Raw genomic sequence first — 57,671 nt, 5'->3', positions numbered from 1 at the left:
GTTCTTCGGTCCCTCCCAGGGTGGTCCGCGGGCCATCAGAAGTCCAACAGCTGGTTCTACTGGCAACTAGAATCACCGCTCATGGAGCTGAGGCAGTTGGAATACTTCGTCGCGGTCGCCGAGGAACGGAACTTCACCCGGGCCGCCGAGCGGGTCCGCATCAGCCAGTCCGGCGTCAGCGCCCAGATCCGCCGGCTGGAACGCGAGCTCGGTGCCGACCTGTTCGACCGGTCGGCGCGGACCGTCACCCTGACCGTCGCGGGGAAGGCGGCCCTCGGGCACGCCCGCGCCGCGCTCGCCGCGGCCGGGGCGGTGGCGCAGGCGGTGGGGGAGGTCGCCGAGCTGATCCGGGGCCGGCTCACGGTCGGCATGGTCACCGGCTGCACCGTCACGCCGCTCTTCGAGGCGCTCGCCGCGTTCCACCGGGCGCACCCCGGCGTGGAGCTCTCGCTGCTGGAGGACACCTCCGACCGGCTCGTCGAGGCGGTCCGGGACGGCGCCGTCGACCTGGCCCTCGTCGGGACCGCGACGGCCGCGCCCGAGGGCCTGGAAGCGCTGACGATCATCAGTGAGCGGCTCGTCGCGGCCGTCGCGCCCGGTCACCCGCTGGGGGACCGGCGCCGGGTCCGCCTGCGGGACGTCACCGCCCACCCGGTCGTGTGCATGCCGCCGGGTACCGGCCTGCGGACGGTGTTCGACCGCGCCTGCGCCGCCCGGGGGCTGCACCCCGCGATCGCCCTGCAGGCCAGCGCCGCCGACGCCATCGCCGACCTCGCGGCCCGCGGGCTCGGCGTCGCGGTCCTCAGCGACTCCATGGCGGCGGCCTACGGCGACCGGCTCACCGCCCGGACCATCGAGGACGTCGACGCACCGGCCCTGCTGGCCCTGGTGTGGCGGGCGGCGCCCGGTCCGGCCGTGCGCGAGCTGCTCGCGCACGGCCGCCGGGCCTTCGCCGCCGGGCCCGGACCCGGTCCCGCCTGACGGGGCGCCCCGTGGTGGCCGGCGCGGGTCAGGAGACGGTGATGAACCGGGCGATGCTCGGTACCCCCTGGGCGTCGAGGGCGAAGAGCATGTACGTCCCCGGCAGGACCACGCCCGGGTCGGCGGGCAGGGACACCGTGTACGCCCCGGGCCCCGTGGCGGTGGACACGAGGGGGACCCGCCGCTGGTCGTTGTCGGTGGAGTGGGTGGCGGCCGCGGCCCGCATGAGGACGAACGACGCCACCGGCGCCTGGGTGCTCACCGCGAGCGACGCCCCGGGAGCGGCCCGTGAGGGCACGCCGCCGGTGATCACCGGCCGCGGCTTCGGCGAACCGTCCGCGTTCAGCAGGTACGGCGGGGTGAAGACGGCCCCGTCCGGGTGGTTGGTCGCGCAGTCGCCGCACAGGCCCCCGCCGCCGGAGAAGATCCGCCCGTCGGGCAGCAGGTTGGCCACGCTGTGGTAGTTGCGCGGTACGGCCATGGTGGCGAGCGGGGTGAAGGCTCCGGTCGACGGGTCCCACAGCTCGGGGGTCAGGACCGAGGTCGCGTCGCTGAACGGCACCGGGAAGGACTGTCCGCCGAAGACAGCCACCTTGCCGTCGGGCAGGACGACGCTGTTGCTGAATCCGCGGGCGTGCTCCATGTCCCCGGTACGGGCGGACCGGACCTGGCCGTCGGCCGCGACGCCCACGGTGTAGGCGCGCGGGGTGGCGGGGGTCTTCTCGTACGCGGGCGAGCCGCCCAGGGTGAGCAGCTTGCCGATGTCGTAGGCCACGCCGTTGCCGGTCATCGCGTCCGGGCTGTCGGAGCGCGGACCGGCGCCGGTGATGCTGCCCGCGCCGGTCGTCGAGATCCAGTTCATCTGCTTGCTCGGGCCGAACTGCAGGACCTTGCCGCCCGACGTGGCGTGGAGCCACATGTGGTTGTCGGCGCGGTAGGGGCCGGCCGGGTCGGCCGTCTGCGCCGGGGAGGCGGGGACGCCCGGCAGCGTCCGCCAGGTACGGGTGCCGGGAGACCAGACCTCACCGGCCTTGTCGCCCGCGGCGCCGCTCCAGGATCCGCCCAGGACGAAGGCCTCACCGGTGGAGAGGAGCGTCATCGCCTGGTACCCGCGGGCGATGTTCATGTTCGTGGTGGCGGACCACTGGTCGGTGGCCGGGTCGTAGATGCTCGCCTTCTCCGCGTTGCTGCCGCCGGTGACCAGCACCCGGCCGTCGGCCAGCATGGCTATGCCGGGACAGAACATGTCGTGGCCGGTGTTGTCGATGCGCCGCTGCGTGACCTTCCCCGTCTTCAGGTCCAGGATCGCGGTCTGGGTGTAGCCGTTGCTGCCGCCGAAGCGGTCGACCGCGTACGCCGACCAGGCCAGCAGCTTGTCACCGGGCAGGGCGGCGGTGGCGACGGGAACCAGCGGGAAGCCGGTGATCCGGTCCCAGGCCCCGTGCGCGGCCGGGCTGGCCGGCCCGCTCAGCCGTATCTCCGCGGCGGACGTCCACGGGCCGCGACCGCCGGCCTCGCCGGTCACCGTCAGGCGTACGAAGCGGGCGGTCTCGGCCCGCGTGAAGGTGGCCGTCTTGACGGTGTCGTCGTCCCGCCAGGTGCCGGAGGCGACCGGCGCGCCGAAGACGGAGCCGTCGGTGCTGGTGGTGACGGCGTACGCCCCGGCCCGGCCGTTGGGCCCGTCCGGCCGGGGGTGGTAGACGAGCGCGGACACGGTGGCCGTGCGGTGCATGTCGAGCGTGATGCTGTGGGGCAGCGGGGTCGCGGTGCCGCTCCACTTGCTGTGCCAGATGGTGTCGGGGTCGCCGTCGAGGACGCGGGCCGCGCGGCCGTTCTCGCCGGTGGTCTCCTCGTCGCTCGCGGTCGCCGTCCATCCGGTCCGGGCCAGGTCGACGGTGGCGGCCGGGGTGCCGGGGTCGCCCAGCAGGTTGATCTCGGCCGCGGAAGTCCACGGTCCGCGGGCGCCGGCCTCGGTGAGGGCCGTCAGCCGGACGAACCGGGCCCCCTGCGGGGCGAACCCGAGGGTCTTGGCGCTGCCGTCGTCGGCGAGGGTTCCGGTGGCCACCGGGTTCCCCCAGCTCTGACCGTCCGCGCTGACGCTGAGGGCGTACTCGCCGACGCGCCCGTTGGCCCCGTTCGGCCGGGGCCGGTAGACGAGACCGGAGACGACCGCCGTGCGGTGCATGTCGACGGTGATGCTGTGGGGCAGGGGGGCCGCGGTGCCGCTCCACCTGCTGTGCCAGATGGTGTCGGGGTCGCCGTCGAGGACGCGGGCCGCGCGGCCGTTCTCGCCGGCGGTCTCCTCGTCGCTCGCCGTCGCCGTCCACCCGGTCCGGTCGAGCAGGGGGGCCGCCGGCTCCATCGCGTTCGCCGGGGCGATGCCGTGGTGCGGCGACTGCGCGGCCGGCCGCTGCTCGACGGGGGCGGGTACGGGCCGGGGCGCCGCCGCGCGGCCGGCCGCCGCCTGGCTCGTGACCCCGAGCCACGGCGTCAGCCCGAGCAGCAGGGAGCCGAGGCCGAAGGCGATGAGCAGGTGGGACCGCCGTAACGCGCGGATGACGGCGGGGGAGCGCCTGGACTGCAATCTGACCTCCTGGAACGGGCGGGTGCGGCCCGTAGAACATAGGTCAGAGGGGGGTGAACTCGTCCTGAATCAACAAGAGTTGGCGTGAAACGGAAAGGCCAGCCGACGGCGCCCCCGGAGCTCCGCTGCGGCGCCGGCGGGCGGCGCCCCGACCGGCCGCGCCGGTTCCGGGGCGGAAAGCGGGCGGGGCGGTCGTCCACAGGCCCGGGCGGACGGCGCCGGGGTGTCGGCGGGTGCCGTTAGGCTTCGAGGATGGCCCTTCCGGACGCTTCCCCCGATACCTCCGATGCTCTGCAGGTGCTGCACCGCGTCTTCGGATACAGCTCCTTCCGCGGTGAGCAGCAGGAGATCATCGAGCAGGTCGTCGGCGGCGGCGACGCCCTCGTCCTCATGCCGACCGGCGGCGGAAAGTCGCTCTGCTACCAGATCCCCGCGCTCGTCAGAGACGGCACGGGCGTCGTGATCTCCCCGCTCATCGCCCTGATGCAGGACCAGGTGAACGCGCTCACCGCCCTCGGGGTACGGGCCGGATTCCTCAATTCGACACAGGAGTCGCACGAGCGGCAGGCGGTCGAGAGGGCGTTCCTCGCCGACGAGCTCGACCTGCTCTACCTGGCGCCCGAGCGGCTGCGCACCGAGAGCGCGCAGCGGCTGCTCGACCGCGGCAAGGTGTCGCTGTTCGCGATCGACGAGGCACACTGCGTCGCCCAGTGGGGTCACGACTTCCGGCCCGACTACCTCGCGCTGTCCATGCTGCACGAGCGCTGGCCGAAGGTGCCGCGGATCGCGCTGACCGCGACGGCCACCGAGGCCACCCACGCCGAGATCGTGACGCGGCTCGGCCTGGAGGACGCCCGGCACTTCGTCGCCAGCTTCGACCGGCCGAACATCCAGTACCGCATCGCCCCGAAGAACAAACCGCTGGAGCAGCTGCTGGAGCTGATCCGCACCGAGCACGACGGCGACGCCGGAGTCGTCTACTGCCTCTCGCGGGCCTCGGTGGAGAAGACCGCCGCCTTCCTGGTGGAGCGGGGCATCGACGCCGTGGCCTACCACGCCGGGATGGACGCCCGCGTGCGGGCGGCGAACCAGGCGCGCTTCCTCCGGGACGAAGGGGTCGTGGTCGTCGCCACCATCGCCTTCGGCATGGGCATCGACAAGCCGGACGTCCGCTTCGTCGCCCACCTCGACCTGCCGAAATCGGTCGAGGGCTACTACCAGGAGACCGGCCGCGCCGGCCGTGACGGCGAGCCGGCCACGGCCTGGCTGGCCTACGGCCTGCAGGACGTGGTCCAGCAGCGCAAGCTCATCGAGGGCTCCGAGGGCGACGACGCCCGCCGCCGGTCCCTGGGCATGCACCTGGACGCCATGCTCGCGCTGTGCGAGACGGTCGACTGCCGCCGGACCCGGCTGCTCGCCTACTTCGGGCAGTCCGGCGAACCGTGCGGCAACTGCGACACCTGCCTGGCTCCGGCCGAGTCCTGGGACGGGACGGTCGCGGCGCAGAAACTGCTGTCCACCGTGTGGAGGCTGGCGAACGAGCGGCGGCAGAAGTTCGGCGCCGGCCAGATCATCGACATCCTCCAGGGCAAGAAGACGGCCAAGGTCATCCAGTTCGACCACGACGGACTCTCCGTGTTCGGCATCGGGGCGGACCTGAGCACCGCGGAGTGGCGGGGGGTCGTGCGCCAGCTCCTGGCGCAGCGGCTGCTGGCCGTCGAGGGCGACTACGGGACGCTCGTGCTGACGGAGGACAGCGGCGAGGTGCTGGGAGGCCGCCGCACCGTCCAGATGCGCAAGGAGAAGGCGGCCGCCGCCCCGTCCCGGAAGGAGTCCGGGTCGCGCTCCGGGAAGGGCGCCCGCGTGCCGGTCGACCTGCCGGCCGGGGCCGAGCCGGTGTTCCTGGCCCTCCGCGCCTGGCGGGCCGCGACGGCGCGCGAGCAGGGAGTGCCGGCGTACGTCGTCTTCCACGACGCGACGCTGCGGGAGATCGCGACGCGGCTCCCCGCCACGGTGGAGGAGCTGGGCACGATCGGCGGGGTCGGCGAGGCCAAGCTGACCAAGTACGCGCAGGGCGTCCTCGACACCCTGGCGCAGTGCGACCCCGCCGGGCCCGCGGCCGCGCCCGCCGCCGCGCCCGCCGGGTCCGCCCCCGCGCCGTCGGCCCCGGCCGGTCGTGCGGCGGCCGCCGCGGCGGCCGCGCCGGTGGCGGAGTCGGAGGCGCCGGACGAGGAGGAGCCGCCGTACGACCTGGACGAGCCGGCGCCCTGGGACGACTGGCAGTAGCGGCGCCACCGCGGCGTCCCGGGGCTCCGGGGCGCCGCGGTGCCGTCAGACCCGGGTCGGCCGGGAATCCGGCAGGTCCTCCGGCAGCAGCAGCCGCAGGTCCTCCAGGCCGGGAGCCGCCAACGACCCCAGGCGGCGGGCCTGTTGCGTCATCATCTCCTCCACCAGACGGCGGCCCGTCCGGGCGTTGCCGAAGGTACGGTCGCGCGGCAGCGCGGCCACGTACGCGTACACCGCGTCCACGGTCGGCGGCGGGCAGTCGTACCCCGAGTCGGCCGCCTGCGCGGTGATGATCCCCACCAGCTCCTCGGCGGTGTAGTCCTCGAACTCGACCGTGCGGGTGAAGCGCGAGGTCAGACCCGGGTTGGAGTCCAGGAAGCGGCGCATCTCGGCCGTGTATCCGGCGGCGATGACCACGATCTCGTCCCGGTGGTCCTCCATCAGCTTGAGCAGCGTCTCCACCGCCTCACGGCCGAAGTCCGACGGCGATCCCTCCGGGGTCAGCGTGTACGCCTCGTCGATGAACAGCACGCCGCCCAGGGCGCGTTCGAAGACCTCTTTGGTGAGCTGCGCGGTGTGGCCGACGTACCGGCCTACGAGGTCGGCGCGGGCCACCTCCACCAACTGGCCCTTGGGCAGCACCCCGAGGGAGTGCAGGATGTCCGCGTACAGCCGGGCCACGGTCGTCTTGCCGGTGCCGGGAGGGCCGGAGAACACCAGGTGCTGGCTGATCCTCGGAGCGGGCAGACCGGCGGCCCGGCGCTGCCGGGCGGTGGCGAGCAGGTGCACCTGGTCGGTCACCGCGCGCTTCACCGCGGAGAGTCCGATCATCCCCTCCAGCCGGCCGAGCAGTTCCTCGGAGCTGCCGGCCGCCCGTTCCGCGTCGCCCCGGTCGACGGCCACGTCCTCGGGCAGCAGCAGCGACAGGTCGCTCTCGGCCGGGTCCTGCATCGAGCCCAGCCGGAACGCCTGCCGGTCCACCATCTCCTCGAACACCCGGCGCGCCGCACGGCCGTTGCCGAAGGCGGCGCCCTTCTCCATCCGGCCGTAGTGCCCGGCGAGGGCGTCCAGGGTGCGCGGGTCCAGCGTGTAGTGGTGGCCCTCGCACATCCGCTCGGTGATGGTGACCAGTTCCTCCACCGAGTAGTTCGCGAAGTCGATGGTGCGGGTGAACCGGGACGCCAGCCCGGGGTTGGAGTCGAGGAAGGCGGCCATCTCGTCGGTGTAGCCGGCCGCGATCACCACCACCTCGTCGCGGTGGTCCTCCATGAGCTTGAGGAGCGTGTCGATGGCCTCCCGGCCGAAGTCGGCGCCCCCGCCCTTGCCGTCGGACAGCAGCGTGTACGCCTCGTCCAGGAACAGCACCCCGCCGAGGGCCTCCTTGAACGCCTCGGTGGTCTTGATCGCCGTACCGCCGATGACCTGGGCGACCAGATCGGCCCGGGACACCTCCACCAGGTGGCCGGAGCGCAGCACGCCCAGCTCGGTGAGGATGCCGCCGTACAGCCGGGCGACGGTGGTCTTGCCGGTGCCGGGAGGTCCCGAGAACACCAGGTGGCGGCTCATCGGGGGCATCGGCATGCCGAGCCGGGCCCGGCGCTGCGCGAGCTGGTTGAGGTTGACCAGGGTCCGCACCTGGTGCTTCACGTCGCCCAGGCCGATCAGCGACTCCAGTTCCTCCAGCGGGCCGCGCGGCGCCGCCCGGGACGGTCCGCGCGCGTCCCCGGGGCCTCCGGCGCCGGCGCCCCACGCGTCGGGCGCGCCGTTCCCCGCGCTGATCAGGTCCTCGACGGCGAGCCGGTCCCCGGCGCGGGTCTGCTTCAGGCCCGCGCCCCGGTTGTCGCGCACGGCGCAGCCGGTCACGGTGACGGGCTCGGCGCTGTCCACCCGGATGCCGTCGCCGAGGCTCCCGGCGGCCAGACAGGCGTCGAGGGCGAGCCGGGCGCCGTCGGAGGCCATCACGCCGTGCGCGCCCGAGTCGGTGATCTCCGTACGCAGGGCCGACAGTTCGCCGCCCTTGTCCACCCCGATGCCGGCGGCGCCGCAGGAGTGCACCCGGCAGTCCCGTACGGTGCCGAGTCCGTCCGCGCCGACCCGGATGCCCGTGTCCGCGGCGGCGCGGACGGCGCTGTCCCGCAGGTGCGGATTGCCGCCGCCGGCGATCCGCACCCCGCAGGCACCGGCGCCGTCGATCTCGCAGTGCTCCAGCCGTCCGCGCCCGTCGTCCACGACCTCCACGCCGTGGCCGCGGGCCGAGGTGACGCGGGCGTGCCGCAGCAGGGGGTTGCCTCCGCCGCGTATCAGGATCCCGGTACCGGCCGCGTCCGAGACGTGCAGGCGGTCGAACTCGGCCACCGAGTTCTCGTCCAGCACGACGGCGCCCTGCGGGTCGGCGCAGTCCCGCACGGTGGTGTCGGTCAGCGAGGGGGCGCTGGAGCCGATGACCCGGATCGCCGGGCCCCCGGCCGTGTCGAACTCGCACTCCCGGAACACGCCGCGGGACCGCTCGGTGACCGCGAGGCCGATCCCCTTGGTCCGCGCGGTGCGGCAGCGCACCAGCTCCGGGGCGGCGCCGGAGGCCACCACGATGCCCGGACCGGCGGTGTCGCTGACGGTGACCTCCTCCAGCACCGGCCGGGAGTCGCTCGTCACGTACACGCCGACCGCCGCGCCGTGGATACGGGTGCGCAGCACGCGGGTGGCGCTGCTGCCCTCCAACGCCAGGGCGGGCTTCTCCGTGCCGGTGATCTCGCAGTCCTCCACCAGGCCCTGCGCCTCGCCGTTGGCGAGCACCCCGTTGCCCCGGGCGTCGCGGATGCGGCAGTCGCGCACGGTGGTGCGGGCCTCCTCGCCGATGACGACGCCGGAGGTGCCGAGGTTCTCGATGACGCACCCGGCCACCACCGATCCGGTCGGCGCGGTGTCGACCACGCCGGCCCCGACCGGGTTGCTGATCCGGCAGTCCCGCATCGCGAGGGACCCGGTCTCGCGGGCCAGCAGGGCCGTCCAGCCGGAGCCGACGACGGTACAGCCGTCCATGGCGACCTGGCCGCGCACGGCGTCCACCACGGGTACGTCCTCCGAGCCGCCGCGCAGCGTGAGGTCGCTCAGCATCACGGCGTCGGCGACCAGGGACAGCGCGCTGCCGCGACGGGGGCAGATCTCGACGCTGCCGCGCTCGCCGTCGGCGACGATGGTGACCCGGTTGCGGACCGTCAGGTTCTCCGGGTATCGGCCCGGCCGCACCCGGATCACCGCTCCGGTGCGGGCCTGTGCCAAGGCCTCACCGATGGTCCGGAACCCCTGCGGCTCCTCCGGGCTGACGGTGAGCAACTGCCGTGACACGCTGGTCCTCCTCGCTCCGACGCCGTCTCCGCCCCCCGCGGGGGCGTCGCGGCGCACTCCTTGCAGGCTACGTGAGGGGGACCGTGATCTACCAGGTGGAACAGGGCAGTTCACGCCGCGCCCGCGTGACGCGGGCCGAATTCGGCCCGGCTGCCCGCACGTTGCCGATCCGGGGGCACCGCCTAGGATGCGCGTCATGAGACACGCGCCTTCCCGTGCACCCGCCTCGGCGGCGGCGCTGGCCGCGGTGGTGCTCTCCGCGGCCTGGCCGGTGCCCGCGGCGGCGGCCGACCCCATCACCCTGCCCGTGGTCCGCACCGCCCTGGAGCCGGGAGAACCCTGCGCCGCGGCCTCCGGGCAGGTCGCCGCGGTGGAGCCCTGGACGGTACGGGCGCTCGGCCTGGCGCGTGCCCGGCGGGTCTCCGAGGGCGCGGGGGTGACCGTCGCGGTGGTCGGCACCGGCGTGGGCGGCGGGGTTCCGGCGCTGGCCGGCCGGGTCCGCCACATCGGCCCCGCGGCCCTGGACTGCGTGGGCCACGGCAGCTTCGCCGCCGGGCTGATCGCCGGCGCGCCGCTCCCCGGGGTGGGCGCGGTGGGCGTGGCGCCCGCGGCCGGCGTCCTCGCGGTCCGGGGCACCGACGAACGGGGCGCCACCACGCCCGAGTCGCTGGCCGCGGCGATCCGCACGGCCGCCGACGAGGGCGCCGGGGTGGTCTACGTCGGGTCGGCGCTCCCCACCGGTGACACGGTGCTCACCGCGGCCGTCGCCCACGCCACCGCACGGGACGCCCTGGTCGTCGCCCCCTTCGCGCCCGACGCGCTCCCGGACACGGGCGGCCCGACACCGGCGCCCGCGCAGCCCTGGTACTGGCCGGCGGCCGCCCCGGCCGCGCTGTCCGTCATGGACTACGGCCCCGGCGGCGGACGCCCCGACCGCGCGCCGACGGCCGTCGGCGCCGACCTGGCGGCCCCCGGTGACTCGGTGGTCGGCCCCGGACCGCAGGGCGGCGGCCACTACCTCGGCTCGGGCTCCTCGCTGGCCGCCGCCCACGTGGCCGGGGCGGCCGCACTGGTCCGCTCCCGCCACCCGGAGCTGACGGCGGCCGAGGTGCACGACCGGCTCATCGCCTCCGGCTATCCGGAGGCGCCGCCGCGGCTGGACCCGTACGCCGCGCTGACGGCCGTACTGACCGACCCCGCCGGACCGGTCCCGCGCCCGGAGCCCGCCCGGGTGCCGGACCCGGCTCCGGCGGCGCCGCGGGAGCGGGCCCTGGTCATCGCCGCCGCGGGGGGCGGCCTGGTGCTGCTGGTGGCCGCCGCCGCGGTGGTCGTCCCCCGGGGCCGGGCCCGCCGCTGGCGCCCCCCGTCCCGGGAGCCGGGCGCGTCCGGCACGGCCCCGGACTGACGGCGGGTCCGGGGTCAGGACTCCGGGTCCCCCAGGAAGGCCGTCTGGACCTGCACCGTACGGCGCCGGGCGACGCGGGTGGCGCGCCCCGGCGGCAGGAGGCGGCCCTTCGTGTTGCCGAGGACGTACCCCTCCGACGGCGGGCAGGAGAACAGCAGGGACGGGGTGTTGACCTCCTGGAGGCGGCGCATGAGCGCGTCGCTCATCCCGCGCCCCGCGCCGCTGGCGGAGCGGGCGACGATCAGGTGCAGGCCGACCTCCCACCCCAGGGCCAGGTGGGCCAGCAGCGGTTCGAACGGCGGGTGCGCGGGGTTGGAGCCGACCATGTCGTAGTCGTCCACGAGGACGAACAGCCGCGGCCCGGTCCACCAGTCGGCCAGCCGCATCCGGCCCGGGGCGATGTCGGGCCCCGGAACCCGCGTCCGCACCGCACGGGCCGCGCCGTCCACCAGGTCCTTCAGCGCGTCGATGGAGACCGCGTGGCCGAGCCGGTAGGTGTCCGGGACGGCCTCGACCAGCTCGCGCCGGTAGTCCACGACCATGATCCGCGCCTCGGCCGGGGTGTACCGCTCCATGATCGCGCGCGCGGCGAGCCGCAGCAGGTTGGTCTTGCCGCTCTCGGTGTCCCCGATCGCGATCATGTGGGGGCTCTCGCTGAAGTCGTGCCACACGGTGGCCAGCTCGTCCTCCTCCAGGCCGAGCGGCATCCGGAAATCACCCTCCGGCGCTGGCAGTTCGGCCACCGGCAGCGCGGTCGGCAGCATCCGCACCTGCGGCGCCGGCGGCCCGTTCCAGCTCTCCCGGACCGCCGCGACCAGCCCGGCCACGCCCTCCGCCAGGTCGTCGGTCCGCTCGCCGCCGTCGATGCGGGGCAGGGCCGTCAGGTAGTGCAGCTTGCCCTCGCGCGTCAGGCCCCGCCCGGGCACCCGGGGCACGGTCGCGGCCCGCCGGATGTCGATCTCGGAGTCCATGGAGTCGCCCATCCGCAGCTCCAGGTGGGTGCCCGCCTGGTCCCGAACCGCCGACGGCAGTTCCACCCAGCGCGCGGTGGTCACGATGAGGTGGACGCCGTAGCCCAGCCCCCGCGAGGCGATCGTGCTGAAGGTCGAGACGTGGCGGTCGTAGTCCTGGCGCACCGTGGACCAGCCGTCGATGACGAGGAACACGTCGCCGTGCTCCTCGGCGGGGAACTCGCCCGCCGCCCGGCGGCGCCGGAACGTGGCCATGGAGTCGATGCCGTGCTCCAGGAAGAACTTCTCCCGGGCCGCGAGCAGCGTGGTCACCTCCGCGATGGTCCGGCCCACCCGCTCGCCGTCCATCCGGGCCGCGACCCCGCTGGTGTGCGGCAGTCCGGCCAGCCCGGACAGGGTGCCGCCACCGAAGTCGAGGCAGTAGAACTGCACTTCGCGGGGGGTGTGGGTGAGGGCGAGGGAGGCCAGGATGGTGCGCACCATGGTGCTCTTGCCGCTCTGCGGGCCGCCCGCGACGGCGATGTGCCCGCCGACCCCGGACAGGTCGACGGTCAGCAGGTCGCGCAGCTGGTCGAAGGGCCGGTCCACGATGCCGATCGGCACCTTCAGCCGCCCCCGCTCCGGACCGTCCGTGGTCAGGCCCCGTTCCGGGTCGGGCGTCAGCGGCGGCAGGATCTGGTCGAGGGTGGCCGGCAGGTCCAGCGGCGGCAGCCACACCTCGTGGGCCGGCGGACCCGCCGCGAGCAGCCGCTCGACCGCCACCGACAGCAGCGAGTCGGCGCCCTCCTCCGCCTCCGGTTCGGGCGCCGGCAGGTCGGGTACGGTGCGGGGCACCACGTACCCGGTGCTCCACGGCACGGTGTGGCCGGCCGCACGGGCCTGGCTCGCCCCGCCCCGCCGCTGCCGGTAGGGCCCGGAGACGTACGCCGCCCGGAACCGGGTCAGCGCGTCCACCCCGGACTTGAGGAAACCGCCGCCCGGAGCCGACGGAAGCTCGTAGGCGTCCGGCACGCCCAGCACGCCGCGGCTCTCCATGGCCGAGAAGGTGCGCAGCCCGATCCGGTACGACAGGTGGCTCTCCAGCTGGTGCATCCGGCCCTCGTCGAGGCGCTGCGAGGCCAGCAGGAGGTGCACGCCGAGACTGCGGCCCAGCCGGCCGATCATCACGAACAGCTCCATGAACTCCCGGTGCGCGGCCAGGAGTTCGCTGAACTCGTCCACGATCACGAACAGGCTCGGCAGAGGCGCCAGCGGGGTGCCGGCGGCGCGGGCCTTCTCGTACTCCAGCGCCGAGGTGTAGTTCCCGGCCGCGCGCAGCAGCTCCTGGCGCCGGATCAGCTCCCCGTGCAGGGCGTCCTGCATGCGGGAGACCAGCGCCGCCTCGTCGGCGAGGTTGGTGATCACCGCCGAGGTGTGGGGCAGCTCGTCCAGACCGAGGAAGGTGGCTCCGCCCTTGAAGTCCACCAGGACGAAGTTCAGCGTCTCGGAGGAGTTGGTCAGCGCCAGCGCCAGCACCAGGGTGCGCAGCAGCTCGCTCTTGCCGGAGCCGGTCGCGCCGATCAGCATGCCGTGCGGGCCGGTGCCGCCCTGGGCGGACTCCTTGATGTCCAGCTCCACCGGTACGCCGTCCGCGCCCACCCCGATGGGCACCCGCAGCCGGCTCGGCCCCGTACCGCGCCGCCACAGGGTGCCGGGCTCGTGCCCGTACAGGTCGTTGATGCCCAGCAGCGTGGTCAGCTCCACGTCGGTCGACAGCGGTTCGGCGCTGTCCGTGCCGATGCCCATCCGGTAGGGCGCCAGCCGCTTGGCGAGCGCGGTGGCGCCGCGCGTACCGAAGGCGTCGGGGCGGCCCAGCGGCGCCACCTGCTCCTTGCGGTCCCGGTCGGTGCGCACGAGGCGGAAGTCGCCCTCCTCCACCTCGAAGCGGAGCGTCACCCGCCCCGGGCGCCAGCTCAGCGCGCCGGACAGGTCGAGCACCACGGTGTTGCGCAGTCCCGGGCCGTCCAGCCGGTGCCCGCCCGGGACCGTGCCCCCGTCCACCACGATCACCGTGAACGGCTCCTCCCGCCCGGGCACCGCATCCGGGTCGAACGGCGGGCGTTCGAGGAACTCGGCACCCAGCAGGTCCTCCAGCTCGCCGAGCGTCGAACCCGTCATCCGGGCCGGCCCCGCCCCGTCGGTCTCCTGCGGATGCAGGTGGTGCGGCAGCCACTTGCCCCACTCCCACTCGGCCCGCCGCTCGTCGGACACGCACAGCGCGATCCACAGGTCGTCGGGGGAGTGGAAGGCGGCCAACTGGGCCACCAGCGCCCGGGCCAGGGCGCGGATCTGCTCCTCGTCACCGCGGAACAGCACCCGCGCCCAGGCCCGCAGGTAGATCGCGATCGGCTGGTCGGGCACGGTGGCGTACGCCCGGATGAAGCTGCGCAGCGCGTGGGCGGCCAGCGGCTCCAGGTCCTCGACCGGGCTGGTGGCCATCGGGTTGAGCCGCAGCCCCAGCTTCTGGTCGCCGACCGCCACCCGCACCTCGCCGAAGTCCGTGTCCTGCGGCCTGCGTTCCCACAGACGGGTGGTGCCGACCACGGACCACAGGGCGGCGGGTTCCGGATGCCGCCAGGCCAGCGCCCGCTGCTGCTCGATCACGGCGGCCCGCACCTTGCGCCGCGTCTGGCCCAGATAGCGCAGGTAGTCGCGGCGCTCGCCCTTCAGCCGCTGCTTGCGCTCGCTGTTGCGGCGCATGACCTGCCCCAGCATCATCGCCGCCGACGCGATCACCATCATGCCCAGCGCCAGATAGATGAAGCCGCTGCCGCCGGCCGCACCGGGCCGGATGAACATCAGCATCATCGACACCGACATCAGCGCCATCGGCAGGTACGTCCACACCGCGGACGAGTCCGGGACCACCTCCGGGAGCACGGGCGGCTCCTGCAGGGTCAGTTCCCCGTCCGGCATTTCCGGGCCGCGCCTGCGGGCCGGCCTTCGGAACAGCACCACACTCACCGAACGGACTCCTTGCGCCAGGGCCGCGGGCACCGCCCCGGGAACAGACGGCGAATACCTCGGACAGGTGAGTGATACTACGATCGTTCGTGCTGACCGCCCAAGGCCAAACAGTGCTCCACCGGCGTCTGTTGGCCTGCCGACCGAACCCGGAGAGGCGTGAGCCAGACCGATGAGTGACAACCAGGTGGCCGGACTGTGCCGCCTGACCGTACGCGCCCCCGCACGCACCGTCGATCTCGCCGTACCCGCCGACGTCCCGGTGGCCGACCTGCTGCCCGCCGTCCTCGGCTACGCCGGAGACGACCTGGAGGAAGCCGGCATCGACCACGGCGGCTGGGTGCTCCAGCGCCTGGGCGGCGAGCCGCTGGACGAGGAGCGCACCCTCGACTCCCTGGACCTGCGCGACGGCGAGACCCTCTACCTGCGGCCCCGCACCGAGGCACTGCCCGAAGTGCACCTGGACGACCTGGTGGACGGCATCGCCACGGCGCTCCAGCGCCAGCCGTACGGCTGGACCCCCGCCGCCGCCCGCGCCCTGCTGCGCGCCCTGGCCGTCACCGCGCTCCTCGCCGGCCTGGCGGTCCTCGCCCTGCCGGGCGGCTCCGGCGTCACCCGGGCGGTCTGCGCCACCGTGGCGGCGGTCCTGCTGCTCGCCGGGGCCGCCGCGGCCGCCCGCGCCGTCGGTGACGGGGGTGCGGGCGCGGCCCTGGGCCTCATGGCCGGCCCCTACCTCGCCCTGGCCGGATGGCTCCTGCCCGGCGGGGCCCTGACCGGCCCGCACGGCCAGGAGGCGCTGGGCGCCCGGCTGCTGGCCGCCTCCGCCGCCGGAGCCGGCGGAACCGTCCTGGCGCTGTCCGCGGTGGCCGCGTACGCCGCGCTCTTCCTGGCCCCCGCGGTCCTCGCGGCGTTCGGCGCGCTGACCGGCGCCGTGATGCTCGTCGCCGGGCTGCCGCTGACCGAGGCGGCCGCCGTGACCGCCCTCCTCGCCGTCCTGCTCGGCGCGTTCGTGCCCTCGCTCTCCTTCCGCATGTCGGGCCTGCGGATGCCACCGCTGCCGACCAACGCCCAGCAGCTCCAGGAGGGCATCGAACCCCATCCGACGGCCGCGGTCACCGCGCGTTCGGTGCTGGCCGACGGCTGGATGAGCTCGCTGTACGGGGCGGTCGGACTGGTCTGCACCGCATGCGTCACCGTGCTCGCCCACGAACCCGGACTCGCGCAGACCATCACCTCGGCGGTGCTCGCCCTCCTGCTCCTGCTGCACTCCCGCGGACTGGGCAACGTGTGGCAGCGGCTGTCGCTGGTGGTCCCCGGCGTCTGGGGGCCGGTCCTGCTGGTGTGGGCGGCCGCCGGCTCCTACGCCCCGTCCGGCAGGCTGCTGCTGGTGGTGGGGCTGCTCGCCGTCGCCACCGCGATCGCCATCGCCTCGTGGACGGTGCCCGGGCGGCGGCTCGTGCCCTACTGGGGCCGTGCGGCGGAGCTGTTCCACTCGGCGGCGGCCATCGCCCTGCTGCCGCTGGTGCTGTGGGTGCTCGGCGTGTACGGGGCCCTGCGGTCCCTCAACGGCTGATCCGGGGGACGCCACAGTGCAGTCGAAACGCGACCAGGTCCAGGCCCACATGTTCGTCATGGGCCGGCTCACCTCCGCCATGCTCCGCAGCGATCCGGACGCCCCGGAGAGCCCGCAGGGCCGCACCAACCGCGGCATCGCCATCGGCGTGGTGATCGCCGTGCTGCTGTCGGCCGGGGCGTTCGTCCTCGGCCTGTTCAAGCCCGGTACGAAGGACTCCTGGCGCCAGGCCGGCACCCTCGTGGTCGCCAAGGAGACCGGGACGCGCTACCTCTTCCTGGAGGGCAGGCTGCGGCCGGTGCGCAACTACGCCTCCGCGCGGCTCCTCGTCGGCGCCGACCTGAAGGTCTCCTCCGTCGGGACCCGCTCGCTCGCCGACACCCCCCGCGGCGCACCCGTCGGCATCGCCGGCGCACCGGAGGCCCTGCCCGCCGCCGACCGCCTGGACACCGGCCCGTGGCAGGTCTGCTCGGGCACGCCCGGCGGCCCCGCCACCACCGTCCTGGCCGTCGGAGCACCCGCCGAGGGCCGCGGACTGGGGCCCGACGAGGCGCTGCTGGTGACCGGCCCGGACCAGGCCGAGTACGTCGTGTGGCGCGGCAGCCGGCTGCGCCTGGACGCCGGGGCGCGGGCCGCGCAGGCCCTCGGGTACGACGCCCGGCCCCGGACCAGGGTCTCGGCGGCCTTCCTCAACGCGCTGCCCGAGGGGCCCGACCTGACCCCGCCGCCCGTGCCCGGCCGCGGCGCGCCGGGCCCGCAGCTCGGCGGGCGCGAGTCCCGCATCGGGCAGGTCTTCCGGATCACCGTGCCCGGCGCCACCGCCCGCTACTACCTGCTGCGCCAGGACGGCCTGGCCCCGCTGACCGCGACCGCCGCCGCCCTGGTGCTCGGCGACCCGCAGACCCGCGTCACGGCGTACGCGGGCGCCGCCCCGGCCGCCGCCGACCTGGGCGCCGACGCCCTCGACGGCCGCAGCGCCCCGCTGCCCGCCACGGGCCAGCCGGCCGATCTGCCCGAGGCGCCGCCGCGGGCGGTGGCGCCGGGGGCCGGGACGACGGCGTGCGCCCGCATCGAATCGGCCACCGGCGGCAGCCGGGTGAGCGTCGCGCTGTCCGCGGTGGCCGGCCTCGGACCCGCCGCGCAACCCGCCCCCGAGGGCCTCACCCCGGCCTGTACGGCCGTCGAGCGGATCACCGTCCGGCCGGGCGGGGGCGCCCTGGTGCGCGCCCTGGGCGCAGGCGGCGGCGAACTCGGCTCCACGCTCTACCTGGTGACCGACAGCGGCGTGAAGTACCGGATCGCCGGAGCGGACGCGCTCACCGCCCTCGGCTACGCCCAGGGCCAGGCCCGGGGGCTGCCCTCGCCGCTGCTCGCGATGCTCCCGAGCGGGCCGGACCTCAGCGCGCAGGCGGCCGTCGCGGGCCGCGGTAACACCACCGCGGCGCCCTGCCCGTCCGTCGGCGCCGCCCCGTCACCGGCTTCCTGACCGTATACCGGCGAACCGGACGGGAGGATCGTGCGTGTACCCCGTGTAGGAGGCACAAAAAACCGGCCCCGGGGCCGGAGACGCTGGATTCTCGGCAGGTGATCACTGAGAATGCAGCTGACGGACATGTGACGGTTGGCCGCAACTGGGTTGCCCGTCAGTCCTGTTGAGTACGGTCGGCTGAACGACGGACACCGCCGGTGCCCCTGCGCGCGGACGGACTCGGCGGCGACAACCACCAGGAGGTGCGGCACATGGCAGGCTTCCAGCAGTCACAGGAACAGGCCACCCGGAACGGCATCATGGCCTTGGAGCAGGCGTTCACCGGCGTGCAGAACTGCCGGCAGGACGTGGAGAACATGAAGTTCAACCTGTCCTCCGGGCTCAAGGGCTCCGACGGCAAGGCGTTCCAGGACCTGCTCAAGCTCTGGGACGACCAGGCGGAGGTCATCTCGCGCAACGTCCGGGACATGGTCGACACCCTCAACGAGACGCTGCGCACGCAGGGCCTCACGCAGGGGTCCAACAACGAGAGCATCACCACCGCGTACAACCAGTCGCAGTCGGTCTTCGACACGCTGAGCGGCTGACCGTCCCTTCCCGGACCCGCGACTCCCGTCCCCTCCCCATCCAGTTGTGAGACGAGGCCCCACGATGAGCGACTTCACCGACGGTCACATCTACGTCGACTACCGGCACATGTCGAACGCGGCGGACGACATGGTCGCCCAGACCAAGGCGATCGCCGGCGTCCTGGCCAACCTGGAAGCCGAGCTCCAGGAGCTCAAGCAGACCTGGGAAGGCGAGGACCGCCAGGTCTACAACACCAAGCAGCAGGCGTGGGACCACGCCGTCGAAGAGATGAAGAACCTGCTGGCGAACCACTCCCGCCTGCTGACCGACGTCTCCGACAACTACCAGTACAGCGAGAAGTCCCTCACCCAGATGTGGGGAGACGTGCGCATCGGCCGCTGACCCGGCCCGGGGGACCCCGACGACAGGGGCGCGGCCCTCGCGGGGCGCGTCCCGGGCGCGCCCCGCGTCCCGGCGGCGCGCCGGCCCGACGGCGACGGCCGCCGGTACGCAGGCAGGAACAAGAGCAGGATCAGGAGCGGGACATGGCGCAGAACCCCCCGGTCAACCTCGACAAGGCCTGGCTGGAGAACTTCCTCAACCACGACGTCGCGGAGTTCATCGCCGAGATCAAGAAGATCATGGGTGACGGAACGGGGCCCGACAGCACGGTCGTTCCCGCCCTGGAGTCCCTGCTGCCCTCGGGATCCCACGGCGACTGGACCTTGCCGGGCGCCCAACTGCCCATCACCATCGGCGGGATGTCCAAGGACACTGCCACCAACGGCCAGCACATCAACGACGCCGTGGTCGAACTCATCGGCGCCGTCACCACCATTCTGGACAACCAGAAGCTCCTCTTCGACGACATCGACGACAACCTGCGCACCAGCATCGAGAAGCTCTTCAAGACGCAGGGGGACAACCTGGCCAAGATCGAGGGGGACAAGTTCCTCGACATCTTCTCCGACGTCGACGAGTCCCTCGGAGGCCCCGAGGAGGACGACTGACCGGTCCGCCGACCGGCCCCGCCGCCCCGTCCTCCACCCGCCCGACCCTCCCGGAGCCCGACCGTGCGTGATGAGAACATCAAGCCGCTCACCTCGGACAACGACGCCTGGCACCAGGCCGTCAAACTGTTCACCGGCTACGACGCGCCCCAGCGGAACAAGCTCTTCGAGGAGCTCATCGGCAACGCGGGCATCCCCCAGATGAAGGTGGAGATCAGCAAGCAGTCGGCCGTCGACTACGTCGACCCGAACGACTTCAACTGGCGGGTGGAGAACGCCGGCTGGCGGATCGAGAACACCGACTTCGTCATCCCGTTCTACCTCACCGGAGGCGACAACCCCTCCAGCGGCGACCGGGTCTCCATGTACAAGGCCCGGATCACGCTGCTCGGCAACAAGGGCAGCGACGGCCCCCCGGCCGGCGGCGTCGTGGAGGGCGGGGAGTTCAAGAGCCAGTACGACAACCACCTGGGCCTGACGGGTGACGCGGCCGTGTGGACCACCCAGCCGCTCACCCAGTACAGCTACGGGACCGGCCGCGCCCTGGAGGCGCTGCTGAACGACCGGAACGGCACCCACGGCTTCCACTGGAACGGGAAGAACGTCGCCAACGACCAGGCCGTCACCCTGACCTCCTTCGACACCGCGGCGGCGTCCTTCGACCGGGCCGCCCAGTTCTTCGTCGACCGGCGCGACGCCGTCGAGGAGTGGGAGCGCAGGCTCGGGACGGAGCAGGACGACGCCTGGCGCGGCCAGGCCGCCGGCGTGTTCTGGAACCTGGTGCACACGCTCGGCAAGCAGTACGACGGCTACGCCAAGGACATGCGCCCCTCCGGCACCACCGGCTCCAAGCAGGGCGACGAACTGCGGCAGGCGAAGACGGACTTCCGCAACGCCGTCTCGACCCTCCAGCGGAGCTGGGCCCGCTGGGAGCTCGCGGAGGGCAACCCGCTGCGCTGGCTCCACGACCTGCTCGTCGAGGTCACGGACCACGTGTGGGAACGCAACATCAAGATGATCACGTACAAGGTGAGCAGCAACCGGTACGGCACCACGACCACCTACCACGCCATGTCCGGGTTCGACCAGACCGCCACCCGGTTCGGCAAGGGCGACGGCTTCGGACAGCTCGACGACCTCGAGACCTGGAAGAAGGTGGGGGAGCGGGCGGTCCAGCACTGGCAGGCGTCCGTCATCGAGAGCCTGGAGGTGCCCGCCAACGAGGCGATCCGGCTGGTCCACAACAGCTGGAGCACCAAGAGCTTCGACCTCGGCTCCATCCGCACCCGCAGCAGTACCGACCTCACCAGCTCCTACAACGAGGACAAGAACGAGAAGAAGGAGGACGACGCGGAGAAGGCCGCGGCGGACGCGGCGAAGAAGCAGGAAGAGTTCATGGCCTGGCAGAAGGAACAGGCCGCCAAGGCGGAGGCCGAGGCCAAGCGCCGCGAGGAGGAGGCCAAGAAGGAGCAGGAGCGCCGGGAGAAGGAGGCCGACGAGAAGGAGGCCAAGGCCAAGGAGGAACAGGAGCGCAAGGAGAAGGAGGCCGAGGCGAAGGAGGCCGCGCTCCGGGCCGAGCAGGAGCGCAAGGAGACCGAGGCCAAGGCCGAGCAGGAACGCAAGGAGAAGGAGGCGAAGGCCGAGCAGGAGCGCCGCGAGAAGGAGGCGGACGCGAAGGAGGCCCAGGCCAGGGCCGAGCAGGACCGCAAGGAGGCCGAAGCCGAGGCGAAGGCCGGGGCGAAGGAGGCCGAGGCCGAGCAGAAGCAGGCCGAGGCGGAGGCCAAGGCGGAGCAGAAGGAAGCCGAGCAGGAGGCCAAGCAGGCCGAGGCGGAGGCGAAGGCCGAGGAGAAGCAGCGCGAGCAGGAGGCCAAGCAGGAAGAGGCCCAGCGCAAGCAGGAAGAGGCGCAGCAGCGCCAGGAACAGGTCCAGGCCACCCAGTTCAACCAGGCCCGAGCCGACCAGGAACGCGCGCGCAAGGAGCAGGAGCAGAAGGAGGCCGAGGCGGAGGCCAAGGCCGCCGAGAAGGAGCGCGAGGCCGAGGCCAAGCAGGCGGAGGCGGAGGCCGAAGCCGAGCAGCGGCAGGCCGAGGCGGAGGCCAAGGCGGAGCAGAAGGAAGCCGAGCAGGAGGCCAAGCAGGCCGAAGCGGAGGCGAAGGCCGAGGAGAGGCAGCGCGAGCAGGAGGCCAAGCAGGAGGAGGCCCAGGCGAAGGCCGAGGCCGCCCAGCGGGAGCGCCAGGAGGAGCAGGGCCGGCTGCAGACCGAGCAGGAGCTGCGGCAGGAACAGCTGCTCACCGAGCAGGAGAAGCGCCAGGCCGAGCAGCGCGCCGAGGTGGAGGCCCGCCAGGCGGAGGCGCAGGCCCGCCAGAACGAGGCGCAGGCCCGCCAGGAGGCCGCCGTCGAGCAGGCCAGGGCCGCGCAGGAGAACGCCCGCGGCCAGCAGCTGCCGGGCGGACCCGAACGGCCCGGCTCCGTGGAACTCCCCGGCGGACAGCTGAACCCGGGCGACCTGTCCCCGCTCATGCCCGACCCGACCGGCGGGCCCGTCTACTCCGACAGCGGCCTCACCCTGCCGGACGGCACCTCGACGACCATCGACGACCACGGCCGGGTCGTCACCCACCACCCCGACGGCAGCACCGTCACCATCGACCCCGACCTCCACACCGGCACCGTCACCCGCCCCGACGGCACCACCGCCACCGGCCCCCTGAACACCGGGGACCGCCTGCCCCACCCCGACGGCAGCGTGTCCCACATCGGCACCGACGGCCGGATCGTCACCGAATACCCGGACGGCACGACCACCACCATCGACCCCGACACCGGCATCGGCATCACCACGCGTCCCGACGGCACGGTCATCAGCGGCCACCTCGGCGGCGACGGCTCCCTGCCGGGCGGCTCCGGACCCCACTCCCCGCTCCCCTCCGCCCACCGCCCGCCGTCCTACGACGGGTCGCTGGGCTCGTACGAGGAGGAGCTGTACGACCACACCCCCTACGAGCCCTCCTTCGCGGGCAGTTCCTCCGGCGCGGGACCCTCGTACGGAGCCCTCGCCGACGTCGGCACCCCGCTCAACACCGGGTCGCTGCCCGGATCCGGCGCGGGAGCCGGCTCCGGCTCCGGCAGTCCGGCGGGTCCCATGGGCGCGCCGATGGGCGGTCCGATGGGCGGTATGGGAGGCGGCGGCGGGGCCGGTGGAGGGTCGGGCACCTCCGAACGGGTGCGCAACGTCATCGACGACGGCCGGGCGAACGCCGGTCAGCGCGGCGGACGGCCCCGCGCGGGAGGCCCCAGGGGCGGGCAGGACGAGAACGACGTCCGGGTGTCCTCCCCCCGGGCCACCGCCACCGGAGGCGCCCCGATGGCGCCGATGGGCGGCGGCGGTCCCGGCCGGCAGCAGACCGAGAGCGGCGACCGCACCCGTGACGCGTGGGTGCAGGAGGAAGAGGACGTGTGGGGCACGGACGAGGGCGGCGCCCCCGCGGTGATCGGCCGGTGACCGCCACCACCCGCACCGTCCGCCGGACGGCCGAACGGGCCGCCGACCGCGGCGCCGACCGGAGAACCCGCCGGACCATCCGCCCGGGCACCGGCCCGGCCGACCGGAGGGACCACCGGTGAGCGAACCGATCGAGCAGCGCATCGCCAAGGCCATGGCGGAACTGGAGTCCGTCAAGGCCGCCGTCGCGCGCGCCGAGGAGCAACTGGCCGACGCCACGGCGACCGTACGCTCGCGCGACCGCGCCGTGGAGGTCACCGTCGGCCCGCAGGGCGAGCTCGCCGGGCTCAAGTTCCTCGACGGCAAGCACCTGTCGATGAACGCGACCCAACTGGCCGCGTCCGTCATGGAGGCCGCCGCGCGCGGCCGGGCCCAGATGGCCCGACAGGTCATGGAACTCTTCGACCCGCTCACCCGCCCCAGCGCCGCGCTGCCCGAACTGCGCGGCGTGGACGTCGACTGGGACCGCGTCTTCGGCTCGGCCCTGCGCGACGAGGCCGACGGCGGGCGGGTGCACCGCCCGGGCGACCGGCTGCGGGACGAGATCACCGAGGACGCGGACGACGGACACAGGGGAAGGGACCGGTCATGAGCGGTGTGTACGAGGCGAACCCGGAGGCGCTGCGGAGGGCCGTCGAGCGGATGCGGCGCCTGCCCGAGCTGGCGGACGCCCTCGGTCAGAGCTTCACCTCCGACGAGCGCAACTACACGCCGTGGCCCGGCTGGACGGACGACTACGCCCTCCAGGTCCGCCCGGTCTACGAACGGAACAACGACTACTGCCTCGGCACCGCCCGGGTGCTGTACGAGGCCCTCGACGGACTCGTGCAGGCCACCTTGGCGAACCTGTCGAACATCGAGCGCACGCGGTCGGACTCCACCGAGCAGATCGCGGAACACCAGCGCCGGACCCGTGACTCGGTGTTCGACGGCCCCGGGGGCGGACGCCACTGAGGGGCGCCACGGAACGGAACGGTCCACGGGGGTGGGACCACGGGTGAGCGGAGTGTCGGGTGCAGGAGATCAACTTTCCGGAGGACGTCCGGAAAATGCTCTGGATCCTCATCGGCGAGATGCCGTTGGAGGCTCGGGAGAACCTCGCATACGACAGCCGTGAGCTTTATCTGAGGTTCGGCCGCGGCATCCGGGACCTCCGCAACGAGATCCAGCTCTCCATCTCGGAAGCCTCCACCGCCCTGCCGGACGACGTGGCCGACCCGTACGTCCGGGCGCTGTCGCTGCTCACCGACGACGGGGGAGTGAACCACCTCGACTCGATGGTCGACAAGCTCGACGACATCGCCCGGGGCCAGATCGACCACTCGATGAACATCCAGCAGGCCAAGTGGGAGATCATCGCCGAGATCATCGCCCTGCTCGTCGAACTGGCGCTGCTGGCCGCGCTCGCCGCCATCACCGGCGGCACGTCCGTCTCCCAGATGATGCTGGCGCGGGCCAGGAGCCGGCTCGCCGTCCTGCTCATCGTGGACCGGCTGCTGCGCATGACCCACCTCGCGCCCACCCTCACCAGCGCCATCGAGGAGGCGCTCCAGGTCCTCGCGGTGCGGCTCGCCCAGATCGCGCTGAACCCGAACGACCGCAGGCCCGACGGGATCGACTGGGAGGACGTGGGGAAGGGGGCCGCCTTCGGCGCCCTGGCCGGAGGGTTCGCCAGCATCCTCGGCGGCGCGTTCGACCACGCCGGAAAGTGGTTCAAGAACACCTTCGACAGCTTCGACGACTTCGCCAGGAAGAACCCGTTCACGACGAAGTTCCTCGACGGACTCAACGACCTCGCCGAGGCGTTCGTCGTCGGAGCGGTCAGCGAGTCGGCCGCCGAGGTCCTGGTCCAGGGGGCCTTCGAAGGCGTGTGGGAGTTCAAGTGGGAGACGTTCGTCGGCTCCGGCACCAGCTCCATGTTCGAGGTGGTGGCCGACGGGGCCCTCGGCGGCGGCGGTCTGTGGCTGCACAAGTGGCTGACGGACTCGCACGACTTCACCGACCTCAACGACATCGACCTCCGCGGCGGCCCGGACCCCCGGGGGCCGGGCGACTTCGACGGCCCGCCCCGCAGCTCCCCGGTCCCGGTCCCCGTACCGGGTCCGGACCCGCTCCTGACCTCCGTGCCGCGCGCCGTGCCGTCGGTGACGGCGGGCGACGACGTCCCGCTCGGCGCCCCGCCGTCCCCCGTGACGGGCCCGGCGCCGTTGCCGGTGCCGCCCGCCCCGTTCCCGGTCGCGCCGGTCCCCCCGGCGACCGGCCGGGTGCCCGCCGCGGTCGACGGCACCGCCCGCGACGACCGCTCCGACCCGGCCCGGCGCTCCGTCGACCCCGGCGCGGGCGGGCGGCCCGGCGTCCCCGGCCCGACGCCCGTCTCCCCGGTCCCGGTCCCGGCCCCGCCGCCCGCACCGTTGCCGCCCGGGCTGCCGGTGGACCTGTCGGTGGACCTGTCGTCCCCCTCGTCGCCGTCCTCGCTCCCGTCCTCACCGGCGGCGTCCGGGCGGACCGCCGATCCGGCCGCCGGGCAGCGGGAGTTCTGGGCGGACGGGCCGGTTGACCCGGCCGACCTGCCCGGGGACCCGGCCGCCCTGCCCGGCGGGACCGGCGCTGCGGCCGACCCGTCCGCCGGGCTCCCCGGGACCACCGGCCAGGGCGCTTCCGCGCCGGCCGCGGGTTCGGGCACGCCCTCGCCGGGTACCGCGGCCGGCGGCCGTCCGCCGTCGGTCGGCGCCGGACACGACGGCTCCCAGGAGGCCCCGGAGCGGGCCGTGTTCCCGGAGGAGGACACGGAGGTGCCCGCCGAGGAGGCGCACACCCCGGCCGAGGAGGCGCCGGTACGGACCGCCGGGCGCGAGCAGCCCGCCGGCGAGGGCGTCCCCGGACCGACCGGAGTCGGGCCCACCGGAGTCGCGCCGCCGCCCGCCGCCCCGGAAGCGGCCGTCCCCCGCCCGACGACCTCCGTCGGCGCCTCCGACGAGACGGGCCGGGTGAGGGGCTCCGCGCCCGAGACCGCCCCCGGGACCGGCGAGGACGCCCCGGAGCGGGAAGCGGCCCGTACGCCGGTCGCCTTCGTGCCCGGCCCCCCGCACACCGGCCCCGCCCCGCTCACCGGCAACCCGGCCTGGGAGGCGGCCCGGGCCGCCGTACCGCCCGTCACCCGGACGCACACCTGGACCGACGCCGCGCCGGTCCCCGCCGATCCGGCGCGGCCCGGGGCGACGGCTCCCGCCGCCCCGGCCCGGTCCTCGTTCGACGTCCGCCGCGTCGAGCACGACGGCACGTGGGTCACCGACGTCACCGTCCGGATCGCGACCGGGCCGGACGGCCTGCCCGACGACACCTGGCAGCGGGTGCGCTCCGGAGTCGAGGACCACTTCAACGCGCCGGGCCACCGGCTGCCGGGCGGGGACCGGCTCCAGGTCACCGTCGAGCAGGTCGCGGCCGTCCCGGACCCCGGCGGGCTCGCCGTCGGGCCGGTCGGCCGCGACCGCCCGATGACCCGTACCGCGTGGTGGACCGACGCCGACCCCGCCGACTACGCCGCGCGGATCGCCCGGGAGCTCGGACTGCCGGGCGAACCCCGGACCGGAGACGCCACCACCGCCCGCACCACCGGCGCCCCGGGGCGGCACCAGGGGCTGAGCGGGCCCGGGCTGGAGGCGCTCGCCGCGCACCTCGGCGACCCCGCCGCCGTCACCGGGACGGAGGCTCCCGTTCCCGCACCCGTCCCACCGGCGGCGGTGCGCACCGTCGGCGGCCCGACCGCCGCGCAGCCGCCCGTACCCCCGACGCCGCGCGCGACCGCGTCGGTGACGCCCGCGCCGGACGCGCAGGACGCGGACACCGCCGTCGAGCCCGCGGTCGCGGAGGCCGCGGTGGTTCCCGTACGGCCCGGACAGTGGCGCCACCGGCGGTCGTCCGCTCCGGCGGCCCCGCTGCACCTGGACTGGTTCGACCCGGCGGCCGACCCGCTCGACGGGCGGCGCGCCCCGGGCACGCTGCACGGCCTCACGACGCTGGTCCGCGCCCGGCTCCGCCGCGTCCAGGCCGAGGACGGGCGCTGGGTGCGCGACGTGGCCCTGCACCTGCCGGTCCGGTTCGGCCCCGGTTTCGATCCCGCCGAGCTGCCCGCGTTCCAGGAGCGGATGCGCGCGCTGCTCGCCGTCCACGTCAACCACGGCCTGCGGCTGCCGGGTTCCGGCGACCAGCTGCACGTGGAGCTGGTGCTGACCCACGCCCCCGAACACGCCGAGGCGGTGGAGCTGAGCCGCGGCGCCGACCCCGACCGCAGCGACCAGCTGCACATCCGGCTCGGCGCCGGGCCCGGCCGCGACGACGCCGTGGCGCTGCACGAGATCCTGCACTACACGGGCCTGCGGGACCGGGCACGCGATCCGGAATCGCTGTTCCGCCGCCTCCTCGCGGCCGGCACCACCACCGGGGTGATGGCCGACACCACCGGCCTGCCCGCCGCGGGGGCGATCACCGAGCGGGACCTGAGGACCCTGGAATCGGCCCTGGAATCAGGCCCGGTGGTGCACGACCACCCGCTCACGGCGGGCACGCCCTCCCCGTCCACGACCACCGACCTCGCGACCCCGTCCGCCACTGCCACTGCCACTGCCACCGCCACCGCCACGCCCGCGACCGCCGATCCCGCCGCCGCGGACGGCGATCCGCTGCCGCCGGACGAGCACGACGGCCGCTGGGACTCCAGCCGGGCCCCCCGCGACTGGAGCGCGCCGCTGTCCGCGTACGTCACCGGATACGGCACCGGCTACGACGGCAACGTCGGCCTCGTGCACGTCGAGCCGCTGTCCGACGCGGTGGTGGACGGCCTGCACCGGCAGATCCTCACCCGCCTGGGCATCCCGCGGACCGCGCCGCAGGACCATCCCGTACGGGTACAGCTCCGCGAGCGGGCCAACGCCGTCGAGCTGGCCCGCCAGCTGCCCTACCTGCGCAGCACCGGGCGCCGGTTCACCGTGACCCACGAGGGCCGGGAGCGCACGGTGGACGTGCGGCTCGGCCTGCGCGACCCCGTGCGGTCCGGCCGGTACGGCGCCAACAGCGTGGAGGACCCCGAGGGCCGCGTCGAGCGGCGCGGACAGGGCAGCTCCGAATCCTCGGCCTCCCAGAACTCGGGGAACGTCCGCACGGTCCCGGTGACCTGGTCGGGCTCGTTCGCCATCGGGCGGCCCGGCCCGGTCAGCCGGCTCGACGGGGCGTTCGCGCTCACGCTGACCCACAACCAGTTCTCCGCGAGCACCACCGTCGCCTCCGCCGTGCAGACGATGACCGCGCAGCGCAGCAACGAGCTGTCGCAGCCCGTGGAGTTCGCCTCGGAGTGGCAGGTCGTGACCGACCGGCCGGAGCCCTCCGGGACGGGGAGCACCGAAGCGGACTGGGGGGACGCGCGGGCGCACGGTCCGGTCACCGTCTGGTTCCCGCAGCACCTCGCGGCGGAGCCCTCCGGACCGATGCCGGCTCCCGCCGGACTCGACGACCTCCCGGTGTGGGGCGTCGACACCGTCCACCAGCCCGCCCGCCTCCTCTCCGACGTCCGCCGCACCTTCGAGGAGGACCTGTCGGACCTGTCGGACGGCTCCGCCGAGGAACTGGAGGCGTTCCTGTCCGAGCCGGTGCTGCGCGGCACCCTGCCCCTCCAGCGGGGCGGCGGCCTGTACTCGCCGATCCTGCTGGACGGCCGGGGCAAGGCGATCGGGGTCTTCCGGCTGACGGCCGTGGTCGAGCCCGACCCCGCACCCACGCACCGCACGGTCGAGGGGAAGATCAACCTGGAGGCGCACGTCTCGCAGATCGTGAAGCTCGACAGCTCCGCCAGGTTCGCCAGCGGCATCGCGGGCGACGGCAGCGTCGCCCCCGTCTTCACCTCCGACACGGCGGCGGGCCACCCCGACGCCTCCTCCCGCGTGCAGGGCAGCGTCGCCTTCAAGGGCGGCGGCAAGTGGCAGACCGGCTCCGGCCTCTCGTCCGGCGGTTCCGCCACCCTTGCGCACGCCGTGCGGAGCAACCGCAGCCACCTGCTCACCCCGGCGAGGGTCACCTATCAGGTCACCCTCGTCCGCGCCCGCGGCGGAAGCACGACGCACCGGGCCGGACCCTGGGACGCGGGCCTGCGGATGCGCATGCTGTCCCGGGCCGACGCGCAGGGCGTGGAGCACGCCGCCGGCAAGGGGCCGCGCCAGCTCCCCGAGGATCTGGAGAACCTCGACGCGCTCGGCCTGTCGGCCGCGCCGCTGGCCGTCACCGGCGCCGAACCGATGTTCCGGCGGGCCGAGGCGTGGCTGCGGGAGGAGGGGTTCCTGCCCCCGACCACGCGCCCCCTGGCCCCCTACGTGGAGGACGAGGAACGGGCGCAGGCGCAGCTCGCCAACCTGCGCCGCTTCGAGCAGGCCCGTTCCGAGGTGGGCCTGCGGGCCTCGGCCGACGCCCTGCTCGACGGCGGGGTCCCGCTGTGGCTGGACCTGCCCCGGCGGACCGGCGGCACCCGCCGGGTCCAGCTGCGGCTGAGCGCCACCCGCGACGCCGCCGCCGCGACCCGGCACCGGCGCACGCTGCCGGGCATCCAGGTCATGGGCATCTCCTCGTTCGGCGTCCCGGGCAACGAGTCCAGGAGCCGGGCCCACGGCTGGCAGGCCGGCTTCGGCGGCGGTCCCTCCGGTCCGGCCGGCGCCCCCGCGTGGACGCTCAGCGGCTCGGGCGACTACACGTACAGCAGGCAGAGCGCCGACACGCTCACGGCCGGCTCCGGAAACAGCCAGGACCAGTTCTTCATCGGCAGCGGGCAGGACACCGAGGTCTTCGACGTGCCCGCGCAGCTCGCACTCGACCTGTACGAGGAGGGGGCCCAGCCGAAGAAACGGTTCGCCGACCCCGGTGACCCCGTAAGCCCGTCCGGGCAGGCCCCCCGGCCCCCCGACGAGGAACGGCCCGCCGTCCACACGGTTCCCGGACACCTCACCCTCGCCGTTCCGCACCACCGCACCCAGCCCGCCGGCACCGCGCGCCCGCCGCGCGCCGGCCACCAGGTGCGTGCCGTCCGCCCGGCGGACCGCACGCGGCTGGCCATGACCGACGCGGCCGGGAACCCCGTACCGAACGTCGTGCGCCTCCCCGACGACGCGATCATGGACAGCCTCCAGGGGTCGGCCGCGCTCGTCGACGCCTTCGACCGGATCGTCACCGGCACCTATCCCGGCCGCCCCCGGAAGGGGGCCCTCCACCAGGCCTGGGACGCCACCACCGGATTCCTGTCGGACCTGGCGAACAAGGCGGCGGGCCTCTCCGACAACCTGGACGGCGCCGACCCCACCGACGAGACCACCCCGTTCAGGGAGGCGCTGCGCTCCGCGCTCGGCACCGCCAACCTGTCCGCCCGCTCCCACCAGATCTTCAAGGGCGGCTACGTCGTCGAGGGCCTGACTCTCCCCGGCCTCGGCGCCGACCACGAATTCTCCATCGAGCTCCAGGGCTTCCTGCACGACCCGGAGAACCCGAACAGTGCGGCCCAGTACCTGGAGACCGACGTCGGAGCCACCGACACCACCTCGCACCAGACCGCCACCAGCGCCGGCCACCAGTTCGCCGGGGCGTTCAGCGCGGCGCAGCGGCCCGCACCGGCCCCCAACACGGCCGAGGGGGGCACGGGGAAGGCGGCCCGCGCGCCGAAGGAGGAGGCGCCGGCGCCGGAGGCGACCCCGCTGTTCAACCCGTCCGGCCGCCAGGCCCTCACCCGCCGTACGGACCAGAGCCGGACGGTCACCTCCTCCACCGGGGTGACCCGTACCCCGACGGAGGGCGGCGTGCAGCACCGCATCCGCGCCGGTGCGACCATCCTCGTCACGGTGCGGCACGGGCGGCGCACCCTGGTGGGCAGCACCCTGGGCGTCACCGCCGCCGATCCCGTCACCCTCGCCGTCGAGATACCCCGCGGCGCCCAGTTCCTGATGAGCGACACGCAACTCAGCCGGGACGCCGAATGGTTCGGGAACGTCGGCTCGCTGACGCCCACCCCGCGTCCGGCCGCCGACCTGCCCCTGCCGGACCGGTTCGCCCGTACGCAGGAACTCGGGCTGGCCGGCGTCCTCTCCGTCCGGCAGCTCGCACCCGCTCCGAGCACGGCGGCCCCGGGCGCCGCGGCTCCGAGCACGGGCGCCCCGAGCGCCACGGCGCCGGTCGCCCCGCCCCCGCCCGCGACCGGGCCCGTCGAGCGGCGCGACCGGCTGCGCACCGAACTGACCCGGCTGGTCGAGGCGGAGGCACCCGGATCCACCACCCCCGGGCACTCCGCCTACCTCTCCGGCGTGCGCACCCGGATCGCCGACCTCACCACCTCCACCGCCCTGCGCGCCCTGCCCGGCCGCGGACCCGGCCGGCCACAGCGCTTCCACTTCCTGCACGTCGCCAAGGGCGGCGCCCGGCTCGTCGAGGTGGCCCTGGAGGCCCGGCCCCGGCAGGACACCGCCGGGCTGCGCACCGTGCGCGGCCGCCGCGCCGGAGCCGGTGCGGGACAGGAACAGGTGCACATCCACGCCCCGTCGAACACCTCCACCGGCACCACCACGACCCGGCAGAGCGCCACCACCTTCACCCCCAGTGCCCGCTACCCGCGCCCCGCCGACGACACCCGCACCGACCGCACCGGGCCCGCCCTGACCTACACCACCACCAGTTCCGACGCGGCGAAGAACTCCTCGACGGACGAGGACCGCTACTGGATGCGCACCGACAACGCGGCCGACTTCGAGGTGGAGTACGAGTACACCGCCTCGGTCCGCTCCGAACTCGTCGTCGAATGGCCGCTGAACATCCCCGGCGGCATCGTCGAAGCCGGTGTGATCGGCTGGTTCGACGAGAACACGGGCTGGATCGAATGGGCCCGGCGCACCCTGTTCGGCCGCCCCGTCCGCACCGCCACCGTGCCCGCCCGGGTCAGCCTGCGCTTCACCGGCAGCGAGGCCGCCGACCCGCCGGCGCCCGCCGACCCGCTGCCGCCGGGCCTGTCGGCCACCGACCCGAGGACCGCGACCGCCCCCGCGGGCGGCGGCCGCCGCATCGGCGACGGGGAGCGCCTCGTGCCGAACGGACCGGCCCCGGTGTTCCACTTCAACGCCTACCGGGAACTCTCCCGGGCCCTCACCGAGGTCGCACCGGGGCTCGCTCCGGGCCTCGCCTCGACCCCGCTGTCGGAGTCGGCCGAGGCTGCCGCCGTCCGCATCGGGGAACTGATCCAGGCCGCGCGCGTCAGCGTGGACCTGCCCCGCGGCACCGGGATCACCTCGTCCATGCCCGGCGCCTACCCGGCCGAGGAGGACGCCGGAGCCACCCCGGACCTGCGGATCGAGGTGCGCAACCCCCGGCGGATCACCGACGCCGGCGACGTCACCCTGGACCGGCTGCGGCTGCCCGGGACCACCGCGTCCACCGCCCTCACGGTCGGCGGCGGATCGAACACCATCCTGAACACCGCCCACACCGGGGACGCACTGTCCCCCTCGAACCTGTTCGGCGCCGGCATCCCGGTGCTCGCCCGGCAGCCCGTCACCCAGGGCCCCGGTACGGCGGTCACCGCGAGCCGCCGCGAGTGGTTCAAGGTGGGCGGCACGGCCCTGCCCGCCGACGGCGGACGCGGCACCCGCAGCTACGAGACCATGGTCGACGTCCTGATCACCGTCACCGGTCCCGGCGGCACCCGGTACGTCAGCGGCAGCGCCGAGACGAGGCTGTCCGAGCGCGACGTGCTCGGCTACGGCGTCACCGGCGCCCGCACCGACCCGCAGGTCTACGACCTGCGGTCCATGCTCGCCGGGCAGCCCGCGGCCGACCTGCGCGACTGGACCCGTCACCCCCTCGGCAACCTGCCCGCCGTGCTCGCCCGCGGCCTGGCCCTCAACGAGGACGCGGCGCAGATCTGGCTCGCCCCCGGCCCCGACCCGGACGGATCCCGCCTCGCGCGCGCCCTGTACGCGGCCTCCCGCACCGCCGTCCTCGCCGCACGGCCCGTGGAACTCGTGCTGCGGACCGACGAGGGGCTCCAGCACTGGGCGTTCGCCGCGGACGGCTCCCTGGCCGTCACCGACGCGGCCGCCGTCACGGCGTGGAACGCCCTCGCCGACGCCGTCGCCGAGCACGGCGACGCCCACCGCGGGCAGGCGCTGGCCCGGCAGCAGGAGGCCGACCAGAGCGACCCGCGCACCGCCGCGGCCGAGGCCCTCGTCGCGGCGGGCACGGTGCTGGACACCCGGCAGAAGGCCCACCTGAAGGCCGAACAGGAGCTGCGGAGGGCGGTCAAGGCCCACACGGGGGCGCGGACCGCGCTGACCCGGGGCGAGAGGGCCGCCGTCCGCGCCGACGGGCTGGTGCGGCGGACGGCACGCGACGTCGCCGCCGTGGAGCGCCGCCTGGCGGCCGCCGAACGCGACGAGCGGGCCCTGTCGGTCGAGGCCCGGGCCGCGGCCGCCGAACTGCGGCACATGGCGCGCCAGGTCCGGACGCCACAGCCGCCGCACACGGTGGCGGCCGTGCGGGCGCGCGAGCAGCTCGCCCGCCAGGGCATCGCGCGGCTGCGGGGCCGGCAGACGGGACTGCGCACCCGCCAGACGCAGCTCCGGACCGCGTTGGACACCGCGCGCGCCGACGCGCTGACCGCTGCCGCCGCCCTGCCCGGCCTCACCGGGAACGTGACGACCGCGCGCGCCGACGAGGACGCCCGCCGCGGCGCGCGCGAAACGGCCGTCAAGAGGCGGGACACCGCCGCCGGAGTGCACGACCAGCGGGACGCGGAGCTGAAGGCCGTGGACCTGGTCATCGCCACCGCCCGCACCGCGCAGGCCCAAGCGGCGGGCGTGCAGAGCGCCGCCGCCAAGCGGCTGCCCGGCCTCGCCCGCACGCTCGGGGCCGCCCGCAGCACCGCCGGTGAGGGGCTGGTCGAGGTCACCCGCTCCTCCGTGGCGTCGACCCCGGCCCGCGGTCCGCGCACCGCCCTGGACGCCCGCTCCACGGCGACCCCCGCGCCGCGGGTGGTCCCGAAGGCCTCCCCGAAGGGCGCCAAGGCGAAGACCGGCGTGAAGTCCCAGTCCCAGACCCAGACCCAGCCCAAGGGCACGGTGGGTACGCAGCAGTCCGGCCTCGGTACCCCGCCCGGCACGGGCCTCGGTACCCCGCCGCCCGGCACCGGCACCGGCACCGGCACCGGTACCGGCAGCGGGACCGTGGCCGCCCAGGGGAGCAGCTCGCGCCGGCCGGCCGCGGGGAACGCGCTGCGCACCGTCGCGAACGGCGAGTGCCTGCTGTACGCCTTCCTCGCCAGTGCGCCGCAGCTGGTCCGCGACCGGCTGCCCGGGCTGGCCGCCACCTCCCCGGCCGTCTACGCCTGGCTCTCGGACACCGCGGGAGCCCGTGCCGACCTGTACGCCCAGGCCACCGCCCTCTCGTACACCGCCATCCTGCCCCCGCACCCGGAGTCCCGGGCGGCCGTCGCCGCCCTGCGCACCTTCGTCGCGGACTACCTGCGGCAGGCGGCCCGGGCGAACCAGCTGCCGGACCAGGTCGCGCTGCAGCTGCGCGCCTCCGTCGCCGCCGAGTTCGGCCGCCTGCTGCGCCGGCCCACCACCACCCGGGCCGACCTGCTGGCGCTCGCCCAGCGGCACGGCGTCGCCCACCCCGCAGCCATGCCCGACCACGCGCTGCGCACCGCGCTGGAGACCGCCTACCTCATGAGCACCGCGCCGTTGAGCACCGCCGAACTCCAGGGGCTGCTGGGCGCGGTGCAGTCCTGGGACACCAGCTGGGCGAGCGACCACGGCGACGCCTTCCTGATGCTGACGGCGCACGCCCTCGGATTCGCCGTCGACGTGGCGCAGACCGACGAGTTCGGCGGGCCGCCCTTCGTCGTGGACCGTTACGGCCCCCCGGCCGGGCCCGTCGTCGAGGTCCACTACTCCTCGGACCACCGGCACTACTGGGGCAGCGACGCGATCGCCCCGCCGACCGCCGTACCCGTCCCCGTGCCCGTTCCCGTCCTGAACCCGGCTCCGGTGCCCGCCGGCGCCTCCGTCGCGCCCGGGGGACCGGCCGAGGCGGCGGAGGCCGTCGTCCACGTACCGCAGGCGGTGGAGCCGCCCGACGCGGACGCGCTGGTGGCGCGCCTGTCCCAGCTCCCCGTACGGGAGTTGCTGGACGGGCTCCCGTTGCTGGACCAGCGGCACCGGCGGTGGCTCGCGGGCCGGGCGGACTTCGTGGCGGGACTGCGGTCGCGCCTCACGGCGGACGAGTTCGCCGAGGCGGCGGCGCGGCTGCTGGTGGTGCTGCTGGACGGGACCGCCCGCCCGGTGTCGGCGCGGGGGGAGGCGTACGCGCAGGTGGCGCGCATGCTGCGGGATCCGGACACGGTGGTGCGGCTGCTGGCGTCGGGCGCCACGGTGGCGGTGCTCCCGCAGGACCTGCCGCTGGGAGCCGTGAGCACCTTCGCCGCCGGGCCCGGGACGATCGACCACGGCCTCGACACCCTGCGGGGCGTCACGGCGGGCCACGCGCTCGTGGCGGCGCTGCCGGAGGAGAACCTGCTGGGGGAACGGTCCGGCGTCGGCCGGAACCTGGAGCAGGCCGAGGGGTACTCGTCGGCCACCCACGAGATGGCGCACCTCCTGCACCACGCCGCGCTGACCGCGAGCGACCGGGCGTTGATCTCCCGGAGGTTCGGGGAGCTGCGCGACGGGGGACCGGACGCCCCCTGGCCGGACGGGCCCCGCCGGCACGCCGACGGCACACAGCGCGACACCTACGCGGCGACGAACGAGTGGGAGTTCTTCGCCCAGCTCAGCAACGCTTATCTCGGCACGAACCACGGCGACGACCCCCACACGCTGCGGCCGCGGAACAACGGCGCCCCGTGGGTCCGGGCCAACGAGCCGGTACTCCTGCCCCTGTTGGAGCGGTTGTACGGCCCCGGCTCGGAAGCGGTCCACTTCCCGGCGGCGAACCCGCGGGCGGCGACGGACGCGGACAACGCGCGGTACGAGGCGTTCCGCGAGTTCACGACCGGTGTGGCCGGACCGGCCGGGGCCGCCGCTCATCCTGTCGCCCCGACCGCCCCCCAACCCGTCGTACCGCCCGTCGCCCCGCCCGCCGTCACGCCGGTTGCCCCGCCGGCCGGGCTCGCCTTCGACGAAGCGCTGCTCGCGGCGCTGGGGCCGGCGGACGCGACCCGGCTGCTGGATCCCGGCCGGTCCGTTCCGGTGGCGGACCTCGCGGGCGCGGGCCTGGTCCTCACCGCCGGGCAGACCGCCCAAGCCGTGCTGCTCGGCGGCTCGTTGACGGCCGGGGAGCTGGGCCTGACACCGCTCCGGCACCTGCGCCTGCTGCTGGGCGCCCCCGCCCGGGGCGACGGGCCCGAGGCGGCGTGGGAGGCGGCCGCGCGGGCCCTGGGGATCGAGGTCGTGGTCACCCTGCCCGGCGGGCGGACCGTCACCTTCGGGACGGGCGGCCCCGGCGGCCGCGTACAGCTGAACTTCGACGGCGCGGCGTACGTGGTCACAGGAGGCGCGTCATGACGGCCCCCCACCCCGGACCTGGAGCACCCATGGCGTTCAGACTCCCGACACCGCGGTCAACTACCGTGCTCACCAGCACTCTTGAATCGAACTGCCGGGCGAACGCCGGCCGGCCGTCCCGGATCGGACCCATGACGAGAGCGATGACGATGACCAGCCACGACGGCAGCGCGGCGGCGACGGGCGGAGAGCGCCGGTGAGGCCCTGGAACCGGCGGCGGGACGAGGCCGCCGCGCCGGACGGCGCCTCCGGGGATCCCGGGACCGACGGGGCGGACTTCCTCATCGAGGAGTACGACCGCGTCCTGCTGCTCCGCCGGCCCTCCGACGAGCTGCTCGGCCCCGGAGAGATCGCCGATCTGGTCCGGTCCGCGGAGTCAGACGCCCCCGGCACCGTCACCGTGGTCGCCGGCGCCGACGAGCGGTCCGCCGCCGCCCTGTGGCCGAGGCTCGGCGACCTGCTCGACGGGGTGGCCGAAGAAGGCGCCACCGCCGTCCGGCTCGTCATGTCCGGCTCCGGCTCGGGTGCCGGCTCGGGTTCCGGTTCCGGCGACGGCCGGTCGGCGGGGGGAACCGCGGTGGCCCAACGCATCGCCGATTCCTGGGACATGGAGGTCATCGCCCCGGACGGCACGGTGCTCTGCGTCCCCGGCGGCGGACTCTTCGTCCACGGACCGCCCGGAGCCGAGCGCGGCTGGTGGCGGTTCCGGCCCGGCGCCGCCCCCGTCCCGCTCGGGCTGCGGCACCCGGTCCCCGCCTGGCGGCCCGGACCCGGCCGCCTGCCGTCCCGTACGCGCGGCGGCTGCGTCGTCGAGGAGATACCCGCAGGCGTCCTCATCCGTTCGGGAGACGGACCGGCGCTCCTTCCCGGCGACCTCTGCTACGCCGTACCGGTGGACAGCCAGGGCCCGTTGCTGGTGCTCGGCGGCCCGGACGGGGAGGACGTCGGCGCCGAGGACGTGTCGGACGTCGTCGCCGCCCTGCCCCAGGCCGCACGGTCCGCGCTGCGCGTGGCCCCCGGCGGCCGGCGGGACGTGCTGGGCGCCGGGCAGTCCGCCGCCGACCTCGTGGGCGCCGGCGTCGTCGTCTACAGCGGCTTGCCCCTCTTCGCCGAGACCGGCCCCGCGCCCGGTGAGGTCGTACGGTCCATGGCCATCGGCCGCGACGGGGCGCCGCGCTGGCAGCCGTTCGTCGACTCCGTGCTCTGCGCCCCGGGCGAGACCGAGCCGACCCTGCTGCGGTGGAGTCCGCCGCTGCCCGGCGGGGGAGCCGCCGAGCGGGGCGTGGTGCACCTGTCCGACCGATGGCAGGTCGCGGTGAGCCGGGCGGGCCTGCTGGTCGGCGGCCGCGACGAAGGGGCGCCGCCCCTGGCGGCGCGCCCGGTGGACGCCGAGGGTCCGGCGATCGAGGTAGGACGCCCGGGGGAGGAGCTGGACACCTCGCTCTGGCCCGCCCTCTCTGAGCTGCTCGACTGGCTGGAGCCCGATCTGCGCGCCCGGGCCCGGCTGCACGTGCACGGCAAGGCCCTGGACGGCGGGCGCGAACTGCGCAGCCTGGCAGCCCGGCACGGGGTGCGCAGCGTCCGCTTCGCGGCCTTCGGCCGCGCGGGCGAGGCCGCCGCCCGCCCCGCCGAGGTGCGGCGGACCGCGCCCGGCCTGCGGTCCGCACCGGCGCTGCCCGTGGCCACCGGTACGGAGGGCGGCGCCCCCGCCGGGGTGTCCGCGCCGGTCCCCGCGGGGGCCGCGCCGGCGGGGGTTCCCGTCCCGGCCGGGGAGACGCCGGCCTCGGCCGCACCGGGGCCGACCGCGGTCATCCCGGGCCCGTCCCCGGAGGTTTCCGTACCGGCGGGCGCGGCCTCCGGCCCGTCCCCGGAGGCGCGCCGGGCCGGGGAGCCGCAGGAGCCGGCGGGCGGCGCACCCGTACGCCCGGCAGCGGTACCGCCCCCGGCCGGCCGGCCGGAGCCGGCCCCGGTGGGAGCGTGGGACCCGGCGGTCGCGTCGGACCCGGCGGTCGCGTCGGACCCGGCGGGAGCGGCCGGTTCGGACCCGCTTCCGCAGACGGGCTCGGACCCGCTGCGGCCGGCCGGTCGGGGGCCGCTTCCCGCGGCCGCCCCGGACCCCGTTCCCGCGACCGGGGCGGACCCGCTGCCCGCCGTGCGGCCGGCCTCCCTCGCGGCGGCCGGGTCGGAGCCGCTCCCCGGCACCGGGCCGGGTCCGGCGGAGGCCGGGCCGCTCGCCGGGCCGAGTGCCCCGCGGCCCGTCGTCACGACCACCGCGCCCGCTCCGGAGCGTCCGGAGGCGCCCGCCCCCGGGGAAGGGGCCCGCGTTCCCGCCGGGGCACCCGCCGCCGCCGCCTCCGCCGCCGCCGCATCGGCGGCGTCCGCGACCGGCAGCCCGGCGGGCTCCGCCCCGGCCCGCGGCCGGTCCCCGGAGGCGCCGGTTCGGGGCCGCGGTACGCCGGGGTCCGCCCCTTCGGCGGTCCCGCCCGCCGGTTCTGCGGCGGGTACGGCGACCCCCGCCGCCCGGCCGGACCCGGAGCCGGACCCGGAGCCGGAGCCGGAGGCCGAGCCGGCCCCCGCCGCCCGGCCGCGCGCCGGCCTGGAGAGCGGACCGCCGCGGATCCCGGCGAGCACCACGGCGCCGCTCCCGGACCCGCTCCCCGAGCGCGCCGCGCCGGCGGAGGGGGCCGTTCCCGTACGCCCGCCGGCGCCGGTGGCGGCGCCGCCCCGCGCGCCACTGCCGCCGGTGCCCGTCCGGCCGGAGCACCGCAGCACCGAGGCCGAGCGCACCGCGTTCCGTACGCTCGCCGAGGCGGCCTGGGAGCGCCACGCGGCCGCCGTTTCGCGGACGTTGACCCGGATGCCCGCGCTGCGGGGCGCCGAGCAGGTGGCCGCGCGCGCCGACCTGGTGGCGCTGCTGCTCTACCTCGGCCCGCCGGACGGCCCGTTCGGCCACCGGGAGCTGGACCGGGCCCTGCGCGCCGGGGGCGGACGGCTCCTGCCGTACGCGGCCTGTGTCGCGTCGGCGCTCCGGCGGATGCCGTCCTTCCGGGGGCTGGCACTGCGGGGCGCGACACCCGGCGCGGAATCGGGCGCTGCCGAACTGCTGCTGCCGGGAACGGTGTTGCGCGACCCGGCCGCGGTGGGCGCACTGCCGTGCGGGGCGACGGGCCCGGAGCCCGGGAGCGCCCGGTACGCGATCTGGTCGGTCACCGGCCGCCGCGTGCGGCAGCTCGGCGCCGCGGGCCCGTCCGCGGCGTACGACGAGGTCGTCTTCGCCCCGGGCACCGCGTTCCGGGTGCTCGACGTGCGGACGGACGGCTCCGGGCCGCTCGTGCTGCTGCGCCAGCTGTCCGTCGCGGCCACCGCGCCGCCGCCCGACCGGTACGCCGCACCGGACGCCGAGGACCGCGCGGTGCTCGCGCGTCTCGACGAGGCGCTGCGCGGACGGCCCGCCGCCCCGGCCGGCTTCGCCTGGCCCGAGCGGTGCGCGGGACCGCTGGACGAGGCCGGGCAGGGGGCCGGCTGACCGGCCCGCGAGGCCGCGAGGGCCGCGGTCCCCCACCCGGGGGCCCACGACGTACCACCACGACGTACCACCAGCCAGCCACCGACAGTTCGACCAAGGCAAGAGGAGTGCCCATGCCCCAGCAAGCAGGCGGCTCGCAGATGGCGAGCCCGGCCGTACGACTCGCGGCGGTCCTGCCCGCGGTACCGGGGGACCCCGGCGCCGCGCTCGGCCCGCGCGGGTCCCGGACGGCGCGGCCCCCGGCGGTTGCCGCGCCGGGCCCCGTGGCCCACGGGAGTGAGGCGGCCCCCGCGGGGTCCGCGACCTCCCCGGACCGCACGACCCCACCCGCCGTGGAGGCCGGGACCGCCCCGGCCGCGGCCGCGCCCGAGGTGCGGGGCGGGTCCCGCCCCGCCGCCCGCCCCGCAGCACGCGCCGGTGGAGCGGTGGCGAGGGCCGCCGCCACGTGGCGCGGTGGCGGTGCGCCCGCCGCTCCGGCGGCGGCCGCAGCGGCGCCGTCCGCGCCGTCGACCGGCGCGGTCGCGGCGGCGAGGGGCGACGAGCCCCCCGGCGGACGGCCCAACAGGCCGCTGCTGGCCGCGGCGGCGATAGCGGGGACCGTGCTCATCGGCACGCCGTTCCTCTTCCTCGGCCTCGGCAGCGACGACGAGCGCAACCAGGCGGCGTCGGTCCGAGAGGTGCCGGTCGGCGGCACCGTCGTGGAGAACCTCGCCCCCAACGGGGGGCAGTCCGGGAACGACTACGCCACGGCCGCACCGTCCCGCAAGCCCGTCCCGCAGGTACGGCCGGTGCCTCAGCCCGACCGGCAGGCGGCGGGCGCCGAGCGCCCGGGGGCCGGCCCGAACCCGGGCCCCGAGGAGGAGAAGAGGAACAACGGGCGGGGCGGCACCATCGCCGGCGCCGTCACCGGAGGGGACGCGGCCGGCGGGGACAAGGCGCCGGACCCCGAGGAGCAGCCCGCGTCGGCGCAGGACGCGGGGGCGGACAAGAAGGCCTTCGAGCAGGGCGGACCGGGTCAGGACAAGGACCGGGAGCAGGCGGGCAAGAGCGGCGCTCCGAAGGAGGGCCGGGCCGTGGCCGCGCTCCAGGAGGACGCCGGCGCCCGCGAGGGCCGTTCCGTACCGGCGGTCGCCCCGGATCCGGCCCCCGTCGTGCCGGAGCAGGACCCGGCGGCCCTGGTGCCCGCCGAGAAGAAGGACACCGGGCAGGCGAAGCCCGCACCGGAGCAGCAGCCCGCGGCGGAGAAGCCGGCTCCGAAGAAGGAGACGAAGGCGGCTCCGGCCGAGGAGAAGAAGGCCGCTCCGGTAGAGGAGAAGAAGACGCCCGAACCGGCGAAGCCGGCCCCGAAGCAGGAGCCCGCCGCCAAGCCCGTGGCCAAGCCCGCCGCCCGTGCCGGGGGCGCGCTGCCGCAGAGCGCGAACTTCGGCACCGTACGGAACGTGCCGCTCAAGAACGCCATGACCGGCATGTGCGCCGACGTCCCGAACTACGGCAAGGGCACGGTGGACGGTCCCGTCAACCAGTTCACCTGCAACACCACCACCGCCGACAACCAGCTCTGGGACCTCGTCGTGAGCCGCCCCGGGGCCGGTCCCGGCGGCGCGGACCTGTTCACCATCCGCAACAGCAAGGACGGCCTCTGCCTGGACCTGCCGGACTATGCGGGACAGCCGGCCGGCACCGGCGTCTCCGAGTTCCACTGCCGTCCCACCAGCGCCGACAACCAGCTCTGGTACCTGGACAAGCGGTCGGACGGCAAGTTCTGGATCCGCAGCCACTCCAGCGCCGGCCGGTGCCTGGACGTCTCCGGGTACTACGGCAGCGGCGGCAAGGACGCCCGGCTGACGATCTTCGAGTGCAACAGGCGCGACGACCACGTGTGGTCCTTCTCCTGATCCGGCTGCCGCCCCCCGAGGGCGGCTGACGCGACGACCGTGCCCCGGGCGGCCACCGCCCGGGGCACGGGTGCGTCCGGGGCCGGTTCCGGACGGGTGGGCGGCGCCCCGGGGTGGGTGGGCTGAAGCCAGGGGAAAGGGCCCCGGAACACTTGCCCCGCCCCGGAGGCGAAACCGGACCGAAGCGGAGGTACCCGGCAATTCGTGTTGGGTGTCCGGCCGCCCGCCGTCCTAGCATCGGCCGGGCCGGACCGGTCGGCGGCGCGAACGCCGCGGGCGCGACGACCGGAGCCCCGGACCCTCGTGCACCGCAGACGGAGCGTCAGATGCAGGAGCTCGACTTCCCCGAGGACGTCCGGCGGATGCTCTGGATCCTGATCGGCGAGATGCCGGTCCAGGCCCGGGAGAACCTCGCCTACGAGAGCCGCGAGCTGTACCTGAGGTTCGGCCGGGGCATCAGGGACCTGCGCGACGAGATCCGCCTCTCCATCGCCGAGGCGTCCACGGCCCTGCCGGACGAGGTGGCGGACCGCTACGTCCGGGGGCTGTCGCTGCTCACCGACGACGGGGGAGTGGACCACCTGGACGCGATGGCCGACCGGCTCGACGACATCGCCCGGGGCCAGGTCGACCACTCGATGAACATCCAGCAGGCCAAGTGGGAGATCATCGCCGAGATCGTCGCGCTCCTCGTCGAACTCGCCCTGCTGGCGGCCCTCGCCGCGATCACCGGCGGCACGTCGGTGACGCAGATGGCGCTCGCCCGGGCCCGGAGCAGGCTCGCCGTCCTGCTCGTCGTGGACCGGCTGCTGCGCATGACGCACCTCGCCCCCAGCCTCACCGGGGCCGTCGAGGAGGCCCTCCAGACGCTCGCCGTGCGGCTCGCCCAGATCGCCCTGAATCCGGGCGGCCGCCGACCGGACGGGATCGACTGGAAGGACGTCGGCAAGTCGGCGGCGTTCGGCGCGGTCGTGGGCCTGTTCGGCGGTGCGCTCGGCGGCGCCGCCGACCACTTCCGGAACTGGTTCAAGAACTCCTTCGACGACTTCGACCGGTTCGTCAAGGACCACCCGCGGTTCACGGCCCTCCTCGACGGGGTGAACGACGTGGCGGAGGCGTTCGTGGTCGGCGCGGTCAGCGAGTCCGCGGGCGAGACCCTGGTCCAGGGGCTCTTCGAAGGGACCTGGGACTTCTCCTGGGACACCTTCGTCGGCTCCGGCACGAGCTCGGTCTTCGAGACCGTGGCCGGGGGCGCCGTGGGGGCCGGGGGCCTGTGGCTGCACCAGACGTACTTCACCGACCCCGGCGCCGGAGATCCCTCCACCGTCAACCGGTCCGCGCACCACCGGGGTTCGGGCACGGGTGGCGGGCCGCGCGGTTCGGGCCCGGCCGCCCCGACCGTGCGCGTGCCGACCGCGCTCCCCGCCGCCCCGCCCGCGTCCTCCGTGCAGCCGGCGTCCTCCGCGCCACGGGTCACGACCGGGTCCGGCCCGGCGGCCACCGCGCCGGCCGCGCCCCCGCCACCGGCGTGGACGCGCACCCCTCCGGCGCCGGCGCCGCCCGGTCCGCCCGCCCGCGTCCTCGCGTCGAACGTCCCGGCGGAGTACGGGGGTTCCGGCAGCGGAGCCGGCTCCGGTCCCGGTCCCGGCTCCGGTCCAGGCCGTGGTCCGTACGGGGCCGGGGGCGCCCTGCACGGCATTTCGAGCACCGGCCCCGGCACCGCGGTGCTCCCCCCGGTCGTCCCGCCGGCGGCGCCGGCCGCCCTCCCGGGTCCGCGGGCCTCTGGTTCCGGCATGTACGCCGACACACCCGGCGACGACCTGCCGGGCACCTCGGGCACCTCGGGCGCCTCGGGCGACGACCTGCCGGGCGCCTCCGGTGGGCGCCCCGGGGCCCTCTCCGGCACCGGTGGCCTCCCCGACACCGTTGACCACACGGCGCGCAGGCAGGCCTACCCGGCACCGGACGGTACGCCCGAGTCGTCGGAGGAGGACGGTACGGCGCACGGGGACGGTAGGGCGGAGCAGCACGGTGCGGCTGCCGACGGGCCCGGCATCCCGCAGCCCGCAGCGGCCGATCCGGCGCCGCCGAGCGCGGACGCCCGCACGGCACCGAACCCTTCCCAGGGCGGCCGGGACCGCGGCGCGCCCGCGCCCGGACCGGGGGCGGAGGACGCCGACCGGGCGCCGTCGGAGGCAGAAGCAGAAGCAGAAGCGGAGGCAGAGGCGGAGGCAGAAGCGGAGGCGGCAGCAACGGAGGCGGAGGACGCCTCCCGGGCGGCGGAAGCCGAGGGCGGATCCGGCGGGACGGGGGCCGCGTCCCCCCACGCCCCCACCGCGGTCCCCCTGACGGGGAACGCGGCCTGGGAGGCCGCGCGGGCGCAAGCGCCACCGGTCACCCGCGCGCACACCTGGGTCGACCCGGTGTCCACCCCCGCCGACCCCGAGCGGCCGGGCGAGACCACCCAGTACGTGGTGCGGTCCCTGTTCGACGTCCGGCGGGTCGCGTACGACGGCGAGTGGGTCACCGACCTCACCGTCCGGGTCGCCACCGGCCCGGCGGGCCTGCCGCCGCACGTCTGGGACGCGGTGCGCGAGGGCGTCGAGGCGTACTTCAACACGCCGGGGCACCGCCTGCCGGGAGGCGACCGGCTGCACGTCACCGTCGAGCAGACGGCGCAGGACCCGCACCCCAACGGGCTCGCCGTCACCCTCGCCGGCCGCGACGTGCCGATGACCCGTACGGCCTGGTGGGCGGACGCGGAACCGGTCGACTACGCCCACGAGATCGCGCACCAGCTCGGCCTGCGGGACGAGGCCCGCGGCGGCGACGACGCCACCCGGCGGCCCGACATCCCCGGCAGCCTGCTCGGCGACTACACCCGGCCCGCTCCGGCCGGGCTCCCGCAGGCAGGGCTGCGCGGCCGCCACCTGAGCCTCCTCGCCGCCCACGTCGGCGACCTCGCCGAGCCTCCGGCCGGTGACCGGGCCGCCGGTTCCCCGCCCCGGCCGATCCGTACGGTCGGCGGTCCCCGGGGCGCCGAGCCGCGCGCCCCCCGGCCGGGGGAACAGGCCGTCGCGGCCGTGCCCGTGCCACCGCCCGTCCCCGTGCCCGTGCCGACGGCCTCCACCTCCGCCGCCGTGCCCGCACCCCCCGCCCCCACCGCCGCGGCCGACAGCCGCACCGGCACCGGCAACCGCCTGGACGGCACCCGCCCGCCCCGGCTGGAGCGGGGCGCCGCCGCCCCGGCGAACCGCGGCGGGCGGACCCGGTTCGCGGACGGGAGCGGCATCCCCGCGTACATCGACGACCTGGCCTCCCTGCTGGTGGACGCCCCCGCCGACCTGATGGAGGAACTCCTCTCCCAGCCCGCGACGTTCGGCCAGAGCAGCCTCGTCCTGCGCGGACCCGACCTGATCGCCGCCGAAGCGGAGAGCCTGCTGCGGAGCATTCCGTCGCTGCGGCCCAGGGAGCCCGAGCCCGGTTCCCCGGCCGGTACCGGCCCGGTGGCGGACCTGCGCACGGCCCTGCGGCAGCGGCCCCGCGCCCTGATCGGCGGGCTGGCCCTGCCGTACACCAACAGCGCCGGTGAGCCGCGGGTGCTGCACGTCACCGCCCGCCACTACGGGAACTGGGAGCGGTTCGCCGACACGTACGGCAGCCCCACCAAACTCGACACCATGGACCGCGCCACCGTCCAGGCCGGGCGGAACAGCAGCGTGCAGTCCTCGACCCAACTCGGCCTGGGCGGGCCGTTCCTCGGGCCGTCCTCCGCCGCCGCCTTCGGCGGCTTCGGCCGGCTCGCCCTGCGCGGCGGATTCGGCACCAAGGTGGGCTACGGCCAGAGCGACCAGGCCACCGCGCAGGCCGAGACGCGCACCCTCGACGGCTCCCACGTCCACCTCGACGACCTCCACCTCACGCTCCGCGTCACCGACGCCGACGGACGGGTCGTCACCGAGCCGCCGCCGGCCGGGACCGCCGGACCGGCCCGCGCCGCCCACACCGGTTTCGCCGTGCGCGACGGACTCGCCCTGCGGCTGCCGGACAGCGCGGCGAAGCCGACCGCGCCGGGCCGGATACCCCGCTCGATCGCGATGGACCACGACACCCAGTACCGGCTGGTGCGCACCGAGGGCTTCGGGCCCGTCACCCGCATCCGGGACTGGGCCGCGGGCGTGATCGGCGCCGCCCCCGGGAGCTCCGCCCACCAGGAGCTGGACGCGTTCTTCTCCGGCGAGTCCTTCCAGCGCCACGCCCGGATGCTGGCCGCCGGACGGCTGGCCACCGCCCCCCTGTTCGCGGACGACCGCAGGCGCACCCCGCTCGGCGTCTTCGTGGTCGAGCGCGTGGTGCCCCTCCGGGCCACCCTGGTCGCGGAGACCCCGGACGCCGAACTGCGCGACATCGCCACCTCCACCGTCCGCAACGACCGGTCCCTGACCAGGACCGCCGGATTCGGCATCGACGGCGTGCTCGGCCCGGCCTTCAACTTCCTCGACCTCGGCGACGGCGCGCTGAACCTCCGCCTCCAGTTCGGGCCCGCCTTCCGCTACCTGTTCTCCGTCTCCCGCGGCACCGCCCTCGGCGGCTCCGGCGGGCTCAAGACCTCCGGCCAGGTCAAGGGCGCTCCGACCGGCCTGTACCTGGTCCGCAAGACGGTCTACGTGCGGCACGCGGGCAGCGGCGCCCCCGCCGAGCGCTTCGCCACCTGGAGCCTGGACCGGATGACCCGTACGGAGGCCCGCAGGCTCGCCGGCTGGGACGACGGCACCACCCTCCCGCTGCGTCACGGCGTGCCCGAGCCGTACGCGCCCGCCTACCTGACCCCCGACCGGCCGCCGACCCTCGGCATGCACCGCGTCGAGGAGTTCGCCCACGCCGACGGCCGCCGCACCCGCGATGCCGACGGCCGCCCCCGTACGCTCCTCGACGCCTTCGCCGACACCGTCCTGGCCGCCCTCGCGCAGACCCACCCCGGGATGGTGGCCCCCCTCGACCGGCTCGCGCCGCCCGTCCGGCGCGGCCTCCTCGCCCGCGCCAGAGCCGCCACCGGGGCCGCGGCCCCGTTCGGCCCGCCCCGCCCCGCCGCCCGCTGGGACGACGCCGACGCCTACCAGACCGCGCTGTCCAACACGCTGGCGGTCCTCTCCGCCCTCTCCCACCTCAGCCTCGCCGCCGGCCTGGAGGCCCTGACCACCACCGGCATCCGCGTCCGGCTCACCGAACCCGGCACCCTCGGCCAGGGCCACCGCTTCATCCTGGTGCGCGGCGAACTGACCAACCGGCGCTACGAGGGCCGCCAGGACGACCTGAAACTCCGGCACAGCGCCCCGGGCAGCCAGCGGACGGACGGCCAGGAGAGCCGCAAGCGGACCGCGGGCGGCGGGGCGGACCTCCAACTCGCCTTCCGCGATCCGGACCCGGGCGCCGGCGAGGCGATCGGGGCCCCCGACAACGCCGGAGTCCTCTCCCTCGGCTGGCGCTCCACGGTCCAGCACGAATCCGAATCCGGCTACGGCTCCGCCGCCACCAACGAGCCGATGTCGGTGAGCACCAAGCCCTCCCACCTCTACCGCTACGACCTCGCGCTGAGCGTCGACCACGGCGGATACTGGCGCTTCCGGGGGGTGCTGCGCGGCGTCGCCACCCTCGGCCTGCTCGGCACGCAGCCGTTCGTCTTCCGGACCCCGCGGACCCCGCTCGTCGGCACCGGAGCGGACGGCCTCCCGGTCCGCGGCGGCCCGCTCACCGGGCAGGTGCTGATCAGCGTTCCCGACCGGCACGCCCCCGCCGTCGACCCGCACCGCTCCGGAGCCCCCAACCCCTACCGGTCCCTCGCGGGCCCGGCGGACACCACCGCCATGTCCCCGGCCCGGGCACACGCCCTCGCCACCGGGAACCTCACGGCGCGCGACGCCGGGGGCCGCTCGTACCCGCGCGGCGACCGTCTCTTCCGCGACCTCCAGCACCACCCCTTCCTCACCGTCACCGTCCTCGTGCCGCCCGGGCTGACCGCCGCCGTCGAGGACGTCCTGCACACCGCCTCCGGCGGGTCCTGGCAGTTCGGCCACGAGGGCGCGCCCGCCCGCGAGGCCGTCCTGCGCGCCTTCCAGCCGCAGTACGCCACCGCCAACTTCGACCAGAGCTCCGGCCCGCTCGGCTTCGCCCTCGCCGGGCTGATGGGCAAACCGCCGTACGGCACCCTGTGGGGGACCTTCCGGCACCACGCGGCGGTCCGCGGTGTCCACGCGCTGACGGGACCGGTCGAGATGGACACCGAGATGGTCCTCGGCAGCGCGACCCAGGCGTCCGGCAGGACCGGGCGCAGCGTCACGCACTCCTTCGGCGGCCAGCTCACCTACGCCAAACCCCACACGCACGCCCACGGGCCCCTCGGCACCTACGGATTCGTCGTCAACCCCTGGTCCGAGAGCTCCCAGCGCACCCTGACGCTCACCCGCAGCGTCGTCGCCGACCTCAACCTCAAGAGCTTCGGCCACCAGGTCCTGGTCACCGGCACGGTCGAGCACTGGGCCACGATGGTCTCCAGCATGCTCGGCACCACCGCGGCCCGGCTCCCCCTCGTCCCCTCCTCCTTCGCGGGCGCCGCCGGTTCGGTCACCTCCGTGCCCGGAGGCTGGCTCGCCCACGTGCCCGAGAAGAGCGCCCACCTGCTGGGACTCCTCGACGACGGCATGGGGGAGGTGCCCCGCTACACCGGCCGGGGCTGGTCCCCCCAGCCCTGGACGCACGGCAACACCTCCGGCACGTACCCCGTCAACACCCTGGACCCGACCGACGTGCTCGCCGCGTTCCAGACGAAGGTCCGCGGCCTGGGCCTCGACGACGACGCGCAGGAGGCCGTCCGGCGGCACGTCACCTCGCGCGTCCTGCGCGCCCTGCACCGGGAATCCACCGGGACGGGCACGAGCCTGCCGACGAGGAGCGGCGGCTGGGGGTGGGGCGGCGTACGGATCGGCAGCCGCCGGGCCCGCGTACGGGTGGAACTCCTGCCCGGCACGCCCGTCCTGCGGATGCTCGACCACGGGACCGAGCGGGAGGAGAACCGGCGGGCCGTCGAAACCCGCCAGGAGGGGGCCGACTTCACCTCCGGCCGGGACATCGGCGTACTCGTCGGCGAGGGCGTCCACACCGGCGACGCCACCGCCGTCGCCGCCGGACCCACCTACAGCGAGACGGGGACCTCGCGCCGGACCGTCTCGGCCGCCCGCTCCGTCTCCACCGCGACCACCTACCGGGCGGCGTCGACCGAACCGCACGCCGAGACCACCACCCCCTACCGGCTGCGCCTCACCCTGGAGTTCGACGACGCCCCCGAGCCCACGGGCGCCCCCGGCGGGGACGGCGCTCCCGCCGCCCCGGGCACCGCGCTGCGCCGCTTCACCGGCAGGCAGCGGATCACCGAGACCGGAGCCGTCGGCGAGCTCCGCGAGCACGTCCCGCTCAGCCTGATGGCCCCGGACCCCGACCCGGCGGACCCCGCGCCCGACCCCCGGCTCGCACCGCCCGACCTCACCGTCGCCACCCGCCCGCGGTCCGGCCCCCGCCCGGAACTGCTGGGCCCCGACACCCTCCACGGGGACGGCACCGCCCGGCCGTTCACCTTCCCCGAGAACGGCTTCCACGTCCGCCGCATCGTGGGCCTCGAACACGTCCGGGAAGCCGGCCGGCGCGCCGTCGCCGAGTCCTACGGCATCGCCCTCGCCGGCCTGGACGACCCCGGCACCACCCCCGCACGCCGTACGGAACTGCTCCGCCGCGCCGCCGGAACGGCCCTCACCCGGCCCGGCGGCGGGGCCGCGCAGACCCTGGAGGACGGCACCACCAACACCGCCCTGTCCACCTTCTACGACCAGGCCCTCGCCCCGACCGGGTACGAGGTCCCGGGACTCACCCACCGCGACCCGGCCGGCACCGCGTCGGCCCGGCTCTCCCTGCACGCGAAGCCCGACTTCTCCCGGGCGGTCCTGCTGACCGTCGCCGACGGCAAGAAGCTCGAAGTCCTGCGCGAGAGCGCCGAGGGCGTCGGCACCTCCGCGGGCCACGAGCACGCCCAGGACTCCGCGTTCGGCGGCGGCGTCGCGATCCGCAGCGAGGACACCGGCCTCAACCAGCTCGCCGCGACCGCCACCGGCCCGTACGCGGCCGACGGCGACGGCGCCCCCGTCGGCGCCGAGCAGCTCTCCTCGCTCAACATCAAGCCAAAGACGGGCCGGGCCTTCCTGTTCGCCGTCCCCACCGACTGGCTGAGCGTCGCCGAGGTGCACCGCGGCATCAAGGACAGCGGCCTCGGCAGGTTCCTCGCCGGAGCCTTCGGCCACCCGCCGCGCGGCCCCAAGGCCGTCTCCTCGCAGACGTACGCCCTGGCCTGGATCCGCGACGACGTCGCCCGGGAACTCGGCCTGATCGACGACACCACCTTCCCCGACCGGCTCTCCGCCGCCTGGGACGCCGTCGGCAGTGCGGCCAAGGCGTGGACCGAGGCGGACCGGGCGTACTGGAAGAAGCGCCGCGCCTCGGCCGGACTGCGCGAGGCCCGGGAGGCCGCCCGCGCGGCGCTCGTCCCCGCCCGCTCCGCCGCCGGGGCCGCCGCCCGCCGGCTCGCCCCCTTCCTGGACGCGGCCGAGGCCGCCGACACCGCCCTCGCCCGTGCCGAGGCCGACGCCGTGCGCGACCGCGCGGCGGCGGCCCGCCTCGACGCCGCCGCCGATGCCCTGGACGGCGCCTCCACCGCCCTGCTGCGCGCCGAGGCCGACGCCGTACGCGCCGGGCGGACCGCCCGGGCCGGCGAGGACGCCGCCCGCGAGGCCCTGGAGGCCCTGCACGGCTGGGCCGCCCTGCCCGGCGACGGGCCCGACCCCGACGCCGTGCGGCAGGCCGAGGAGGGGCTGGCCACCGCCCGGCGCACCGCCGCCGCACTCCGCTTCGCCGCGGGCCGGCGGATCGCCGCCGCCCGCACCCTGCACGACACGGCCACGGGCGAACTCGCGGCCGCCGAGGCCCGGGTCCCGGGCGCGGTCGCGGGGACGTCCGGGCCGGCGGGGACGGCCCCCGGACCCGGAGTGCGGCCGGTGTCGGAGCCGTCGCGAGCGGGCGGGGCCGACGTGACGTCCGGGCACGGCGGGGAGTCCTCGACGGGGTCCCGGACCGCCGTGGCCCCCGCGACGGACGCCCCGGGGGCCGCCGTCCCCGGGCCCGGAACGACGCGGGCCCGGCGGACCGCCGGCGCGCTGCGGACCGGAGCCGAGCGGCGGCTGGCCGAAACCACCGCCCGGCAGCGCGCCGCCGCCCGCCGGCTCACCGCTCCCGTGCGCGCCGACGCCGCCGCCCGCGCCGCCCTCGACCGGGCGACCGGCCGGTCCACCGCGGCCGACCGGGCCTTCGACGCCCGCCGGGCCGAACTGGACGCCCTCGCCCGGACCGCGGAGGCCGCCGCCGCCGACCTCGGCCGGGTGCGCACCGCCACCGACCGGCTCACCCGCTGGCACCAGCTCAACGCCACCGCCGAGGGGCGCCGACGCCTCGGCGGCCTCGCGGAACCGGCGCCGGTCACCCACACGGCCCCGCCGGGGCCGCCGGTGCCCGCCACGACCGGGCCCGCGCGCCCCCGCTACGCGCCGTCCACCGACGGCGCCCGGCTGACCTCGCCCGAGGGGGTCGCGTACACCGTGCACGAGGTGCCCCGGGACGGCGACGCCTTCTTCCACGCGCTCGCCGAGGGGCTGGCCAGGACCGCGCCCGCCCTCCTGGCGCGGCACGGCATCGACCCGGCCGACCCGCTGACCCCCCGGGCCCTGCGCCGGCTCCTCGCGGCCCGCCTGACCGACCCCGCCGACGCGGACCTCCTCGCCGTTGTCGCCCCGGACGACACCGACGTCTTCACCGCCGCCGAGGCCGACGCGACCGGGCCCGCCCCGGACCTCGCCGCCGGTACGCCCGGCCGCCGGGAGTTCGACCAGCTCGGCGTCGTCCCGCACGCCGCCGCCCTGGACGACGGCGCCCGCGCCGCCCTCGCGACCGCGCAACTGGTCCGGCCCGGCGACGCGGACGACGGCGCCGGCTGGGACCACTCCGCCGCCGACCTGCTCCCGCTCCTCGCCGCCCGCACCTTCGGCGTCGACGTGACGGTGGTGCGGGGCGACGGGAGCTTCCAGACCTTCGCTCCCGGCAGCCGGGCCGGTTCCGGCCGCCTCCACGGGCTCGTCGACGACCCGGACGCCCGGCGCCCCCACGTCGTCCTCGTCCTGGACGACCGCCACTACCGTCTCGCCGTCGCGGCCCCCGCACTCCGCACGCGGCCGGCCCCGCCCACCCCGCTGCCGGTCGACCCGCCCACCGCGACTCCGTCTGCCGAGCCCCCATCCGTCGAGCCCCCATCCGGCGTGCCCCGGTCTGCCGGGGCGTCGGAATCCCCTTCGGTGGAACCCGAGTTCACCGGCATCCCGCCGGACCGGGGGGAGCCGCCCGCCCTCCGGGCAGCCGACCAGGCCGGCTTCGCGGCGGCGCTGCTGGCGGCGCTCGGTGACGAGCACGGCCGCCGTCTGCTCGACCGCCGCCACCCGGTCCCCGTGGCGGATCTCGCTGCCGTGGACGTGGTCCTGACCGCCGGTCAGGCGGCGCACGCGGTCCTGCTCGGGGGCTCGCTGAGCGTGCAGGAGCTGGGCCTCACCCCCGAGCAGCACCTGCGCTGGCTGCTGGCGGGCCCGGCCGACGTGGCCGCCGCGGCGAAGGCCCTCGGCCTCACCATCGAGGTCACCTCGCCGGGGCGTCCGCCCCGCCGGTACGGCACCGGCCCGGGAGAACCCGTACGCCTGCTCTTCGACGGCCGGCGCTACGGCGCCGGGCCGCAGTCGCCCTGAGCCGCAGCCCGTTGGGGCCGTCAGACGCCCCGTCAGGTGCCCCGTCAGGCGCCCCGTCAGGCCCCGGGGAAGGGGCCGCCGGGCGGCAGGGCGGCCTCCCGGAGCGCCGCGACGGCGTGCAGGGTGCCGCCGGTGCGGCCGGCGAGCCGACCGCGGGGGGTCCGGACGCTCCACAGCAGGTCGGAGGAGGGCTCTGCCCTGCCGACGGGGAACGGCCGCGTGATGTCGGTGATGTCCTGGATGACGACGGCGCCCCCGGACTTCGAGGCGCTGTAGCGGCGCCCCATGCACTTGAAGACCCAGGGATTCGCACTGATCTCGCCGAGTCCCAGGGCGCTCCCGCCCTGATCGGGCTTGGCGCCGGGAACCAGACCCAGCATTACGCCTCCACTACGCAGTGTGTCCGAAGTGCATCCCATGGTAGCCGCAGCGGGCGGGCCGACACCTCCCGTCCGGTAAAGGAATGGGCTGGAAAGCCCTTGGCTTTTGCCATGTTCCGCACGGAAATGTGCCCATCGTCGTGCTCCCCGGCCGCCGCCTGCCCCCGGGAACCACGCGACCCGGCCGCCCACGGCCTCCGGGCCGGCCGCGCCCGCCGCCCCCACGCGTTTGGCAGGCCTTTGGGGAAACGATGGCGGCCCTCGCCAGGATGGGCCCGTCCGCATCACCCACTGGTTGAAGGAGGTGTCCTGAATGAAGAAGATCCAGGTACGCAAGGCCGGTCCGGTCCGCCTGACCTCGTCTGCTTGCAGCGTCTACACCAACCCCAACTGATCCTCGATCAGTTGAGCCCTGGCCCCTAGCACGCCAGGGCCGCGGCGCCGTCGTGCCTGCGGGCAGCCCGAGGCGACTCAGGCCGCCGCCCGGCACGACGGCGCCTCCCGGGGAGGCGGTCACCCGCCCGTGCCGGGTCCGGACCGGAAGCCGAGGGAGACCCCATGCCGGAGCACGGCATCCGCAGCGCCGCCGACACGCCGCTGCCGTTCCACACGCTGGTCTACCTGGAGGACGGCGACGACGTCACCATCGGGCGGCCCGACACGGACTCCTACGCGATCTTCCCGGCCGACGGGGCCCACCTGGTGCGCCGCCTGGCGGACGGGGCCACACCGGCGCAGGCCGCCGACTGGTACGCCGCCGAATACGGCGAGCAGGTCGACGTCGAGGACATCATCGGAGCCCTGCGCGAGCTCGGGTTCGTCCGCGAGGACGGCGAGGAGCCCGCACGGACGGAGCCGGTGCGCTGGCAGCGGCTCGGCCGCGCGATGTTCTCGCCGCTCGCCTGGGTCTGCTACGCCCTCGTCGTGGCGTGGGCGCTGCTGCGCACGGTCCAGTCCCCGGACCTCGTACCGACGGCCGAGGACCTGCTGTTCAGCGACTACTACGCGGTGATCAGCCTCGTGCTGCTGGTCGCCGCCGTGCCCCTCATCGCCGTGCACGAGGCGTTCCACGCCCTGGCCGCACGACGGCTCGGCGTCCGCTCGCGGACCCGCCTGTCGTACCGCTTCTACTTCCTGGTGGTCGAGACGGCACTGGACGGCCTGGTCGCCGTCGAGCGCAGGAAGCGCTACCTGCCGATCGTGGCCGGAATGGTCGCCGACTGCGTCCTGCTCGGCCTGCTCATCACGGTGGCGGACGTGTCCCGGGGCCCCGGCGGGGCCGAAACAATGACCAGCCGGGTGTGCCTCGGGCTGGCCTTCGCCGCCCTGCTGCGCCTGCTGTGGCAGTTCTTCCTCTACCTCCGCACCGACGTCTACGTACTGATCACCACCCTGCTCGGCTGCGTGGACCTGCACACCACCTCCGTCCGCCTGCTGCGCAACCGGTTCCTGCGGTGGACCGGGCGGACCGACCGGCTGGCCGACGAGTCCCAGTGGCACCCGGTGGACCGCCGGGCGGCACGCTGGTACTCCTGGCTCATCGTGGCCGGCTACACCGTCAGCCTGGGCACCTTCGTGCTCGCGCTCGCCCCGGTCTTCGTGCGGATGGTCTCCGGCGCGCTCGACCGCTTCGGCGCCGGGGAGGGATCGAGCTGGACCGAGCTCCTGGACTCCTCGGCCTTCCTCTTCCTGACCTTCGGCCAGATCGCCCTCACCCTCTGGATCGCCGCCAGGGAACGCGTGCGCGCCCGACGGTCCAGGACCCACCACGTCATCGACTGACGCGTGCCCCCGTCGGCCCCCGCGAAAGGTACGTTCATGACCGGCCACTACTGGATATCGGCCCCCCGGCGCCGCGAGCGCGACCGGCTGCGGGCCGGCCTCGGACTGCCCTCCCCGCTGACGGTGGTGGACGCGCACCGGCGCCTCCGGGGCCCCTACACGGCGGCCGGCGAGCTGCTGCGGCAGGTGGCGCCGGACGCGCTGCGCCGGCAGCCGGAGCTGGCCGCCCGCCACTACATCGAACTCCAGGAGAGCACGCCGGAGCTGGCACCCCTGGTGCCGCCGAAGGAGCGGGCGCTGGAGCAGAACGCGAAGGCGCCGGGCGAGGCGACCAGGTACCCGGCCCGGCTGCACTCGCTGCGGGTCGCGCACGGCCTGGTGGACTTCCTGCTCGCCGCGCTGCCCGGGGCCGGCGACGGTCCGCGCACCCTCGTGGTGGAGAACGTCCACCACGCCGACGTCACCGACCGGGAGTTCCTCGCCGCCGCGCTGCGGCGCATCCCCGCCGAGCTGCTGACCCTCGTGATCGGCACCGACACGGACGCCCTCGCCGAGCCGCCCGGCATGCCGTCGGTCTCCCTCCCCGCGGAACTCGCGACCCGGACCACCCGCATCCACCGCCCCGGCGCCGCGTCCGGTCCCGGGTCCCACGGCGCGGACGCCCGTACGGAGACGCCGCTCCGGGCGGCCACCCGGTACGTCGAGGGGGAGTGCACCGACGACGACCCCGCGCTGCACGCCGCGTACCGGGCGCTCGGCGACGAGGAGCGCGCCGGCCTGCACGACCGCAGGGCCGCGGCACTGGCCGCCCGGGCGGAGGCGGAACCGTCCCTGAAGCTGGGCGCCCTGCCGTACCACCTGCTGCGGGGCAGCGACGGCGACGGCGCCGGCCTCGACGCCCTGAGGTGGGCGCAGGGCCGCTGCAAGTACTTCGGCTTCTACCACGCCGCGGCCGAGATGGGGGAGGAGGGCCGCCACCGGGCGGGTCCCGTCACGCGCCCCGACCTCTGGTGGCCCTTCACCCGGGAGACGGGCGTCTGCCTGGCCGCCGCGGGACGGCCGGAGGAGTCGGCCGCGGTCCAGGAGGAGGCCCGGGCGGCGACCGCCGTGCCCAAGCACCACATGGCCCTCGCCTACGAGACGGGCATGCTCTACGCCCGCCACTTCCCGCCCGAACTGCGCGACGACCGGAGGGCCAGGGCCTACGTCAACCAGGCCATCGCGATCTCGGACCTGCTGCCCGACCTCAAGGAGCGCGCGTTCTACTCGGTGTTCAACCGCAACGGGCTCGCCCTGGTGGAGGTCAGGGCCGGCCGGCCCGACGAGGCGCTGCGGCTGCTCGACGAGGGGATCGAGCGGCTGGACCGCGAACTGGGCATCAGCGAGCGGACGTGGCACCGCGTGGGCCTGCGCTACAACCGCGCCCAGGTGAACGGCATGAGCGGCCGGCTGGAGGAGGCGCTCGCCGACTACGCCTCGATCATCGACGCGGACAGCGACTTCGCCGACCACTACTTCAACCGCGGCAGCATGCTGCGCCGCCTGGGCCGCGTCGAGGAGGCCATCGCCGACTACGAGCGGGCGCTGGCCCTGGAACCGCCCTTCCCCGAGGCGCACTACAACCGCGGCGAGGCCCTGCTGGAACTCGGCGACGCCGAGGGGGCGCTGGCCGACTTCGACCGGACCCTGGAACTGGAACCCGGCCATCTGGAGGCGCTGCTCGCCCGGGCGGGCCTGCTGGCCGACCGGGGCGACGACCGGGCCGCGATGGAGGACGTGACGGCCGGTCTGCGGCTCGACCCCGAACACCCTCACCTGCTCTGCCTGCAGGGACGCCTGTGGAGCGAGGACGGCCGGACGGCCGAGGCGCACGCGGCCCTGGCGGAGGCCCTGCGCCTGGACCCCGGGCTGGCCGAGGCCTGGGCGATCAAGGCCGAACTCGCCTACCAGGAAGGCGACCTGGCCGGGGCGCTCGCCGACTTCGACCGTGCGGTGGAGCTCGAAGGCCGGACCGACTTCCGGTTCAACCGGGGCGTGGTGCACGAAGCGGCGGGCAGCTTCGAACGGGCGGTGGCCGACTTCGAGGCCGTCCTGGCCGTCACCGACGACTCGGAGGCGCGGAGCCGTCGGGAGACCTGCCTGCGCGCGGCCGAGCGCGCTCACGCATAGGGGGCCGGATGGACCTCCGACAGCAGGAGAAGCAGCGGCGGGAACGCGCACGCGCCCAGGACCCCGGCCGGGACGAGGGCCGGGGAGCCGGCCCGGCGGGCGGGTTCACGGAGGCGATGTCCCGGCTGGTGTCGGGGGTGGCGGTCCTCTCCGCCCGCCGGGACGACGGGCGGCCCTGCGGACTGCTCGTGTCGTCCCTCTGCTCCTACAGCGCCGCCCCGCCGTCGATCCTGGTGGCGCTCGCCGGCGGTTCGCGGACCTGCCGGGAGCTCGCCGCGGCGCCGGGCGGGCAGTTCGGCGTCCACCTGCTGGCCCGGACCCACTCCGCCCTGGCCCGCACCTTCGCGGGCAGCTCCGAGGACAAGTTCGCCGACGTGCTGTGGGAGTGGGACGGGCCCGTTCCCCGGCTGGCCGGCGTTCCGGTCTACGCGAAGTGCCGTACGGCCGTGCTGCTCCCGCACGGCGACCACGTGATCGTGGTGGGCGAGGTCGTCGACTGCGCGGTGGCGGAGGCCGAGCCCCTGGTGTACTTCCGCCGGCGCCTCGACTGGAGTCTGAGCCCGCCCGCCCGCGGTCGCCCCGCCGCCGGCTGACCGTCCCGCGGGCGGCGGTCGTGGGGGGCCGGGCGCCCGCCCCGGGGCCGGGGCCGGGGGGGGGGGGGCGCGGCGGGGGGGGGCCCCCCCGGGGGGCCCCCCCGCCCCCCCCCCCCCGGCCCGGCGCGGGGGGGGCGGGCGTGGGGCGGCC

Annotated in this window: 23 protein-coding genes; 19 read left to right on the top strand and 4 right to left on the bottom strand. The window is 75.8% G+C overall.

Going from position 1 to position 57,671, the window contains the following annotated elements:
- Positions 1-81 precede the first annotated feature (81 nt).
- Positions 82-981, top strand: a complete 900-nt coding sequence (locus ACZ6S8_RS23695; RefSeq protein ID WP_469458776.1) for a LysR family transcriptional regulator — start codon at positions 82-84, stop codon at positions 979-981.
- Positions 982-1,009: 28 nt separating this feature from the next.
- Here ACZ6S8_RS23695 and ACZ6S8_RS23690 read toward each other — a convergent pair whose 3' ends face one another.
- On the bottom strand, positions 1,010-3,565 hold the full coding sequence (locus ACZ6S8_RS23690; RefSeq protein WP_469458774.1) for a discoidin domain-containing protein: 2,556 nt from the start codon (positions 3,563-3,565) through the stop codon (positions 1,010-1,012).
- A 252-nt stretch (positions 3,566-3,817) separates the two neighbouring features.
- On the opposite strand from ACZ6S8_RS23690, the gene recQ reads away from it, so the two are divergent.
- Entirely contained in the window at positions 3,818-5,851 is a 2,034-nt protein-coding gene (recQ, locus tag ACZ6S8_RS23685) for a DNA helicase RecQ (protein ID WP_469458772.1), read from the top strand.
- 45 nt (positions 5,852-5,896) lie between these two features.
- Here the strand turns inward: recQ and ACZ6S8_RS23680 are convergent, their stop codons facing one another.
- On the bottom strand, positions 5,897-9,196 hold the full coding sequence (locus tag ACZ6S8_RS23680) for a right-handed parallel beta-helix repeat-containing protein (protein WP_469458770.1): 3,300 nt from the start codon (positions 9,194-9,196) through the stop codon (positions 5,897-5,899).
- A gap of 196 nt (positions 9,197-9,392) precedes the next feature.
- Between ACZ6S8_RS23680 and ACZ6S8_RS23675 the strand changes: the two genes are divergently transcribed.
- Positions 9,393-10,601 carry a S8 family serine peptidase gene (locus ACZ6S8_RS23675; RefSeq protein ID WP_469458768.1) on the top strand — a complete coding sequence of 403 codons (1,209 nt, stop codon included), beginning with the start codon at positions 9,393-9,395 and terminating at the stop codon, positions 10,599-10,601.
- A 14-nt stretch (positions 10,602-10,615) separates the two neighbouring features.
- Here ACZ6S8_RS23675 and eccCa read toward each other — a convergent pair whose 3' ends face one another.
- Positions 10,616-14,569: a type VII secretion protein EccCa gene (gene eccCa, locus ACZ6S8_RS23670; RefSeq protein ID WP_469459066.1), complete on the bottom strand. Its 3,954-nt coding sequence runs from the start codon at positions 14,567-14,569 to the stop codon at positions 10,616-10,618.
- A gap of 178 nt (positions 14,570-14,747) precedes the next feature.
- On the opposite strand from eccCa, the gene eccD reads away from it, so the two are divergent.
- The 13 genes from eccD to ACZ6S8_RS23605 all read left to right on the top strand — a co-directional run bounded on the left by eccD (position 14,748) and on the right by ACZ6S8_RS23605 (position 52,596).
- Positions 14,748-16,148, top strand: coding sequence for a type VII secretion integral membrane protein EccD (eccD, locus tag ACZ6S8_RS23665; protein WP_469458767.1), 1,401 nt, complete (start codon positions 14,748-14,750; stop codon positions 16,146-16,148).
- Positions 16,149-16,164: 16 nt separating this feature from the next.
- Positions 16,165-17,634, top strand: coding sequence for a type VII secretion protein EccB (eccB, locus tag ACZ6S8_RS23660; protein ID WP_469458765.1), 1,470 nt, complete (start codon positions 16,165-16,167; stop codon positions 17,632-17,634).
- A 254-nt stretch (positions 17,635-17,888) separates the two neighbouring features.
- Complete coding sequence (locus ACZ6S8_RS23655) at positions 17,889-18,224, top strand: hypothetical protein (protein ID WP_351280053.1); 336 nt, start codon at positions 17,889-17,891, stop codon at positions 18,222-18,224.
- 64 nt (positions 18,225-18,288) lie between these two features.
- Positions 18,289-18,609: a WXG100 family type VII secretion target gene (locus ACZ6S8_RS23650; RefSeq protein ID WP_267719002.1), complete on the top strand. Its 321-nt coding sequence runs from the start codon at positions 18,289-18,291 to the stop codon at positions 18,607-18,609.
- 143 nt (positions 18,610-18,752) lie between these two features.
- Positions 18,753-19,217, top strand: coding sequence for a type VII secretion system-associated protein (locus ACZ6S8_RS23645; protein ID WP_469458762.1), 465 nt, complete (start codon positions 18,753-18,755; stop codon positions 19,215-19,217).
- A 63-nt stretch (positions 19,218-19,280) separates the two neighbouring features.
- Complete coding sequence (locus tag ACZ6S8_RS23640; RefSeq protein ID WP_469458760.1) at positions 19,281-22,718, top strand: AAWKG family protein; 3,438 nt, start codon at positions 19,281-19,283, stop codon at positions 22,716-22,718.
- Positions 22,715-22,840, top strand: coding sequence for a hypothetical protein (locus ACZ6S8_RS23635; protein ID WP_469458758.1), 126 nt, complete (start codon positions 22,715-22,717; stop codon positions 22,838-22,840). Before ACZ6S8_RS23640 ends, ACZ6S8_RS23635 begins: the two co-directional genes overlap by 4 nt.
- A complete protein-coding gene (locus ACZ6S8_RS23630; RefSeq protein ID WP_469458756.1) occupies positions 22,837-23,310 on the top strand; it encodes a YbaB/EbfC family nucleoid-associated protein in 474 nt (157 codons plus the stop codon). Before ACZ6S8_RS23635 ends, ACZ6S8_RS23630 begins: the two co-directional genes overlap by 4 nt.
- Positions 23,307-23,672 carry a hypothetical protein gene (locus ACZ6S8_RS23625; RefSeq protein WP_469458754.1) on the top strand — a complete coding sequence of 122 codons (366 nt, stop codon included), beginning with the start codon at positions 23,307-23,309 and terminating at the stop codon, positions 23,670-23,672. The genes ACZ6S8_RS23630 and ACZ6S8_RS23625 overlap by 4 nt, the downstream gene beginning before the upstream one ends.
- 95 nt (positions 23,673-23,767) lie before the next feature.
- Positions 23,768-36,292, top strand: a complete 12,525-nt coding sequence (locus tag ACZ6S8_RS23620; RefSeq protein ID WP_469458752.1) for a WXG100-like domain-containing protein — start codon at positions 23,768-23,770, stop codon at positions 36,290-36,292.
- Positions 36,293-36,488: 196 nt separating this feature from the next.
- Entirely contained in the window at positions 36,489-39,818 is a 3,330-nt protein-coding gene (locus ACZ6S8_RS23615) for a hypothetical protein (RefSeq protein ID WP_469458750.1), read from the top strand.
- Positions 39,819-39,931: 113 nt separating this feature from the next.
- Positions 39,932-41,713: an RICIN domain-containing protein gene (locus ACZ6S8_RS23610; protein WP_469458749.1), complete on the top strand. Its 1,782-nt coding sequence runs from the start codon at positions 39,932-39,934 to the stop codon at positions 41,711-41,713.
- A gap of 326 nt (positions 41,714-42,039) precedes the next feature.
- Positions 42,040-52,596 (top strand): WXG100-like domain-containing protein, encoded by a 10,557-nt coding sequence (locus ACZ6S8_RS23605; RefSeq protein WP_469458747.1) that lies wholly within the window; start codon positions 42,040-42,042, stop codon positions 52,594-52,596.
- Positions 52,597-52,652: 56 nt separating this feature from the next.
- On the opposite strand, the gene ACZ6S8_RS23600 is transcribed toward ACZ6S8_RS23605, so the two are convergent.
- Positions 52,653-52,976, bottom strand: coding sequence for a hypothetical protein (locus ACZ6S8_RS23600; protein WP_469458746.1), 324 nt, complete (start codon positions 52,974-52,976; stop codon positions 52,653-52,655).
- Positions 52,977-53,534: 558 nt separating this feature from the next.
- Here ACZ6S8_RS23600 and ACZ6S8_RS23595 point away from each other — a divergent pair.
- Genes ACZ6S8_RS23595 through ACZ6S8_RS23585 form a run of 3 tightly spaced genes read left to right on the top strand, consistent with a single transcriptional unit; the run spans position 53,535 to position 57,520 of the window.
- Positions 53,535-54,758, top strand: a complete 1,224-nt coding sequence (locus ACZ6S8_RS23595) for a hypothetical protein (RefSeq protein WP_469458744.1) — start codon at positions 53,535-53,537, stop codon at positions 54,756-54,758.
- A gap of 36 nt (positions 54,759-54,794) precedes the next feature.
- Positions 54,795-56,927: a tetratricopeptide repeat protein gene (locus tag ACZ6S8_RS23590; RefSeq protein ID WP_469458743.1), complete on the top strand. Its 2,133-nt coding sequence runs from the start codon at positions 54,795-54,797 to the stop codon at positions 56,925-56,927.
- Between the two features lie 8 nt (positions 56,928-56,935).
- Positions 56,936-57,520, top strand: a complete 585-nt coding sequence (locus ACZ6S8_RS23585) for a flavin reductase family protein (RefSeq protein ID WP_469458742.1) — start codon at positions 56,936-56,938, stop codon at positions 57,518-57,520.
- Positions 57,521-57,671: the final 151 nt, after the last annotated feature.

Source organism: Streptomyces sp. NPDC048461, assembly GCF_055587105.1.
Note: the sequence above shows the minus strand (reverse complement) of the source record. Positions and strands in the feature narration are given on the sequence as shown.

Excerpts from the sequence above, each read along its gene's own strand:
- ACZ6S8_RS23600 (WP_469458746.1), bottom strand. The coding sequence starts at position 52,976 with ATGCTGGGTCTGGTTCCCGGCGCCAAGCCCGATCAGGGCGGGAGCGCC.
- ACZ6S8_RS23625 (WP_469458754.1), top strand. The coding sequence starts at position 23,307 with ATGAGCGGTGTGTACGAGGCGAACCCGGAGGCGCTGCGGAGGGCCGTC.
- ACZ6S8_RS23645 (WP_469458762.1), top strand. The coding sequence starts at position 18,753 with ATGGCGCAGAACCCCCCGGTCAACCTCGACAAGGCCTGGCTGGAGAAC.
- ACZ6S8_RS23675 (WP_469458768.1), top strand. The coding sequence starts at position 9,393 with ATGAGACACGCGCCTTCCCGTGCACCCGCCTCGGCGGCGGCGCTGGCC.
- ACZ6S8_RS23655 (WP_351280053.1), top strand. The coding sequence starts at position 17,889 with ATGGCAGGCTTCCAGCAGTCACAGGAACAGGCCACCCGGAACGGCATC.
- ACZ6S8_RS23610 (WP_469458749.1), top strand. The coding sequence starts at position 39,932 with ATGCCCCAGCAAGCAGGCGGCTCGCAGATGGCGAGCCCGGCCGTACGA.
- ACZ6S8_RS23590 (WP_469458743.1), top strand. The coding sequence starts at position 54,795 with ATGACCGGCCACTACTGGATATCGGCCCCCCGGCGCCGCGAGCGCGAC.
- ACZ6S8_RS23695 (WP_469458776.1), top strand. The coding sequence starts at position 82 with ATGGAGCTGAGGCAGTTGGAATACTTCGTCGCGGTCGCCGAGGAACGG.
- ACZ6S8_RS23650 (WP_267719002.1), top strand. The coding sequence starts at position 18,289 with ATGAGCGACTTCACCGACGGTCACATCTACGTCGACTACCGGCACATG.
- eccD (WP_469458767.1), top strand. The coding sequence starts at position 14,748 with ATGAGTGACAACCAGGTGGCCGGACTGTGCCGCCTGACCGTACGCGCC.
- ACZ6S8_RS23585 (WP_469458742.1), top strand. The coding sequence starts at position 56,936 with ATGGACCTCCGACAGCAGGAGAAGCAGCGGCGGGAACGCGCACGCGCC.
- ACZ6S8_RS23595 (WP_469458744.1), top strand. The coding sequence starts at position 53,535 with ATGCCGGAGCACGGCATCCGCAGCGCCGCCGACACGCCGCTGCCGTTC.
- recQ (WP_469458772.1), top strand. The coding sequence starts at position 3,818 with ATGGCCCTTCCGGACGCTTCCCCCGATACCTCCGATGCTCTGCAGGTG.
- ACZ6S8_RS23605 (WP_469458747.1), top strand. The coding sequence starts at position 42,040 with ATGCAGGAGCTCGACTTCCCCGAGGACGTCCGGCGGATGCTCTGGATC.
- ACZ6S8_RS23620 (WP_469458752.1), top strand. The coding sequence starts at position 23,768 with ATGCTCTGGATCCTCATCGGCGAGATGCCGTTGGAGGCTCGGGAGAAC.